The organism is Pseudidiomarina xizangensis, assembly GCF_052541995.1.
In genome coordinates this window covers 1147071-1203933 of record NZ_JBOBQA010000001.1, presented here as the reverse complement: position 1 = coordinate 1203933, position 56863 = coordinate 1147071, and the positions used below count along the sequence as shown (strand labels likewise).

At 50.1% G+C, this 56863-nt stretch carries 59 protein-coding genes (2 of these 59 only partly in view); 53 read left to right on the top strand and 6 right to left on the bottom strand.

Annotated elements, in window-relative coordinates; translation table 11 throughout:
- Both ACQ5ES_RS05850 and ACQ5ES_RS05845 read left to right on the top strand, forming a co-directional pair.
- On the top strand, positions 1 to 1688 hold the 3' portion of the coding sequence (locus tag ACQ5ES_RS05850) for a DUF1302 domain-containing protein (RefSeq protein WP_445014999.1). The gene continues 157 nt to the left of window position 1, outside the view; 1688 of the gene's 1845 nt are visible here — the last part of the coding sequence; its start codon lies beyond the left edge, outside the window; the stop codon is at positions 1686 to 1688.
- A 138-nt stretch (positions 1689 to 1826) separates the two neighbouring features.
- Positions 1827 to 3836, top strand: coding sequence for a S9 family peptidase (locus ACQ5ES_RS05845; RefSeq protein WP_445014998.1), 2010 nt, complete (start codon positions 1827 to 1829; stop codon positions 3834 to 3836).
- A 102-nt stretch (positions 3837 to 3938) separates the two neighbouring features.
- Here the strand turns inward: ACQ5ES_RS05845 and ACQ5ES_RS05840 are convergent, their stop codons facing one another.
- Positions 3939 to 4724: a glycosyltransferase family 2 protein gene (locus tag ACQ5ES_RS05840; RefSeq protein ID WP_445014997.1), complete on the bottom strand. Its 786-nt coding sequence runs from the start codon at positions 4722 to 4724 to the stop codon at positions 3939 to 3941.
- Positions 4725 to 4807: 83 nt separating this feature from the next.
- Here ACQ5ES_RS05840 and ung point away from each other — a divergent pair, with 83 nt between their 5' ends.
- Positions 4808 to 5455: a uracil-DNA glycosylase gene (gene ung / locus ACQ5ES_RS05835; RefSeq protein WP_445014996.1), complete on the top strand. Its 648-nt coding sequence runs from the start codon at positions 4808 to 4810 to the stop codon at positions 5453 to 5455.
- Positions 5456 to 5490: 35 nt separating this feature from the next.
- Here ung and ACQ5ES_RS05830 read toward each other — a convergent pair whose 3' ends face one another.
- Positions 5491 to 5661, bottom strand: a complete 171-nt coding sequence (locus ACQ5ES_RS05830) for a DUF3545 family protein (RefSeq protein WP_445014995.1) — start codon at positions 5659 to 5661, stop codon at positions 5491 to 5493.
- Between the two features lie 223 nt (positions 5662 to 5884).
- Between ACQ5ES_RS05830 and suhB the strand changes: the two genes are divergently transcribed.
- From suhB to fdx, 9 genes are all read left to right on the top strand, one after another.
- On the top strand, positions 5885 to 6685 hold the full coding sequence (gene suhB, locus ACQ5ES_RS05825) for an inositol-1-monophosphatase (RefSeq protein ID WP_445014994.1): 801 nt from the start codon (positions 5885 to 5887) through the stop codon (positions 6683 to 6685).
- A gap of 6 nt (positions 6686 to 6691) precedes the next feature.
- A complete protein-coding gene (gene trmJ, locus ACQ5ES_RS05820) occupies positions 6692 to 7420 on the top strand; it encodes a tRNA (cytosine(32)/uridine(32)-2'-O)-methyltransferase TrmJ (RefSeq protein ID WP_445014993.1) in 729 nt (242 codons plus the stop codon).
- A gap of 87 nt (positions 7421 to 7507) precedes the next feature.
- Positions 7508 to 7996: a Fe-S cluster assembly transcriptional regulator IscR gene (gene iscR, locus ACQ5ES_RS05815; protein ID WP_445014992.1), complete on the top strand. Its 489-nt coding sequence runs from the start codon at positions 7508 to 7510 to the stop codon at positions 7994 to 7996.
- A 30-nt stretch (positions 7997 to 8026) separates the two neighbouring features.
- Complete coding sequence (locus ACQ5ES_RS05810; RefSeq protein ID WP_445014991.1) at positions 8027 to 9241, top strand: IscS subfamily cysteine desulfurase; 1215 nt, start codon at positions 8027 to 8029, stop codon at positions 9239 to 9241.
- A gap of 15 nt (positions 9242 to 9256) precedes the next feature.
- Positions 9257 to 9640 (top strand): Fe-S cluster assembly scaffold IscU, encoded by a 384-nt coding sequence (gene iscU, locus ACQ5ES_RS05805; protein WP_445014990.1) that lies wholly within the window; start codon positions 9257 to 9259, stop codon positions 9638 to 9640.
- A gap of 24 nt (positions 9641 to 9664) precedes the next feature.
- Positions 9665 to 9988, top strand: coding sequence for an iron-sulfur cluster assembly protein IscA (gene iscA / locus ACQ5ES_RS05800; protein ID WP_445014989.1), 324 nt, complete (start codon positions 9665 to 9667; stop codon positions 9986 to 9988).
- Between the two features lie 2 nt (positions 9989 to 9990).
- A complete protein-coding gene (gene hscB / locus ACQ5ES_RS05795) occupies positions 9991 to 10491 on the top strand; it encodes a co-chaperone HscB (RefSeq protein ID WP_445014988.1) in 501 nt (166 codons plus the stop codon).
- Positions 10492 to 10674: 183 nt separating this feature from the next.
- Positions 10675 to 12540, top strand: a complete 1866-nt coding sequence (hscA, locus tag ACQ5ES_RS05790) for a Fe-S protein assembly chaperone HscA (RefSeq protein ID WP_445014987.1) — start codon at positions 10675 to 10677, stop codon at positions 12538 to 12540.
- Positions 12541 to 12555: 15 nt separating this feature from the next.
- Entirely contained in the window at positions 12556 to 12894 is a 339-nt protein-coding gene (fdx, locus tag ACQ5ES_RS05785) for an ISC system 2Fe-2S type ferredoxin (protein ID WP_445014986.1), read from the top strand.
- A gap of 75 nt (positions 12895 to 12969) precedes the next feature.
- Here fdx and msrA read toward each other — a convergent pair whose 3' ends face one another.
- Positions 12970 to 13500, bottom strand: a complete 531-nt coding sequence (gene msrA / locus ACQ5ES_RS05780) for a peptide-methionine (S)-S-oxide reductase MsrA (protein WP_445014985.1) — start codon at positions 13498 to 13500, stop codon at positions 12970 to 12972.
- Positions 13501 to 13772: 272 nt separating this feature from the next.
- Here msrA and ndk point away from each other — a divergent pair, with 272 nt between their 5' ends.
- The 9 genes from ndk (at position 13773) to der (ending at position 23123) form a co-directional block, all read left to right on the top strand.
- Entirely contained in the window at positions 13773 to 14204 is a 432-nt protein-coding gene (ndk, locus tag ACQ5ES_RS05775; RefSeq protein ID WP_445014984.1) for a nucleoside-diphosphate kinase, read from the top strand.
- Between the two features lie 111 nt (positions 14205 to 14315).
- The gene (gene rlmN, locus ACQ5ES_RS05770) at positions 14316 to 15449 is read left to right on the top strand and encodes a dual-specificity RNA methyltransferase RlmN (RefSeq protein WP_445014983.1); all 1134 of its coding nucleotides are present in this window, start codon (positions 14316 to 14318) and stop codon (positions 15447 to 15449) included.
- Positions 15450 to 15519: 70 nt separating this feature from the next.
- Positions 15520 to 16308: a type IV pilus biogenesis/stability protein PilW gene (gene pilW / locus ACQ5ES_RS05765; RefSeq protein ID WP_445014982.1), complete on the top strand. Its 789-nt coding sequence runs from the start codon at positions 15520 to 15522 to the stop codon at positions 16306 to 16308.
- Between the two features lie 12 nt (positions 16309 to 16320).
- Positions 16321 to 17373: a RodZ domain-containing protein gene (locus ACQ5ES_RS05760; protein WP_445014981.1), complete on the top strand. Its 1053-nt coding sequence runs from the start codon at positions 16321 to 16323 to the stop codon at positions 17371 to 17373.
- A gap of 19 nt (positions 17374 to 17392) precedes the next feature.
- Positions 17393 to 18505, top strand: coding sequence for a flavodoxin-dependent (E)-4-hydroxy-3-methylbut-2-enyl-diphosphate synthase (gene ispG, locus ACQ5ES_RS05755; protein ID WP_445014980.1), 1113 nt, complete (start codon positions 17393 to 17395; stop codon positions 18503 to 18505).
- A gap of 56 nt (positions 18506 to 18561) precedes the next feature.
- Positions 18562 to 19815 carry a histidine--tRNA ligase gene (gene hisS / locus ACQ5ES_RS05750; RefSeq protein ID WP_445014979.1) on the top strand — a complete coding sequence of 418 codons (1254 nt, stop codon included), beginning with the start codon at positions 18562 to 18564 and terminating at the stop codon, positions 19813 to 19815.
- A 13-nt stretch (positions 19816 to 19828) separates the two neighbouring features.
- A complete protein-coding gene (locus ACQ5ES_RS05745) occupies positions 19829 to 20449 on the top strand; it encodes a YfgM family protein (RefSeq protein WP_445014978.1) in 621 nt (206 codons plus the stop codon).
- Positions 20446 to 21642, top strand: a complete 1197-nt coding sequence (gene bamB, locus ACQ5ES_RS05740; RefSeq protein ID WP_445014977.1) for an outer membrane protein assembly factor BamB — start codon at positions 20446 to 20448, stop codon at positions 21640 to 21642. Before ACQ5ES_RS05745 ends, bamB begins: the two co-directional genes overlap by 4 nt.
- A gap of 2 nt (positions 21643 to 21644) precedes the next feature.
- Positions 21645 to 23123 carry a ribosome biogenesis GTPase Der gene (der, locus tag ACQ5ES_RS05735; RefSeq protein WP_445014976.1) on the top strand — a complete coding sequence of 493 codons (1479 nt, stop codon included), beginning with the start codon at positions 21645 to 21647 and terminating at the stop codon, positions 23121 to 23123.
- A gap of 200 nt (positions 23124 to 23323) precedes the next feature.
- Here the strand turns inward: der and hslR are convergent, their stop codons facing one another.
- The 3 genes from hslR to hslO all read right to left on the bottom strand — a co-directional run bounded on the left by hslR (position 23324) and on the right by hslO (position 25389).
- On the bottom strand, positions 23324 to 23698 hold the full coding sequence (hslR, locus tag ACQ5ES_RS05730; protein ID WP_445014975.1) for a ribosome-associated heat shock protein Hsp15: 375 nt from the start codon (positions 23696 to 23698) through the stop codon (positions 23324 to 23326).
- Between the two features lie 12 nt (positions 23699 to 23710).
- A complete protein-coding gene (locus ACQ5ES_RS05725) occupies positions 23711 to 24265 on the bottom strand; it encodes an REP-associated tyrosine transposase (protein ID WP_445014974.1) in 555 nt (184 codons plus the stop codon).
- A 296-nt stretch (positions 24266 to 24561) separates the two neighbouring features.
- Positions 24562 to 25389 (bottom strand): Hsp33 family molecular chaperone HslO, encoded by an 828-nt coding sequence (hslO, locus tag ACQ5ES_RS05720; protein ID WP_445014973.1) that lies wholly within the window; start codon positions 25387 to 25389, stop codon positions 24562 to 24564.
- Between the two features lie 132 nt (positions 25390 to 25521).
- Here hslO and gspC point away from each other — a divergent pair, with 132 nt between their 5' ends.
- From gspC to ACQ5ES_RS05560, 32 genes are all read left to right on the top strand, one after another.
- Positions 25522 to 26442 (top strand): type II secretion system protein GspC, encoded by a 921-nt coding sequence (gene gspC, locus ACQ5ES_RS05715; RefSeq protein ID WP_445014972.1) that lies wholly within the window; start codon positions 25522 to 25524, stop codon positions 26440 to 26442.
- Positions 26443 to 26471: 29 nt separating this feature from the next.
- The gene (gene gspD, locus ACQ5ES_RS05710) at positions 26472 to 28574 is read left to right on the top strand and encodes a type II secretion system secretin GspD (RefSeq protein ID WP_445014971.1); all 2103 of its coding nucleotides are present in this window, start codon (positions 26472 to 26474) and stop codon (positions 28572 to 28574) included.
- Entirely contained in the window at positions 28567 to 30042 is a 1476-nt protein-coding gene (gene gspE, locus ACQ5ES_RS05705; RefSeq protein ID WP_445014970.1) for a type II secretion system ATPase GspE, read from the top strand. The genes gspD and gspE overlap by 8 nt, the downstream gene beginning before the upstream one ends.
- Positions 30043 to 30044: 2 nt before the next feature.
- The gene (gspF, locus tag ACQ5ES_RS05700) at positions 30045 to 31289 is read left to right on the top strand and encodes a type II secretion system inner membrane protein GspF (RefSeq protein ID WP_445014969.1); all 1245 of its coding nucleotides are present in this window, start codon (positions 30045 to 30047) and stop codon (positions 31287 to 31289) included.
- Positions 31290 to 31301: 12 nt separating this feature from the next.
- Positions 31302 to 31724 carry a type II secretion system major pseudopilin GspG gene (gspG, locus tag ACQ5ES_RS05695; protein ID WP_445014968.1) on the top strand — a complete coding sequence of 141 codons (423 nt, stop codon included), beginning with the start codon at positions 31302 to 31304 and terminating at the stop codon, positions 31722 to 31724.
- Positions 31690 to 32265 (top strand): pilus assembly FimT family protein, encoded by a 576-nt coding sequence (locus ACQ5ES_RS05690; protein WP_445014967.1) that lies wholly within the window; start codon positions 31690 to 31692, stop codon positions 32263 to 32265. Before gspG (ACQ5ES_RS05695) ends, ACQ5ES_RS05690 begins: the two co-directional genes overlap by 35 nt.
- A complete protein-coding gene (gene gspI, locus ACQ5ES_RS05685; RefSeq protein ID WP_445014966.1) occupies positions 32262 to 32627 on the top strand; it encodes a type II secretion system minor pseudopilin GspI in 366 nt (121 codons plus the stop codon). Before ACQ5ES_RS05690 ends, gspI begins: the two co-directional genes overlap by 4 nt.
- Positions 32624 to 33400, top strand: coding sequence for a type II secretion system minor pseudopilin GspJ (gene gspJ, locus ACQ5ES_RS05680; protein ID WP_445014965.1), 777 nt, complete (start codon positions 32624 to 32626; stop codon positions 33398 to 33400). Before gspI ends, gspJ begins: the two co-directional genes overlap by 4 nt.
- Entirely contained in the window at positions 33384 to 34472 is a 1089-nt protein-coding gene (gene gspK / locus ACQ5ES_RS05675; RefSeq protein WP_445014964.1) for a type II secretion system minor pseudopilin GspK, read from the top strand. The genes gspJ and gspK overlap by 17 nt, the downstream gene beginning before the upstream one ends.
- A complete protein-coding gene (gspL, locus tag ACQ5ES_RS05670; RefSeq protein ID WP_445014963.1) occupies positions 34472 to 35611 on the top strand; it encodes a type II secretion system protein GspL in 1140 nt (379 codons plus the stop codon). The genes gspK and gspL overlap by 1 nt, the downstream gene beginning before the upstream one ends.
- A gap of 3 nt (positions 35612 to 35614) precedes the next feature.
- Positions 35615 to 36127: a type II secretion system protein M gene (locus tag ACQ5ES_RS05665; protein ID WP_445014962.1), complete on the top strand. Its 513-nt coding sequence runs from the start codon at positions 35615 to 35617 to the stop codon at positions 36125 to 36127.
- Complete coding sequence (locus tag ACQ5ES_RS05660) at positions 36124 to 36900, top strand: type II secretion system protein N (RefSeq protein ID WP_445014961.1); 777 nt, start codon at positions 36124 to 36126, stop codon at positions 36898 to 36900. Before ACQ5ES_RS05665 ends, ACQ5ES_RS05660 begins: the two co-directional genes overlap by 4 nt.
- 55 nt (positions 36901 to 36955) lie before the next feature.
- Positions 36956 to 37783: a mechanosensitive ion channel domain-containing protein gene (locus ACQ5ES_RS05655; protein ID WP_445014960.1), complete on the top strand. Its 828-nt coding sequence runs from the start codon at positions 36956 to 36958 to the stop codon at positions 37781 to 37783.
- A 78-nt stretch (positions 37784 to 37861) separates the two neighbouring features.
- A complete protein-coding gene (locus tag ACQ5ES_RS05650; RefSeq protein ID WP_445014959.1) occupies positions 37862 to 38203 on the top strand; it encodes a hypothetical protein in 342 nt (113 codons plus the stop codon).
- A gap of 180 nt (positions 38204 to 38383) precedes the next feature.
- Positions 38384 to 38992, top strand: a complete 609-nt coding sequence (locus tag ACQ5ES_RS05645; protein ID WP_445014958.1) for a YjbF family lipoprotein — start codon at positions 38384 to 38386, stop codon at positions 38990 to 38992.
- Entirely contained in the window at positions 38989 to 39852 is an 864-nt protein-coding gene (locus tag ACQ5ES_RS05640; protein WP_445014957.1) for a capsule biosynthesis GfcC D2 domain-containing protein, read from the top strand. The genes ACQ5ES_RS05645 and ACQ5ES_RS05640 overlap by 4 nt, the downstream gene beginning before the upstream one ends.
- On the top strand, positions 39849 to 42011 hold the full coding sequence (locus ACQ5ES_RS05635) for a YjbH domain-containing protein (protein ID WP_445014956.1): 2163 nt from the start codon (positions 39849 to 39851) through the stop codon (positions 42009 to 42011). The genes ACQ5ES_RS05640 and ACQ5ES_RS05635 overlap by 4 nt, the downstream gene beginning before the upstream one ends.
- An 11-nt stretch (positions 42012 to 42022) precedes the next feature.
- Positions 42023 to 42436, top strand: a complete 414-nt coding sequence (gene gspG, locus ACQ5ES_RS05630; RefSeq protein ID WP_445014955.1) for a type II secretion system major pseudopilin GspG — start codon at positions 42023 to 42025, stop codon at positions 42434 to 42436.
- The gene (locus tag ACQ5ES_RS05625) at positions 42433 to 44130 is read left to right on the top strand and encodes a GspE/PulE family protein (RefSeq protein ID WP_445014954.1); all 1698 of its coding nucleotides are present in this window, start codon (positions 42433 to 42435) and stop codon (positions 44128 to 44130) included. The genes gspG (ACQ5ES_RS05630) and ACQ5ES_RS05625 overlap by 4 nt, the downstream gene beginning before the upstream one ends.
- Positions 44130 to 45329, top strand: a complete 1200-nt coding sequence (locus ACQ5ES_RS05620) for a type II secretion system F family protein (RefSeq protein WP_445014953.1) — start codon at positions 44130 to 44132, stop codon at positions 45327 to 45329. The genes ACQ5ES_RS05625 and ACQ5ES_RS05620 overlap by 1 nt, the downstream gene beginning before the upstream one ends.
- The gene (locus ACQ5ES_RS05615; RefSeq protein ID WP_445014952.1) at positions 45326 to 45805 is read left to right on the top strand and encodes a type II secretion system protein; all 480 of its coding nucleotides are present in this window, start codon (positions 45326 to 45328) and stop codon (positions 45803 to 45805) included. The genes ACQ5ES_RS05620 and ACQ5ES_RS05615 overlap by 4 nt, the downstream gene beginning before the upstream one ends.
- Positions 45789 to 46226 carry a type IV pilus modification PilV family protein gene (locus tag ACQ5ES_RS05610; protein ID WP_445014951.1) on the top strand — a complete coding sequence of 146 codons (438 nt, stop codon included), beginning with the start codon at positions 45789 to 45791 and terminating at the stop codon, positions 46224 to 46226. The genes ACQ5ES_RS05615 and ACQ5ES_RS05610 overlap by 17 nt, the downstream gene beginning before the upstream one ends.
- Positions 46190 to 46876, top strand: a complete 687-nt coding sequence (locus ACQ5ES_RS05605; RefSeq protein ID WP_445014950.1) for a PulJ/GspJ family protein — start codon at positions 46190 to 46192, stop codon at positions 46874 to 46876. Before ACQ5ES_RS05610 ends, ACQ5ES_RS05605 begins: the two co-directional genes overlap by 37 nt.
- A gap of 10 nt (positions 46877 to 46886) precedes the next feature.
- On the top strand, positions 46887 to 47729 hold the full coding sequence (locus tag ACQ5ES_RS05600; RefSeq protein ID WP_445014949.1) for a hypothetical protein: 843 nt from the start codon (positions 46887 to 46889) through the stop codon (positions 47727 to 47729).
- A gap of 16 nt (positions 47730 to 47745) precedes the next feature.
- The gene (locus ACQ5ES_RS05595) at positions 47746 to 48858 is read left to right on the top strand and encodes a hypothetical protein (RefSeq protein WP_445014948.1); all 1113 of its coding nucleotides are present in this window, start codon (positions 47746 to 47748) and stop codon (positions 48856 to 48858) included.
- Positions 48855 to 49406 carry a hypothetical protein gene (locus tag ACQ5ES_RS05590; RefSeq protein ID WP_445014947.1) on the top strand — a complete coding sequence of 184 codons (552 nt, stop codon included), beginning with the start codon at positions 48855 to 48857 and terminating at the stop codon, positions 49404 to 49406. Before ACQ5ES_RS05595 ends, ACQ5ES_RS05590 begins: the two co-directional genes overlap by 4 nt.
- On the top strand, positions 49403 to 49918 hold the full coding sequence (locus ACQ5ES_RS05585) for a hypothetical protein (RefSeq protein ID WP_445014946.1): 516 nt from the start codon (positions 49403 to 49405) through the stop codon (positions 49916 to 49918). The genes ACQ5ES_RS05590 and ACQ5ES_RS05585 overlap by 4 nt, the downstream gene beginning before the upstream one ends.
- Positions 49919 to 49942: 24 nt before the next feature.
- Positions 49943 to 51979 carry a secretin GspD/PilQ domain-containing protein gene (locus tag ACQ5ES_RS05580; protein WP_445014945.1) on the top strand — a complete coding sequence of 679 codons (2037 nt, stop codon included), beginning with the start codon at positions 49943 to 49945 and terminating at the stop codon, positions 51977 to 51979.
- 305 nt (positions 51980 to 52284) lie between these two features.
- Entirely contained in the window at positions 52285 to 53964 is a 1680-nt protein-coding gene (locus tag ACQ5ES_RS05575) for a Slr4 family S-layer protein (RefSeq protein WP_445014944.1), read from the top strand.
- Between the two features lie 117 nt (positions 53965 to 54081).
- Positions 54082 to 55413: a flippase gene (locus ACQ5ES_RS05570; RefSeq protein ID WP_445014943.1), complete on the top strand. Its 1332-nt coding sequence runs from the start codon at positions 54082 to 54084 to the stop codon at positions 55411 to 55413.
- Between the two features lie 85 nt (positions 55414 to 55498).
- Positions 55499 to 56590, top strand: coding sequence for a nitroreductase family protein (locus ACQ5ES_RS05565; RefSeq protein ID WP_445014942.1), 1092 nt, complete (start codon positions 55499 to 55501; stop codon positions 56588 to 56590).
- Positions 56577 to 56863, top strand: partial view of a hypothetical protein gene (locus tag ACQ5ES_RS05560; protein WP_445014941.1) — the 5' portion only. The gene runs 550 nt beyond the window's last position; 287 of the gene's 837 nt are visible here — the first part of the coding sequence; it begins with the start codon at positions 56577 to 56579; the stop codon falls past the right edge of the window. The genes ACQ5ES_RS05565 and ACQ5ES_RS05560 overlap by 14 nt, the downstream gene beginning before the upstream one ends.

The following is a 56863-nucleotide window of genomic DNA, read 5'->3' as shown; positions in this document are numbered from 1 at the left end:
TGGAAGATCAAGACATGCGTTTAATCCATCCAGGCAATATGGATGGCGGCATGGGTCAGTCAGGTGTTGCGGACGATGGTAACCTGAACTATGACAAAGGCGACATGGTTTCGTCTGTGGTCAAAGGTGTTCATGACCTGAGCATTGACGGCGGTGACTACGGTGCATTCGTTCGCTTCAAGTATTGGTATGACGACATTATCAAGAATAATGAAGTCCCACATGGGCACACCGCAACGAATTACTTTCCAAACGTCACGCTCAACAACGACGGTTTAGATGATTTCTCAACTGGTTCAGGTTTTGAACTGCTTGATGCCTTTGTTTACGCCTATTTCGACCTAGGCGATATGCCAGCCAACTTACGCGTCGGCCGCCAGGTGTTAAGCTGGGGTGAGAGTACGTTTATTTTTAATGGTGTTAACTCCATCAATCCTATCGATGTGAATGCGGTGCGCCGTCCAGGTGTTGAAATCAAAGAAGCCTTGCTGCCCGTTGGTATGGTCAATTTAAATTTAGGCCTTACTGATGCGACCAGTTTAGACATGTTCTATCAGTACGAGTGGGACAACACCAAGCTTGATGGCTGTGGTACGTTCTTTTCGACTGTGGACATCTTAGGCGGTCCGGGCTGTAACAAAGTAACCTTGAACCCAACATTGGTAGCTGGCATGCCGTCAAGTAGCCTGAGCGACCGTGAGTCAGTTGAGTTCGGCGCATATTTAGACCGTTCGCCTAACATCTTACCTGATGACGGTGGCCAGTATGGCTTTGCGATGCGTCACTACAGCATGGACTTAGATGTTGAGTTTGGTTTGTACTACATGAACATACACAACCAAACGCCAATTATTTCTGCTTACAACTGGATCGAACAACCCAGCGCCGGTATGAGCCATCCTGATGGTTATCCAATTGCAGGTCCAAACTACGTGTTGCAGTACCCAGAAGATCAAGAGATCATGGGTGCGAGCTTCAGTACCAACTTTGGCTTATGGTCAGTAGGTGGTGAATACAGCTTCCGTCCTGACTTAGCAGTGCAAATTAACACCACTGAAATTTTAACAGCCGGCCTGCGTGCAGGCGTACCTAGTACTTTTTCAGACCGCATTCGTCGCGATGAGACCGGTGCAATCACGAACTTAGGTGAACTGCAGCAAGGTTACGACGAGCACGACGTCAGCCAGTTCCAGTTAACTGGTATTCGGTTCTTGGACAATGTTCTAGGCGCGAGTCGCTTGACCTTCATCGGTGAAGTCGCGATGAACAAAGTTCACTCGCTGCCAAGCCTTGACGAACAGCGTTATGGGCGTAACCCAGTTTACGGTAAGTGCTTAACCATGGCTGATCAACAAGCTTTGGGTAACCCTTCTCCAGCAGCTGATATCAACTGTGAAGGCTTCGTAACTGCGTCTTCTTGGGGTTATCGCACGCGGTTTGTCGCTGAATACAACAACGTGATTTCAGGTTGGAACTTAACCCCAACACTTGCTTTTGGCCACGATGTTAAAGGTTATTCACCGAACAGCAACTTCATTGAAGGCCGCAAAACAATTGGTCTTAGTGTCGATGCCAGCTATTTGTCATCTTACAAAATCGGTGTTGGCTACAACATCAACACCGGCGGTGACTATGAACCAGCGAGTGACCGTGATTTCGCAGCGATTAGCTTTAGTTACAGCTTCTAATCGATACCAGTAAATTGAAAACCCGCTTCGGCGGGTTTTTTTGTGCCATTCATCCCACATCGCTTGCCAAACAGAGCTGTAGCCCGTAGTTCTACTAGGGGTAAAACGCTTTATTTTGGGCTACAAGAGGACCAAATCATGAAAAAATTTCTTGCCTTATCGTTGGCTGTCTTAGCAACACCAACGCTGGCTGCAGAGAGTAACACCTTCCAGCCGGAAGACGTGTTCCAACTTGAATACGCAAGTTCGCCGACCATTCATCCTAACGGTGACTACACGGTATTTGTCCGCAACTATATGGACATCATGACCGATCGCAAATACGGAACTTTGTGGCGCGTCGATAATAAAGGAGAGTTACGGCCTTTAATCGGTGGTGACGCTAATGATCATTCACAAACCTGGTCGCCAGATGGTAGCAAGCTTGCATTTGTCTCGAACCGCAGCGGAAGTAACCAGATCCACTTGTATTGGACCGATACCCGTGATCAAGCGCCAGTGACACGCCTGACCGGTTCGCCGAGCAATCTTAGCTGGTCACCAGATGGCAAATGGCTGGCGTTTACCATGTTCACGCCAGCGCCAGAAAAACCACCGGTCAGTCTGCCTAAAGCTCCAAAAGGAGCAGAATGGGCGGAACCACCAAAGTATATTGATAAAGACAACTATCGAGTTGATGGCGGGGGCTATGCCAAAGATGGCTACACCCAAATTTATGTGATGCCCGCCAGCGGCGGCACGCCACGACAGTTAACGAACGCTGACTATCATCATAGTGGTCAACTTGCTTGGGGCCACGATGGACAGGGCATTATCTTCTCAGCAAACTTGCGTGAGGATGCATTTAATCAACCGGCAAACTCAGAGCTTTATCGAGTTGCTATCGAAGACAGTGCAGTCACGCAACTGACTGATCGCGTTGGACCTGATCACTCTCCGAGCATAAGCCCTGATGGTAAAAAATTGGCTTGGCTTGGCTACGACGATGAGATGATGAGTAATCAGTTGACGCAACTTTATGTTATGGATTTGACTGGAGACGACCCGCGTCTATTAACCAGTGATCTCGACTACAGTGTCGATGATGTGCAATGGGGCGACGACAGCGATGGTGTTTATTTCTCGTATGTTCGCCACGGAGACGGTCATGTGGTCTATCAAAATCTTGCCGGCGAACGCAATGAATTGACTAGTGAAATGGGGGGCCTAAGTTATGGTCGGCCCTATAGCGGTGGTGGCTTTGACATCCAAGGTGATGCTCAACTGGTGTATACCCTGGCCCATCCGCAGCGACCTGCCGACTTGGTGCTGAAGCATGATGAAACAAAGCGTCAGCTAACCCATTTGAATGATGACCTTTTTGCGCATAAGGAGCTTGGACGGGTCGAAGAAATTTGGTACGACTCGAAACATGGTGACTATAAAATTCAGGGTTGGATTGTCTACCCACCAAACTTTGATGCGGAGAAAAAGTACCCGTTAATCTTAGAAATTCACGGTGGCCCCCATGCTGCTTATGCTGAAACGTTCTCGGCCGAAATTCAGTTGATGGCAGCGGCTGGCAACGTCGTGCTATACACCAACCCACGTGGTAGCACCAGCTATGGCGAAGCGTTTGCACAAGAGATCCACCACAACTATCCAAGTGAGGACTACGACGATCTGATGGATGGTGTTGATGCCGTCATTGCCAAAGGCTTCATCGATGAAGAGCGTTTGTATGTTACTGGTGGTAGCGGTGGCGGCGTACTTACCGCTTGGATCGTTGGGCATACCGATCGGTTTGCTGCAGCTGTAGTCGCCAAGCCAGTTATTAATTGGTATAGCTTTGTATTGACCGCGGATATGTACAATTATTTCACCAAATACTGGTTCCCTGGACTGCCGTGGGAGAATCTTGAGCATTACATGGAGTATTCACCCATCAGCTATGTGGGTAACGTGACCACCCCAACCATGTTGCTGACCGGTGAATCTGACTATCGCACACCCATCTCAGAGTCTGAGCAGTATTACCAAGCACTCAAACTCGAAGGTGTCGAGACCGCCATGGTTCGCGTACCCGATGCCCCACACGGCATCTACAGCCGCCCGTCGAACCTTATCGGCAAAGTCGCATACATCCTGCATTGGTTCGAAAAATATTAAAACCAATATAGAAGGGGCTGCCCTTACAATGTAAAGATGATTTCTGCAGGAGGGGCTGCCCCTTCTGCAAAAGGTGAGGCGAAATAGGAGGGGCTGCCCCTCCTATTTTTTTTGTTTTTGTGTCTGTTTGCGGCGGTAGGCGAGTTCGTAGAGTTTGGCTTCGGTAAGAAAGAAATGAAAAGCATCGATGTTGGCCTTAATAAAGCCGCGCCAACCGGACCAGATCATTTGTCGGCCAAGATAGAACTTCAAGAACATTAGCGGAAAAATAAGTAATAGACGTGGCAAACTGCAATGACGTCCCTGTTGATCACGTTGCTTAGCTTTTAGTAAGGAATAGCTATTCAGCTTATCCATGTAGCCATGAGCACTATCGTAGCCGTAGTGTTTTAAATAAATTGGTAAATAAGCCAGTGGCGGCTCGACTTCAATATGTTCGTGTACCAGCACGTCGGTATTCATGTGACACTTATCTTTACGATATATCCGACGATATTTGTGGTGGCGTGCTTTCCGCAAACTATGACCCATGAATATGTCGTCATGATGAATCCAAATGCCGTTTACATCACCCACAGCAATACGCTCGCGGATCATTTGTAATCCACCGTCAGGGACCACCTCGTCACCATCCAGATTGAAAATCCAATTATGCGTACACTGCGCGATGCCAAACTCTTTTTGCTTTGCATAACCCGGCCAGTCGTTATGAACAATACGGGCACCGTGCTTTGCGGCAATTTCCAGGGTGCGGTCTGTTGAACCGGAATCAATAACGACAATTTCTTCTACACCGCGCACGCTGTCTAGCACTTCATCCAAGTGCGCCTCTTCGTTTAACGTAATGACAAAGACGCTCATTGGTGGGTAGTCGGTTTTTGCTGACATGCAAAGCCTCGTGTTGTTACCATAAAGTCCGTACTATCATACCGCAAAATACGCATACCAACACAGTTACCATGGGGCAACAGATGGCGCATGAATCTTGGAGTGATCTACTTGCAGAAGAAAAGCAACAAGCTTATTTCCAACAGGTAATACAGCGTGTTCAGGTTGAGCGGGAGCAAGGCAAGGTAATCTATCCACCGCAAGACCAAGTGTTTAACGCCTTTAAATTGACACCACTTGAGCAACTGAAGGTGGTGATTTTGGGGCAGGATCCTTACCATGGGACAGGGCAGGCACACGGACTGTGCTTCTCTGTCCCGCAAGGTGTCGCACCCCCGCCATCGCTGAAAAATATCTTCAAAGCGCTACAACATGATTTTCCCGACTATCAGCCACCTCAGCATGGTGATCTTAGCCACTGGGCGCAACAAGGTGTGTTGTTATTGAATACGGTGCTGACGGTTGAGCAAGGTCAGGCCGGTTCACATGCGAAATGGGGGTGGGAACGTTTTACCGACAAGGTAATTGCGCAAATCAATGACCACTGCGAAGGTATTGTGTTTCTACTTTGGGGCGCGCACGCCCAGAAGAAAGGCGCACTGATCGATCGTCAGCGTCATTATGTACTGACTGCGGTTCATCCGTCGCCGTTATCAGCGCATCGGGGCTTTTTGAGCTGCGGCCACTTCCGCCAGACCAACAAGCTGCTGGCGCAACCGATAGATTGGTAGCGCACAGGTAAAGCGTTGTTTGCTATTCGTTTTGTTTAGAATTCCAACTCGTCGAGTCCGAGATCGAGGCCATGATCCATATCTTTTAGCTCATCTCGTAACCGGTACTTTTCTTTCAGCGCTTCAATCTCCCGCCACTTGCGTTTACTACGACGTGACTTGTTCTGTTTTGCTTCAACACCGTTTAGCTCATGTGAATGATCCATTGGATCCTCCTAGCTTATAGTTGTTATTTTAGGCATAGCGCAACACTTTAATAACACCCGGTGATAAAAAATACAAGTGCGTTATTAGCTATTGGCTGTTCGCTGTTAGTTTAAACAAATAGCGAACAACCAAGAACAAACAACGAGTTTCTTGCGCTCGTCGTAAGAAACCACTATAATCCGCCGCCATAAAATCGTTCTTTTACAGCACAGGTAAATTGGTATGCATCCGATGTTAAACATAGCGGTGCGCGCTGCGCGTGCGGCCGGTAAAATTTTGACGAAGAACTTTGGGGTTGAAGCAGACTTCAATGTTCAGGCCAAAACTCAAAATGATTTCGTCAGCGAAATCGATAAAGCAGCCGAGCAAGCGATCATTCGCACCATTCAAAAAACCTTCCCTGATCACAGCTTTTTAGCTGAAGAAAGTGGCACGATCGACGGAGCAACACCTGAGCATCAATGGATTATCGATCCACTTGATGGCACCACCAATTACCTGCGCGGCATCCCCCATTTTGCGATTTCCATCGCATATCTTCACAAAGGTTCAGTGCAAGCTGCGGTCGTTTATGACCCGCTGCGTGAAGAGCTGTTTTCGGCAACCAAAGGTGTCGGAGCGCAACTTAACGGTAAACGCTTACGCGTAAAAGCCCAGCGTGATTTGAATGGTGCGTTACTGGCAACCGGATTCCCGTTTAAACGTAAAGACTTACAAACCAACTACCAAGCGGTATTCGGCGCGTTGTTCGAACATACGTCCGACATGCGTCGCGCCGGTTCAGCGGCACTCGATTTAGCCTATGTCGCAGCCGGTCGTTTCGATGGTTTCTGGGAATTCAGCCTGGAGCCGTGGGACATCGCCGCTGGTGGGCTGATTGTGCGTGAAGCTGGTGGGCTGGTGACAGATTTCGCCGGTGGTCATGAGTTCATGCAAAGTGGCCATGTGGTCGCCGGTAACCCGAAAGTGGTCCAGCACTTGCTGACGAAAGCACGGCCGCATTTGCCGAAAAGCATGAAGTAAGCCGCTATGTTAGACAATATCCGTATCGTACTCGTCAATACCTCGCACACCGGCAACATTGGTTCGGTGGCGCGCGCGATGAAAACTATGGGGCTAAGCCAGCTAACTCTGGTTGACCCTGTGCAAAAACCGGATAGCCACGCTTCGGCGCTGGCTGCTGGTGCGACCGACGTACTCCACAGTGCGAAGATTGTCGATGATCTTAGCACTGCCATCGCGGACTGTGGCCTGGTGATTGGCACCAGTGCACGTAACCGTACATTGGACTGGCCTTTGTTGGGTCCGCGTGAAGCTGCTGGGCAGCTACTGGCCGAGAGCGTGAACTACAATGTAGCGCTGGTATTTGGTCGTGAAAGCAGTGGCCTTACTAATGAAGAGTTGCAGCAATGTACTCACCATGTGCATATCCCATCAAACCCCGACTACAGCTCACTGAATCTAGCCATGGCGGTGCAAACCCTGGCTTATGAAGTGCGGATGCAATTACTGGAAGCCAATGAACATCCGGCAACGGCAGCGAGTGAGTATCCACTTACCGAAGATCTTGAGCGCTTTTACGGTCACCTTGAACAGACCCTGACAGAGACGGGCTTTATCATTAAGCACCACCCCGGCCAGGTTATGGCGAAATTGCGCCGTTTGTTTACGCGCGCGCGGCCCGAGACCAATGAGCTCAATATTCTCCGCGGCATCCTCGCCTCGATTGACAAACAGAACCGGGCGAACAGCGAATAGCCAACAACGCAGTTCGGGGTTTAGAATACTTGACTAAAACACTCGGGAATGCGAAAATTACGGCATAAACGTGGAGGAAAACTAGCTATGCGCTTAACCTCGAAAGGACGTTACGCCGTAACCGCAATGTTAGACGTAGCGCTGCATACAGAACAAGGTCCTGTGCCATTAGCCGATATCTCGGAACGGCAGGGGATTTCATTGAGCTATCTTGAACAATTATTCGCACGCTTACGTAAGCATGGTCTGGTAAGCAGTGTGCGCGGGCCGGGCGGTGGTTATCGTCTGGGTTTTACCCCACAAGAGATTTCAATTAGCGCAGTGATTCAAGCGGTGGACGAGTCCATCGACGCCACTCGTTGTGGTGGCAAAGGCGGATGCCAGGGCGGTAGCCGCTGTTTGACCCACTCCCTGTGGTCAAATTTAAGTGACCGAATCGAAGATTTTCTCGCGAATATTAGCTTAGCCGAACTGGTGAAACAAGAAGACGTGCACGCCGTTGCGGAACGGCAAAACACCGCCATTGCTGAGCAAAAGAAACGCGAACAACAAATTGCACTGAATTGTCAGTTGTAAGCAGTCTGACAACTTAAGGAGTAGCACTGAATGAAACTACCAATTTATTTTGATTACGCAGCTACCACCCCGGTCGACCCGCGGGTAGCAGAGAAAATGATGCAATTTCTGACGCCGGACGGCCAGTTTGGTAACGCGGCTTCGCGCTCGCACCGCTTTGGTTGGCAGGCCGAAGAAGCGATTGATATTGCGCGTAACCAAATCGCAGAGTTAGTTAATGCTGACCCACGCGAAATCGTTTTCACTTCAGGTGCTACTGAATCTGACAACCTTGGCATTAAAGGTGCGGCGGAGTTCTATCAGAAGAAAGGCAAACACATCATCACCGTCAAAACCGAGCACAAAGCTGTGCTTGATACCTGTCGTCAACTCGAGCGCGATGGCTTCGAAGTGACCTACCTTGATGTGAAAGAAGATGGTTTGCTGGATATCGACGTATTCAAGAAGGCGTTGCGTGAAGACACCGTGTTGGTGAGCGTGATGCACGTAAATAATGAAATCGGTGTCATTCAAGACATCGAAACTATTGGCAATTTATGCCGCGAGAACAATACAATCTTTCACGTCGACAGCGCTCAGAGCGCAGGTAAGGTCGAGATCGATTTACAGAGCTTACCGGTTGATTTGATGAGCTTTTCTGGCCACAAAATGTATGGTCCAAAAGGTATCGGGGCCTTGTACGTACGTCGCCGTCCACGGGTGCGCTTGAACGCTCAAATGCACGGCGGTGGACACGAACGAGGCATGCGTTCAGGTACGTTACCAACGCACCAAATCGTCGGCATGGGCGAAGCTGCCCGTGTAGCCAAAGCAGAAATGGCGGCCGAAGCCGAACGTTTCCGTGCTTTGCGCGACCGTTTATGGAATGGCGTAAAAGACATCGAAGAAGTTTACATCAACGGCAGCCAGGAACATGGCGTGCCGCACATCTTCAACATCAGCTTTAATTTCGTCGAAGGCGAAAGCCTAATCATGGCATTAAAAGACTTGGCAGTGTCTTCAGGTTCAGCCTGTACCTCAGCGAGTCTCGAGCCATCGTACGTATTGCGTGCCCTTGGCCGTAACGACGAGTTAGCTCATAGTTCAATTCGCTTTAGCTTCGGGCGTTTCACCACCGAAGAAGAAGTTGATCACGCAATAGAACAAATTCAGAAATCAATTGGTCGCTTGCGCGACATGTCGCCCTTGTGGGAAATGTTCAAAGATGGCGTTGATTTAGACAGCGTCAAATGGGCGGCACACTAAGAGAGGTAAAGTGTTATGGCATACAGTGAAAAAGTAATCGACCATTATGAAAACCCGCGTAACGTGGGAGCATTCGACAAAGATGATTTGTCGATCGCCACCGGTATGGTTGGCGCACCTGCGTGTGGTGACGTAATGAAGCTGCAATTAAAAATCAGCGACGCCGGCATTATTGAAGATGCCAAGTTCAAGACCTACGGCTGCGGCTCAGCGATCGCGTCAAGCTCGCTCGTTACCGAATGGGTGAAAGGTAAGACTGTGGAAGAAGCTTCACAGCTTAAAAACACTCAAATCGCAGAGGAACTTGCGCTGCCACCAGTGAAAATTCACTGTTCGATTTTGGCGGAAGATGCCATCAAAGCAGCGCTTGAAGACTACAAGAAACGGCACGCAGGTTAAGGCTACAAAGCTAAAGGGTAAGTAATGGCAATTACCATGACCGAAGCAGCGGCACAACGTGCCCGCTCGTTTTTGGAACAGCGCGGTAAAGGTGAGGGCATCCGACTAGGTGTAAAAACCACCGGGTGTTCAGGCCTTGCCTATGTAATGGAATTCGTCGATGAAGTCGACGATACCGATACTGTATTTGAAGAAAAAGGTGTCAGGATCATAATTGACGGTAAGAGTCTCTTATACCTTGATGGCACCGAGCTCGATTTCGTTAAAGAAGGTCTGAACGAAGGCTTTGAGTTCAACAACCCGAATGCCAAAGGCGAATGTGGTTGCGGCGAGAGCTTTAACGTTTAACCATGAATCATTTCGAGCTGTTTGATATCAAACCAGACTACGCTCTTGACCTGGCCGACTTGCAGCAGCGCTATCGCAAGCTGCAACAGGCCATGCATCCCGATCGATTTGCGAATGCAAGTTCGCGCGACAAGTTACTTGCCGTGCAGCGCACTTCGCAGTTAAATGATGCTTATCATACGTTACGCGCTCCTTTGTCGCGGGCAGAGTACATGCTCTCGCTGCGGGGCGTGGATATGCAGCATGAGCAGAAAACCTTGCAAGACCCTGAGTTCCTGATGGCCCAGATGGAATGGCGCGAGCGGGTTGAAGAGCTTAGTCCCGGCGATTTTGCTGCTATTGAAGCAGCTTTTCGTGACCTCGAAGGTGAAACCAAGCTGCTGCAGGACAGGTTAGAGCAACAGTTACTGGCGGATGAAAATGAAGAGGCTGCGGAAACGATTCGGAAGCTCAAGTTTATGCATAAACTCGGCCGCGAGCTCGAAGCGATAGAAGATCAGTAGCCCGTAGTTCTACTACGGGTCAAGCCTGACCATAGCGCCATCGCTCGCGATAACTGCAAAATGGGCAGGCCATCGCTCGCGATAACTGCAAAATGGGCAGCGCCATCGCCGCGACAACCGCGATATCAGCAGATTCAACCCGCAATAGAATTGCGGGCTACAAAATTGGAAAAAGGTTAGTTCATGGCATTACTCCAAATCGCAGAACCCGGGCAAAGCACCGCGCCGCACCAGCACCGACTGGCGGCAGGCATCGATCTGGGCACCACCAACTCGTTGGTGGCGACGGTACGTAGCAGTGAATCTCAGGTTCTGAACGATGAACAGGGCCGCGCCATTTTACCGTCAGTGGTATATTACGGCGCAGACGAAGTCTTAACTGGCTACGAAGCATTAGCGAAGCATTCCGACGAATCCATCGAAACCGAAAACACCATCGTTTCGGTCAAACGTTTTATTGGCCGCACGGTTGCCGATGTGCAGCGAAAGTTTTCGAATTTACCCTACCGTATGAGTGAAACCGATAACGGCGTACCGGTGTTTCATACCGCCGCTGGCGATAAAAACGCTATCGAAGTTTCTGCCGATATATTACGTACCTTATCAGCGCGGGCACAAGCTGCGCTCGGAGGCGAACTCAGCGGGGTGGTGATAACTGTTCCTGCCTATTTTGATGACGCCCAACGGCAAAGCACCAAAGACGCGGCACAGTTAGCTGGTTTAAACGTGTTGCGGTTGCTAAATGAACCGACCGCGGCAGCCGTTGCTTATGGCCTGGACTCGGGTCAGGAAGGCTTAATTGCCGTTTATGACTTCGGCGGTGGTACTTTTGATATTTCCATTTTAAGTTTGCAAGGCGGTGTCTTTGAAGTACTGGCAACCGGCGGTGATAGCGCCCTTGGCGGTGACGATTTTGATCAACTTATCGTCAATCACTTGAAAGCCGAATGGGATTTACCTAGCGATGTGCCAGCGCGACTTGAGCGTGACCTGATTAATGCCGCCAAAGCCGCCAAAGAAACACTGACCGACGCGGATACCACCGAGCTTACGTTACCTTCTGGTGAACTGCGGGCGACGTTAACGCGGGATCAGCTAAATGAGCTTATTGAGCCACTCGTGCGGCGCACTTTGGTGAACTGTCGCCGTGCTTTAAAGGACGCCGATGTCAGTGCCGACGAAATACTTGAGGTGGTCATGGTTGGTGGCTCCACCCGCGTGCCACGGATTCGTGAAGCTGTAGGTGAGTTTTTTGGCCGTGAGCCACTAACGTCCATCGATCCGGATCAGGTGGTTGCGATTGGCGCTGCCGTGCAGGCCGATATTTTAGCCGGCAACAAGCCCGATTCGGACATGCTTTTACTGGACGTAATCCCGTTGTCATTGGGTTTAGAAACCATGGGCGGACTGGTCGAAAAAGTGGTCGCCCGCAACACCACAATTCCGGTAGCGAAAGCGCAGGAGTTTACTACTTTTAAAGACGGTCAGACCGCGATGATGATTCACGTGGTGCAGGGCGAGCGCGAACTCGTTGACGACTGCCGCTCACTCGCACGGTTTGTGTTGAGCGACATTCCACCAATGGCTGCGGGTGCGGCGCACATTCGTGTCACCTTCCAGGTTGACGCTGACGGCTTGCTCAGCGTTGATGCAATGGAGAAATCAAGTGGCGTTAGTGCTTCAATTCAAGTTAAACCATCTTATGGACTGAATGACGAAGATATTTCGAGTATGATTCAGTCGTCGATGAGCAACGCTGAAGAAGACATGGCTGCACGCATGTTGCGTGAGCAGCAAGTTGAAGCTGACCGCGTACTAGAAGCACTTAGCAGCGCACTTGCTGCCGACGGTGCACTACTTGATGATACCGAACGCGAGCGCTTGGATAATGCCATGGCGGCACTGCGCGAGGCTCGCGCAGAAACCAACGCTGAAGCTATTGAAAAAGCCATTGAAACCGTAGATAAAGCAAGTGACGATTTCGCTGCACGCCGCATGGATGCCGGGATCCGCAAAGCTCTGTCCGGCAGCAACGTAAACGAACTGTAGCCCGAGGGAATAGTAATGCCAAAAATCGTATTTTTACCGCACGATGAACTGTGCCCAGAGGGCACGGCAGTAGAAGCTCAAGACGGCGAAACTGTACTGGACGTGGCCTTGCGCAATGGGATCGGCATCGAACATGCTTGTGAAAAAGTTTGTGCCTGCACCACCTGCCATGTTTATGTTCGCGAAGGCTATGACTCGCTTGCGGAGATCAATGATAACGAAGACGACATGCTCGATAAGGCCTGGGGCCTCGACCCTGACTCCCGCCTTAGCTGCCAGGCGCGCCTGAATGGCAAAGACCTCGTCGTCGAAATCCCTAAATACACCGTCAACATGGTCAAAGAAAACCATTAGAAGGGGCAGCCCTTACATTGTAAAGATGGTTTTCAAAGGGGGGGGCTGCCCCCCCTTTGCAATTGTTATAGGTGATTAGTTAAGTTTTTCTGCAAATGTGCGTTTGAATTTGGCAAGTTTGGGGCTTACCACCGCCTGGCAGTAAGCATTTTGCGGGTTACGCTCGACATAGTTTTCATGATAATCCTCAGCTGGCCAAAATTTTTCAAGCGGCTCTAGCTCGGTGACGATTTCATCCTCCCAAGTATCTTCTTCGCGCATTTCGGCAATAATATCTTCCGCGGCTAAACGTTGTTCTTCCGATTGATAAAAAATTGCTGAACGATACTGTGTTCCGACATCGTTGCCTTGACGGTTGAACTGCGTCGGGTCGTGTAGTGCGAAGAAGATTTCGAGGACCTCTCGGATCGAAAGGGCTTGCGGATCAAAAGTGATTTGCACAACTTCGGCGTGCCCCGTTTCACCGGCACAAACTTGTTCATAAGTTGGGTTCGCTCGTTGTCCACCAGCGTAGCCAGATTCGGCTTTCAATACACCACGGACTTGCTTAAATGCACCTTCGATACACCAAAAGCAGCCACCCCCGAGGGTAATTTGTTGAGTCATACGTTACTCCTAATAGACGTTTAGACATCTATACCATAATCAGCGACATCAGAGAAGAGTCTAGACCGTATTTTGCTATAACAAAACTCAAGGAGGGGCAGCCCCCCCTTGGAAAATCACCTTTACATTGTAAGGGCTGCCCCTCCTTCCGGAATTGTCTTTACAATGTAAGGGCTGCCCCTTCTGGGGTGGTGGCGTGTGTGCAGCGGAACGTGTATAATCCGCGCGACTTCAATCTAAGCATCCAAACTTAAAGCAAAGCGGAGAAAACCATGGCTTTAGAACGTACTTTATCTATGATCAAACCTGACGCAGTTGGCAAAAACGTCATCGGCGCAATCTACAACCGTTTCGAGACCACTGGTCTGCGTATTGTTGCAGCAAAAATGATGCACTTGAGCAAAGAACAAGCTGAAGGCTTCTACGCCGAACACAGCGAGCGTCCTTTCTTCGGCGCATTGGTCGAATTCATGACTTCTGGTCCAATCATGGTAAGTGTTTTGGAAGGCGAGAACGCAGTTTTACGTCACCGTGAAATCATGGGCGCAACTAACCCAGCAGAAGCACTGGCAGGAACTTTGCGCGCTGACTATGCTGAAACTATCGACGAGAACGCAGTTCATGGTTCTGACGCGGTAGAGTCGGCGGCACGCGAAATCGCATACTTCTTCTCTGACGAAGAAATCTGCGCCCGCACCCGCTAAATAATAAAGCCTATACAAGTATCAGTTTTGTATTTTGGTGTGGCCCGTACTACAAGTACGGGCTACATTGTTAAACGAACAGCGAACAGCAAATAACGTTTTTAGGAATTTATGAACGCAGTTGACAAAAAAGTGAATCTCCTTGACCTGAATCGCCAAGGCATGCGCGAGTTCTTTCAGGAACTCGGCGAGAAGTCTTTCCGCGCCGATCAAGTCATGAAATGGTTGTATCACTTCTGTGTCGACAACTTCGACGACATGACCAACCTCAACAAGGGGTTAAGAGAAAAGCTCAAACAGATCGCTGAAATTCGTGCGCCAGAAGTGCGCGAGCAGCAGCAATCGAGCGATGGCACCATTAAATTCGCTATGACTTTGTTCGATGGTCAGGATGTTGAAACCGTATGGATCCCAGAAGCTGATCGCGCCACTTTGTGTGTAAGCTCACAAGTCGGTTGTGCGTTAGAGTGCACCTTCTGCAGTACCGGGCAACAAGGTTTTAATCGTAATCTGCGAGTTGCAGAAATCATCGGCCAGGTCTGGCGGGTGAATAAGTTACTGGGCTCGTATGGCGAAACCGGCATCAAACCCGTAACCAACGTGGTCATGATGGGCATGGGCGAACCGCTGTTAAACCTGAAAAACGTGGTGCCAGCGATGGACCTAATGATGGATGACAACGCGTTTGGTTTGTCTAAACGCCGTGTGACTCTGAGTACCTCTGGTGTGGTTCCAGCACTTTACAAGCTAAAAGAAGAAATCGACGTGGCCTTAGCGATTAGTTTGCATGCGCCGAACGACGAATTACGTAATCAGATTGTACCCATCAATAAAAAGTACAACATTGAAGAATTTCTTGAGGCAAGTCGGCATTACATTGACGGCTCTAAAGCAAATAAGAACATTACAATTGAGTATGTTATGCTCGATCATGTGAATGACTCGATGGATCAAGCAGCCGAGCTGGCGCAGACGTTGAAAGACACGCCATGCAAAATCAACTTGATACCATTTAACCCATATCCAGGTAACGATCATGGCCGTTCCAGTAATTCGCGTATTGACCGATTTGCTAAGGTTCTGATAGAAAAGGGCTATATTGTAACGGTGCGGAAAACACGCGGCGACGACATCGATGCCGCATGTGGTCAGTTGGTCGGTGATGTAGTGGATCGCACAAAACGTATCCTGAAGAAACAGCAAGCACAGCGTGGTGGTAACGGAATCGACGTCAAGGTTTCGTAAAAATCCAGCAACGACGTAGGCAGGCGGGGTGGTTCAGGGTAGCATTGCGAATAACCTAAGAGGATCTGTAATGCGACGACTCCAGCGAAGTTTGCTAGTAGCCAGCTTAGCGCTGTTGGCAGTGGGATGCGTGAGCCAGCGAACTGTTGATGGTAAAAATCAACCGGCGCAAGAATTTAATGCCCAGGAAGCGGCCACCACGCGCTTAGCTTTGGGGTTACAGTATCTGCAATCGGGTAATTATCAACAAGCACGAGCAAATCTTGAGCGCGCGCGCGAGTTCACACCCGACAATCCTTCGGTACATACCGGTCTTGCGTTCTATTATCAGCAAGTGAAAGAGTATAAAAGTGCTGAACGCTACTATCGTAACGCAATCGATTTGCAACCCAACAACGGCGATACCTATAACAACCTCGGAGCGTTACTCTGTACTATGGGACGTTTTGCCGAAGCCGATAAATTGTTTAATCAGGCACTGCAGCTACCAGACTACGTGAAACTAGCATCAACATACGAGAACGCGGCCCTTTGTGCAGCGCAAGCAGGTAAGCTTGAAGAGTCGGACGATTATTTTCGCCGAGCCTTGAATCACAGTGCAAGAAATAGCACTATTCTTGAAAGTTACGCTGCGGTATTGTTAAGGCAGCAAAGATTTCAGGAAGCTGCGCAGATTTTAGCGCAACGAGCAGATTTACCTCAATTGTCGCCCGAATACTTGCGGCTAGAGATTGAACTTGCTCGTCAACAAAACAACAAAGTTCGCCAAGTAAGTTTTGGTGAGCTGTTATTATCGCGCTTTCCAGACTCGCGCCAGGCGCGCGAGTATCAAGCGCGGACCTCAGAACCTAATTCATAATTGAAGTAGCCCATGACCACGGATAACGACCTTTTTAACGAAGAACCGAAAGAATTTGAAAAACCAGATTCTATTTCACCCGGGCAACTACTCAAACAAGCACGGGAAGCTAAGGGTTTAACCCAGCAGCAAGTTGCTGACGGTTTGCGCTTGCGCGTGGTTGTGGTGCAATTTATTGAGAACGATGAGTTCGATAAATTGGCTTCTGCAACTTTTGTGCGAGGCTACTTACGCTCTATCGGCAAAGTCTTGGAAGTTGACGAGAAAGAAGTGTTTGCCGCCTATCGTGCGCATGGAAATGAACAAGTTTCGCCCACTACTGTGCAGATGCAGAGCTTTTCGCGGCGCAAAGTAAAAGAGCGCAACGATAATAGGCTTATGCTGATGAGCTACGGCATTATTATTGTTGTCATTGCGTTAGTTTTGATCTGGTGGTGGCAAGAGAGCAATTTTAGCTTGCGCACCATCACCGGTAGCGAAGATGCACCAACTGAACAAGAAGCTCAACAGTCACGTGAAAATGCAGCGAGCTTGCCGCAAGTTGTGCGGCCGAGCGCACATCGGGCCAATGGTCGTTTAACGGAAGAAGAAGTCGCTGCGGGCGACACTTCGACAGTTTCGGTAGAAGCGGAGCAAGCACCTGATGTGCCACCTACCATTGGTGAGCCGCAAACCACCGCTAATCCGGACGCAAATGACTCAGCACTGCCTATCAGTGAGTCCCAAGACCTAATCGACTTGAATACTGACGACGCAACTGAGCCAGCTAATACTGCGCAAGCATCAAACGCTGAATCGACACCGGTTGTTACCGAGCCTACAGCTAGCACCGAGCAATTGGTGTTTACATTTAACGAAGCGTGCTGGGTAAAAGTTTCCGATGCTAGCGGCGAAGACATTGCTGTCGGTGTAAAAGCTGCAGGTTATCGCATGCCACTGACGGGCGAGCCACCTTTTGATATCATCTTGTGCAGACCAGAATCAGTGGATATTACCTACAACGGTACCACTGTGAATTTAGATGATTACGTGCGTGGAAGAAGCGTAACGCTGACGCTCGATTGACTGAAACGAAGTACCCAAAATGATGCATGAGAATCCAATAAAACGTCGTCCGTCACGACGCATCTATGTCGGTAATGTACCGATAGGCGATGGTGCGCCGATCGCGGTGCAGTCGATGACCAATACTGAAACCACCGATATTGAAGCTACGGTAAAGCAGGTGAAAGCCATTGCTGCAGCTGGAGCTGATATCGTGCGGGTGTCGGTGCCAACCATGGATGCTGCCGAGGCCTTTAAGTTTATCAAGCAACAAAGTCCGGTGCCGTTAGTTGCCGATATTCACTTCGATTACCGCATTGCGCTTAAAGTTGCGGAGTATGGAGTGGACTGTTTGCGCATCAACCCAGGCAATATTGGGAACGAACAACGCATCCGTTCAGTAGTTGACGCTGCACGCGATAAGAACATTCCGATCCGCATCGGCGTTAATGGTGGCTCGTTAGAAAAAGAGATCCAGGAAAAATACGGTGAGCCCAATCCGGCCGCGCTGGTCGAATCAGCAATGCGGCATGTCGATATTTTAGATCGGCTGAACTTCCAGGATTTTAAAGTCAGCGTAAAAGCCTCTGATGTATTTCTGGCGGTTGAGTCCTATCGCTTATTAGCGCGGCAAATCGAGCAGCCGTTGCACCTTGGCATCACCGAGGCGGGTGGGTTGCGCAGTGGCTCGGTAAAATCATCAATTGGCTTAGGCATGTTACTGGCTGAAGGTATCGGCGACACCCTGCGTATTTCTTTGGCAGCCGATCCGGTCGAAGAAGTGAAAGTCGGCTTCGACATCTTGAAATCGTTACGCATTCGCAGCCGCGGTATAAACTTCATTGCCTGCCCAAGCTGTTCACGGCAGGAGTTTGACGTGATCAACACCGTCAATGCACTTGAGCAGCGTTTAGAAGATGTCACCACCGCAATGGACGTGTCGATTATTGGGTGCGTGGTGAACGGCCCTGGCGAAGCGTTAATTGCAGAAGTAGGTCTCGCTGGAGCGAAGAACAAGAGCGGTTTTTACCTCGGTGGCGAGCGGCAAAAAGAACGACTCGACAACAATGATTTAGTCGATCAGCTCGAACGCCACATCCGCGCCCGCGTAAAACTGCTCGAAGCCGAGCAGATTCCTGTGAAGCAAGCGTAAAGCTGCGGTATACTACCCGCCATTTTTAGAATTTAAACGAAACGGTAAGTTAGCTCGTGGCAAAATCTATTCAAGCAATTCGTGGAATGAACGACATCCTGCCGGGCCAAAGCCCGGCATGGCAGTATGTCGAAAGCGTGCTGCGCGACGTCGCAGCAGCCTACACCTACCAGGAAATCCGCATGCCGGTACTGGAAAGTACCGATCTGTTTAAGCGCTCCATTGGCGAAGTAACTGATATCGTCGAAAAAGAGATGTACACCTTTGACGATCGCAACGGTGATAGTCTAACCCTACGGCCGGAAGGCACTGCCAGTTGCGTGCGCGCTGGCAATGAACATGGTTTGTTGTACAACCAAACACCACGTTTGTGGTACATGGGCCCTATGTTCCGCCACGAACGTCCGCAAAAAGGTCGCTATCGACAGTTCCATCAGTTTGGTTTGGAAGCTTTCGGTATGGAAGGTCCAGAAATCGACGCCGAGGTGATTTTGTTTTCGGCGCGTCTGTGGCAAGCCTTTGGCATTAGTGAACAAGTGCAACTGCAGCTTAATTCATTAGCATCAAATGAAGCACGTGCGCGTTACCGTGAAGCGTTGCGGGAGTTCTTACGAGCGCATGAAGCACAACTTGACGACGACTCTAAACGTCGCCTCGATACGAATGTATTGCGGGTGCTCGATAGTAAGTCAGCGGAAACCCAAGCGGTATTAGAGCACGCTCCGCAGCTATCGGAATACTGGGATGATGCCTCACGTGAACATTTCGCTGGTTTGTGCAAGCGACTTGATGCCGCGGGCATCGATTACGTGTTAAACGAGCGTCTGGTACGCGGCTTAGATTACTACAACCGCACGGTGTTCGAATGGGTGACCACCGAGTTAGGCGCACAGGGCACGGTATGTGCCGGTGGTCGTTACGATGGTCTGGTTGAGCAGCTAGGTGGTAAAGCGACGCCAGCGGTTGGCTTTGCGATGGGCATGGAACGACTGGTATTGTTATTGGAGTCACAAGCGAAAATTCCGACCACGCAAAGCGTCGATGTTTATGTGATTGCCCTTGATTCCGACGTGGAACTAATCGCGCCTGCCGTTGCCGAAAAACTCCGTAGCCAGGTGCCGGGATTGAAAGTACAGTTGCATAGCGGCAGCCAGAATATGAAGAAAAAGCTTATCAAAGCAGACAAATCAGGCGCTGACTATGCCCTGATTGTTCGCTCTGATGATTACGAAATTAAACACCTGCGTGACCGCGAACAAGAAGACTGTATCGCGACCACCATTGGTGATGTAGCAGCAGTATTAATTTGAGACAGAGGTCGAAATGGAAACAGAAGAACAACAAATTGAGCAATTAAAAACCTTCTGGAAAGAGCACGGCAAAGGTATTGTCGCGGGCTTGGTTATCGGTTTTGGATTGTTTTATGGTTGGCGCTACTACGATGCGCACACGCTTGCTTCACAAGAAGGGCAATCTGAACAATATCAACAAATTGTGGCCCAACTTGAAGCTGGAAGTAGCGAAGCTACAACAGCGGCAAAACAATTCGTGGAAAATGAAAAAGGTAGTACCTACGCAACCTTAGCAGCTTTTGAATTGGCCCAAGATGCCATTGATAAAGGTGATTTGGATACCGCGATCACGGCTTTGCAAACCGCACGTGATAATGCAACAGGCGCGCTCAAATTTGTCGCTGATTTACGCCAGGCACGATTACTTTTGGCACAACAGCAATATGATGCGGCGCTCGCGGCATTAACCGCAGTAAGCAACGCTAAAGGTTTTGCCAGTAAAGCAGCAGAACTACGTGGCGACGTGCTCTTAGCTAAAGGCGATAGCAGCGGAGCTCGTCAGGCTTATCAAGAAGCTATAGCGGCAGCAGAAGACGACGGTTCAACAGTACTTGTTGAAACGAAACTCAACAGCATTCCGGCGGCATCATGAAATTAATTAAGTACTTGCAGAGTGGTCTCCTCGTGGTTATGGCGCTTAGCTTAAGTGGTTGTTCCATTTTTGGCGATGACGAGCTCACTTACAAAGAACTGCAACCGTTTAACGCCAAAGTAGCGCCAAGTGTAGCTTGGGATGCGTCTGTTGGCGGTGGGATTGGGGATTATTTCTCACGACTGAACCCGGTTGTTGTCGGTGACCTTGTGGTGGCTGCAGATCGTGAAGGCTTAGTTGTTGCCTACGACCGCCAGTCAGGGAAACGTGTTTGGCGCCGTGATTTGCAGGCAGAGTATGCGCAGCAAGGTGAGGGTTGGCTAGGTGGTGTTGAATCTCTGCGTATCAGTGGTGGTTTAAGCGCCTACAATGGTAAGCTTATCTTGGGTACCGAAAATGGTGATATTTTTGCACTAAACGGCACCGATGGAAGCGTTTTGTGGCACCAGACGGTGAATGCTGAAGTGCTTGCAGATCCTGCGGTCGATGCCACTCAAGTGGTTATTGCAGCGGGCAACGGTGAACTCTTTGCGTTTTCAGCCGAGACCGGCGAACAATTGTGGAATTTACCTACAGATGTTCCGGCATTGAGCCTGCGTGGCACGGCAGCACCTACGTTAGCCGCTGGCGGTGCAATTTTTGGTACCGCAACGGGTAAATTGAGCGTAGTTGTAACCAGCAACGGCCAGCAGGCTTGGGAAACGCGTCTTGCGACACCTAAAGGCGCGACCGAATTACAGCGTATGGTCGATATTGATAGCAATCCACTGGTGCGTGGTAATTATATCTACAACGTGGCTTACAATGGGCAGCTCGCCGCAGTAGAAATCCGCAATGGCCGCATTATCTGGCAACGTGAGTACTCATCATTCCAAAACCTAGCCTTGCAAGGCAATACGCTATTCGCGACTGACGTTGGTGATCGGGTGTACGCCATCAATGTTGACGGCGGCATTGAAGAATGGGTCAACAACGATCTTGAAGGCCGTGAGTTAACCGCGCCAGTCTATTTCAATGGTCAGGTCGTGGTCGGTGATGATTTCGGTTATTTGCATTTTCTTGACGCCCAAACGGGCGAAATGGCGGGTCGCGTAGACCTTGGTGACCCTGTTTATGTGGCACCGGTTGTTGCTGACGACCAGCTTTATATTCAAACACGCGACGGCACATTACTCGCGGTAAGGATTAACTAAGTATGTTACCTGTTGTGGCCCTGGTCGGCCGCCCGAATGTGGGCAAATCCACCCTGTTTAACCGGCTTACCCGAACTCGGGACGCACTGGTAGCTGACTTTCCTGGTTTGACGCGTGATCGTAAGTACGGTCGCGCCAATTACGATGGTTATCAATTCATCGTCATCGACACTGCAGGTGTGCATGGCGATGAAGACGGTATTGACGCTGAAATGGCGTCACAGTCGTTACGTGCTATCGATGAAGCAGATGTTGTACTCTTTATGGTTGATGCCCGAGACGGCATCACCAGCGCGGATATGGCGATTGCCAAGCACTTACGCAGCATTGGTAAGAAAGCCTACGTTGTCGCTAACAAAATCGACGGTATCGATGCTGAAGCTGCGCAGGCGGACTTCTACGAACTAGGCTTAGGTGAAATCTACGGTATCGCTGCGGTTCATGGTCGTGGCGTTGAACAATTGCTCGACAAATGTTTTGCGCCGCTGACGGAAGACTATCCAGAAATTGCCGTAGCCCGCAGTTCTACTGCGGGAGATCTCGACGATGAACAGGATGGCGCTGCTGATGCCTCGCCAGATCTCGCCCACGACGAAATCGACTACGAAGCATTACCGCTCAAGCTTGCCATCGTCGGACGTCCAAATGTTGGTAAGTCGACGTTGATCAACCGCATTCTAGGCGAAGAACGTGTCGTGGTATTTGATATGCCAGGCACCACTCGTGACTCAATTTACATCCCCATGCTGCGGGACGATCGGGAATACATTCTGATTGATACCGCTGGCGTACGTCGCCGCGGAAAAATTGATGAAACGGTAGAAAAGTTTTCGGTTATTAAAACACTACAAGCGATTGACGATGCCAACGTTGTCATCTGTGTGGTCGATGCGCGGGAAACCATTTCCGATCAAGATTTGAATCTTATTGGTTTTGCTCTTAATGCCGGACGTTCCATCGTTATTGCGGTGAACAAGTGGGATGGCTTAAGCAACGAGCACCGTGAAGAAATCAAGCGGGAACTGGATCGCCGTCTGGGTTTTGTCGATTTTGCCCGGTTACATTTTATTTCTGCGCTACATGGCAGTGGCGTTGGTAATTTGTTCGAATCGGTGCTGGAAGCCTACACCAGTGCAACTCAACGGGTGAGCACATCGAAACTGACACGCATTCTGGAAATGGCAGTGGATGAGCATCAGCCACCGTTGGTACGCGGACGCCGGGTGAAACTGAAATATGCCCATGCCGGTGGCTACAATCCGCCGCGGGTCATTATTCACGGTAACCAGGTAGAGGACCTGCCAGGTTCCTATCAACGCTACCTGATCAACTATTTCCGCAAATCGTTAGGTGTTATGGGAACCCCGATCAAAGTCGAGTTCCGTGAGTCAGAAAACCCCTTTGCCGGCCGCAAGAACAAGCTCACCATGACCCAACAGCGCAAACGCAAACGCCTCATGCGCTTCATCAAAAAACGCTAACCCCCTGTTGTAGCCCGTAGTTCTACTACGGGTCTAATCTGCCGCATCCAAAATGCCGCTCGCAACCACCATTTTGTAGCCCGTAGTTCTACTACGGGCTTAATCTGCCGCATCAACAATGCCAGCAAGTTCATACATTTCCTCAATCTGCGAACCCGACCCGTACTAGAAGTACGGGCTACAGCACATTTCCTGAACGGTTAACGCTTCATCTTCATTAATTCGCGGCGCTCTTTTTTATCCGGCTTGTGATCTGGATGGGGGTTGTATAAGGCGTTCATCTTACGCAATTCCGCTTCTTTTTCGCGACGTTGAACCGAATCGGAAGTCTCCGCATAAAGCTTTTGTGCCTCGGGCGCGCCGCGGCGCTGGACGCTAAGCTCCAGCACTTCAACCTCCATGATGTCACTACCTTTAGCTAACTTTATCAGTTGCCCAACGGTAATAGTTTTGGCCGGTTTAGCGCGTTGCCCATCGACCTGTACTTTCCCCGCTTGCACCTTCTCACGCGCCAGCGACCGAGTCTTGTAAAAGCGCGCCGCCCATAACCATTTGTCCAAGCGTACATTTTCCATATTGAACCTTTGCTACTGTTCATGGTTGCCGAAAACATCATCGAGCCAGGTTGGATTTATATCTTCCCAATCGGCCGGATACTTTCCGCTTGCCAAAAATGTATTAAGTGTTGAATAAGGCCATAACCGTGCGTTTTCAACATAACCGTGTTTAACCGGATTATAGCAACAATAGAGAATATATAATTCATATTCACGCTCATTCCGGATGGTGTGCTCCCAATATGAATGATGCCAAAGGGCGCCATTCCCGCGGCGATGGCGGGCCGTCGAATTCTTATGAGTTGCTGAAGAGTTGGTAAACTCCTTTAATGCCTTGGTTGTAAGGGATTTAATTTTGCGCCAGCGAATTGGGATATTGTCGTCATGCACGATCCAAACACAATGCATATGGTCAGGTAAAACGACCCATGCCTCTATTTTAAAAGGATGTGTTTTCATCGTTGCGCGTATGGCATCGCGCAATGCGGCCATGAAAGTCTGGGTAGCAAAAAAGGGCTGGCGGCGGTAACTGGTTACTGTAAAAAAGTAATAGCCGCCTTCGTAATAACGTCGCACGTTTCTCATGCGCAAAGCATGCGCGACGGCAGCACAATTTACGACCTTAAAAATTTGTACGCAATCACGTAGCCCGTACTTCTAGTACGGGTCAGATTCGAACGGTCCGGTAATGTAAGAAGTTGCTGGCGTCGCTGATGCGGCAGATTGGCCGTAGCCCGTACTTCTAGTACGGGTCGGGTTAGCAGATTGAGGAAATGTATGAAATTGCTGACATCGGTGATGCGGCAGGTTAGACCCGTAGTAGAACTACGGGCTACCCGATATGGATTCGGCCATTGCGATTATGTAGGAAGTACACGTAATTACAGGTCGGTTTCGGTGAAGCGATAGTCGGTCAGGCAGTAGTCGCAGGTCATGACGATTTCGCCGTCTTCACGTAGCATTTCGGTGATTTCTTCAGGCGACACTGAAGCCAATGCGGAAAGAGTTCGCTCGCGCGAGCAGCCGCAATGAAAAGCAACACGCTGTGCACCATAAAGCTCAACCCGTTCCTCGTGATACAAGCGATGCAGAACCTCTTCTCCATGCAAGGTAAAGAGCTCGTTGGCGGTCATGGTTGTGGTTAAGGTTTCCAAATGCTGAAACGCAGTCAAATCATTACCCGCAGCCGGCAGCACTTGCAGCATCATACCGGCCGCGTATTCGCCATCGGCATGCAGCCAAATGCGCGTCTGTAGCTGCTCTGACTGCGCGAAGTAGTTTTCGACTACCGTTGCCAGGCTATCGGCATTGGCATCGACCACGCCTTGATAACGCTCGCCCTGCTCGGGAGTAATAGTAATCACCATGACTGCTTTGCCGAATAAGCGACGAAAATCATTTTCGTCGTCGGCAATGTCAGCACGTACCCGCGCAAGTCCACGGAGGTCTTGTTCGTGGGAGCCATTCACGGCAATAAAATTAATCGGGCCGTCACCCTGAACTTGCAGGTTGATGTGCCCTTCAAACTTCAGGGTCGCGCTCAACAAAGCCGTGGTTGCCATAAGCTCACCAAGCAGACGTTGTACTGGTGCAGGGTAGTTGTGGCCTTGCAACATGCGCTGATAACTGCTACTTAATTGCACGAGTTCGCCGCGTACATCTTGCTCGGAAAAGGTGTATCGATAAAGTTGGTCGGTGGGGTAGTTCATTTCACTTCTTCACTATGTAATATTTTGTACGCATAATACCATATTCGCCCAATTTGATCTGTTCAGTTCGCGGTTAAGGGGTTAGAATGACTCTTCACTCTGTGTTGTCACAAAATTATAACGAAACTAAACATGCAGATTCAGAACCCACAATTAAAGCGCTTCGCCTTTCTCGTTAGCCAACCGCGTATCGTGCGCGCTGGACTGTGGATGCTAACCGCCATTTTTGCTATTTACGCGGTTTGGGTGCTGGCACAGTTAACCTGGCAGCTACTGGCACCTGGCAGCGCGCCGTCGAGCGGCCCTATTGCAGTACAAATGCAGCAACAAACCAACACAACCAGCGGTTCGCTGAGGCGGCTGGCGGATCTTGAGTTGTTTGGTGCGACCCTGAGCAGTGCAGGTTCCGTGCGTAATGCACCGAAAACGACATTGAATGTTCGCTTGTTGGGTGTTTCGGCGAGTTCAGTACCGGAACGTTCGGCGGCAGTTATTGAACGAAATCGTAACCAGGACACCTACGTTATCGGCGACAAAATCACCGACACCCAGGTCTCAATTGAGAAGATCTATGCCGACCGGGTGATACTGAATAACAATGGCGCATTGGAAACACTTGAACTGGAAGGTATTGGCGAGCTCAGTCAGGGGGTTAGACTCACTTTATCAAATCAGCTGCCAGAACGCGGAACTGAAGAAGAGGCGTTGATGTCCGATGACGAGCTGAAAGCCGTTTCTGATGCACAACGCGCCTATCGGGAATTACGCCAAGGCGATCACACAGCACTACTCGATTACATTCGTATTCGCCCGGAAATGTCAGGCCAAACCCTTAAAGGTTACCGTTTGAGCCCGGGTAAATACCCAGAAGTTTTTACTAATGCCGGTTTTCAACCGGGTGACATTGCCGTTGCGATTAACGGCCAAAGTTTAACTGATATCGCCAGTGCCCAAGTGGCAATTGGTGAATTGCGCAACGCGCAACAGATCATTGTGACTGTATTGCGCGAAGACGAGTATCTCGATTTAGAACTAGCTGTTCCGAGCGAGTAACCAGAACAACGAAAATAATAGGACCAACTATGCGTATTTTGACCACCGCATCGATTTGGCTCACCAGCATGAGTCTGGCTTGCGCATTGGGTGTAAGCTCAACTGCCTTTGCCCAGCAGGCCGGCCAAGGAACCAATTCAGCAGCTGTTGAGTACACAGCGAGCTTCAAGAACACTGATATCACCGAATTCATTCAGGTGGTAGGCCGTAATCTTGATAAGACCATTATCATTGATCCTGATGTACGCGGTACTATTGACGTGCGCAGCTACGATGTAATGACCCAGCAACAATACTGGCAATTTTTCCTGAATGTGCTGGAAGTTTATGGTTTTGCCACGGTCACGATGGAATCGGGCGTGGTCAAAGTGATGCGCGATAAAGACGCGCGCAACGGCGCGATTCCGGTGGTTGATGACAACTCACTCGGTGGTGATACCTTGGTGACGCGCGTGGTCCCCGTCAACAACGTCAGTGTGCGCGAACTTGCTCCGCTGTTGCGTTTGCTCGCTGATAGCAGTGGCGGTGGCAACGTGGTCAGCTACGACCCGTCCAACGTCATCATGATTACCGGTCGTAGTGAAACTGTGCAACGTTTAACCGAGATCATCGAACGGGTAGACCGTGCCGGCAACCAGGATGTCGACGTCGTAAAACTTGAGTATGCCTCAGCGTCAGAGCTGGTTCGCATTGCTTCGGCGCTTTATGAAAAGGCGAACGAGGGTACACCACCGCTGTTAATTCCTAAAATTGTTGCCGATGAGCGGACCAACTCGGTTATCGTCAGTGGCGAGCCTCGTGCCCGTAAACGGGTCGTCGATCTTATTAATCGCCTTGATCAAGACCTTAAAAGTGAAGGCAACACTCGGGTTTACTACTTAAAATATGCTAAAGCCCAAGAGCTGGTCGATGTGCTGCAGGGTGTCAGCGAGAGCATTCAAGCGGATATGCAAAGTGCTGGAACTCCCAATCAACAAGCGCGCACGACGCGCGGTGGTGGTGGCAACAACGCGCAGATCAGTATTTCGGCCCACGAAGACAGCAATTCATTAGTGATTACCGCACAACCTGACCTGTTAGCGAACTTAGAAAATGTTATTCGTCAATTAGATATCCGTCGGGCACAAGTACACGTCGAGGCCATTATTGTCGAGATCCTTGAAGGCGATGGTATTGACCTGGGGCTGCAGTGGATTTCTGAAGATGGCGGCATGGTGCAGTACTCCAATGGTCGTCAGGTTCCGATCGGTCCATTAGCTGCTGCTGGGTATCAAGCGCGTGAGCGACAAGGGCGCACCACCCAAACTATCGTTGATGGTAATTTGGTAACCACCACTGAGCCTGACGAACCAGGTGATGTGAGCTTGCTGGCCGAGCTACTTGGCAACGTTAATGGCATGATGATTGGTGTAGTGAAAAACGATTGGGGTGCTATTTTGCAGGCCGTTTCGACCACCACTAATTCAAATATTCTGGCCACCCCAAGCATCATGACGGTCGACAACGAAGAAGCGTCATTCCTGGTCGGTCAGTCCGTGCCCACCATCACTGGTGCCACGGCGGGTGATAACAACCAAAATCCGTTCCAGACGGTGCAGCGTGAAGACATCGGTATTAAGTTAAACGTAACCCCGCAAATCAATGAAGGCAACGCTGTACAATTGGTGATCGAGCAAGAAGTTTCGAGTCTGAGCGGCGCAACCGCCGTCGACATCACCATCAACAAACGCTCGCTGAAAACCACAGTAATGGCGGATGACGGTGAGACCATTGTGCTCGGCGGACTGATTGACGAAGACGTACAAGAAAGCGAGTCGAAGATCCCATTGTTGGGCGATATTCCTTGGCTAGGCGCGCTGTTCCGCAGTACCTCTACCACCCGGCAAAAGCGCAATCTGATGATCTTCCTGCGCCCAACTATTGTACGTGACAACGCGACGGCGCAGGGCTTAAGCAGCCGTAAATACAATTACATGCGGGCGCAGCAGCTGAAGCGTAACGATGATGGCATTAGCTTAATGCCCAATACCGATACGCCAGTACTTTCTGAGTTTGAAGATTCAGAATTGGCGATTCCACCTGAATTACAGGAGTATCTCGACCAGCATAACGGGGGCAATGGCAATGACTAATGTTGCCGAAGTTGCTGCTCGCATTGTGCCACGCCGCCTGCCGTTTGGTTTTGCCAAGCGCTTCGGTGTGGTAGTTGCGGACGTACAAGCCGAAGGCGAACAAGATGCGCATTGCACGGTACATTGTCGTAATGATGTCGAACAAACGGTGTTGCTTGAAGTTCGTCGTGTCTTAGCCATGCCGTTTACCGTCATTGAACATGAGGCGGATGAGTTCGAAGCGATTTTAACCCAGGCCTATCAGCGTGACTCGTCAGAAGCGAAGCAGCTGATGGAAGATATCGGTAACGAGAGTAATCTGTTTTCGTTGGCCGACGAATTGCCGCAGACCGAAGACCTGCTGGAAAGCGAAGACGACGCGCCGATTATCAAACTGATCAATGCTATGTTATCCGAGGCGATCAAAGAGGGTGCATCAGACATTCATATTGAGACCTTTGAAAAGGACTTGTTGGTGCGTTTCCGGATCGATGGTGTCCTGCGCGAGGTTATTCGTCCAAACCGCAAGCTGAGCTCTTTGCTGGTATCGCGGATTAAAGTTATGGCACAACTCGATATCGCCGAGAAACGAGTTCCCCAAGATGGCCGTATTAGCTTACTTATCGCCGGTCGTGCGGTAGATGTGCGAGTCTCAACCATGCCATCGAATCATGGTGAACGAGTGGTCTTGCGCTTATTAGATAAGAACAACGCACGGTTAAACCTGGAGCAACTGGGGATGACCGCGGCGAATCGTAATATTTTTGCCGAGCTGATTAAAAAGCCTCATGGCATCATCTTGGTTACAGGCCCTACGGGCTCAGGTAAATCGACCACTCTGTATGCCGGACTGACAGAAATTAATTCCAAAGATCGCAATATTCTGACGGTTGAAGACCCCATTGAATATGCCATCGAAGGCATTGGCCAGATGCAGGTCAATCCGCGTGTGGATATGACCTTCGCCCGTGGTTTGCGAGCGATACTGCGACAAGACCCTGATGTGGTCATGGTGGGTGAGATCCGCGACGTCGAGACCGCACAAATTGCGGTACAAGCGTCCCTGACCGGGCACTTGGTGATGTCGACCTTGCACACCAACACCGCGGCAGGAGCGATTACCCGGCTGGAAGATATGGGGGTCGAACCCTTCTTGTTAAGCTCGTCGCTGCTGGCGGTATTGTCACAACGCTTGGTACGTACGCTCTGTGAAGAGTGTAAAACGCCAATAGCTGACGACAGCCAGGAGTGTCGCGCGGTCGGTTGTGATAACTGTAATCATACCGGCTACCGTGGCCGTACAGGGATTCACGAATTATTGATTGTCGATGAACAGATCCGCGAACTGGTGCACAATGGTCACGGCGAACAAGCGATTGAGAAATATGTACGTAAATCCACCCCGAGTATTCGCCAGGACGGTCTTGATAAAGTCACGCTAGGCATCACCACACGTGAAGAAGTGTTGCGTGTGACGCGCGAGGAGTAATTATGGGCGCGTTTTCCTATCATGCCTTAGATGCCAACGGGCGCAAAAAAACCGGTGTACTCGAGGCTGACACGGAACGCCAGGTTCGGCAATTGTTGCGCGATCAAGGGTTGCTACCGGTCAACGTGGAAGTTGCTGAGCAGACCTCGAGTGCCGCGACTGCAACAGAGGGTGGCTTCAGTGGTTGGTGGGCACGGCGCAAGATCCGCAAAATAAGCTCGTCGGACCTGGCACTTATTACCCGTCAGTTGGCGACTCTGGTCGCTGCCGCCATGCCGATCGAGCAGGCCTTAGTAGCGGTGGCTGAGCAAACCGATAAGCCGCGGTTGCAAAAGCTGGTAATGGCAGTACGTTCACGGGTGGTTGAAGGTTACTCTCTGGCCGTGGCGATGGCCGATTACCCGCATATTTTCGATAAGCTCTTTACTGCAATGGTTGCTGCTGGCGAGCGCTCCGGGCATCTCGACGAAGTGTTAAATCGCCTGGCTGACTATACCGAACAACGTAACCAACTCAAAGGCCAGCTAACCCAAGCCTTGGTGTATCCGGCAGTGCTGACCTTTGTGGCTATTAGCGTGATTATTTTCTTGCTGGTTTCGGTGGTACCGCAAATTGTTGAACAGTTCGGTAATATTGGTCAGGACCTGCCGTTTATTACCCGCGCTTTGTTGGCAGTTAGCGAATTTCTACAGTTTTTCGGCCCCTTTATTTTAGTTGCTGCGCTGGTGGTGTTGATTGTCGGTGGGCAAATGCTTCGCGACAACAAACGCCGTGACAAATTCCATGCCTGGCAACTGAAACTGCCGGTCATCGGTGGTGTCATAAAAGGAGTAAACACCGCACGTTTTGCCCGTACCTTAAGTATTCTAACGGCCTCGGCAGTGCCATTACTGGAAGGTTTGCAGATCACCGGCCGCGTGCTGGGTAATCGCGCCATGCAGATCGCGGTCAATGAGGTGGCAGATCGCGTGCGCGAAGGGTCGTCGCTGCGTGCTGCGCTGGCGCAGACTAAATTGTTCCCGCCGATGATGCTGCACATGATCGCTGCGGGTGAGAAGTCTGGTCAACTTGAGCAAATGCTAGGCCGGGCAGCGGACAACCAGGATCGTGATTTCGAAAACACCATGAATGTGGCGTTAAAAATATTTGAGCCGGCCTTGATCATTGTGATGGCTGCGGTGGTCTTAGTCATCGTGATGGCGATTATTCAGCCCATCTTGCAATTGAATCAGGCGGTCGGCCTGTAATCTGGAGGAAGTATGACAAAAGCAAAAGGTTTTTCACTGATTGAAGTGATGGTAGTCATTGTCATTTTAGGACTGTTGGCGACGATGATTTTGCCTAATGTGTTGGGTTCAGCAGAGCAAGCCAATCGCCAGAAAGTGAAGTCAGACATTGTGGCACTGGAAAATGCCTTGTCGCAGTACAAACTTGATAACGGTATGTTCCCAACCACTGAGCAAGGTCTGGAAGCTTTACTGAACGAACCAAACATGGAGCCGACTCCGCGTAATTATCGCCGTGGAGGTTACATCCAACGCTTACCTAAAGACCCATACGGTTCAGCATACTTACTACTGAGTCCAGGTGAATACAGTGATATCGATATTTTCTCGGCCGGCGAAGATCGCCAACCAGGCACCGAAGATGACATCGGCAACTGGAACCTTGAACAGAGCTAAGGCAGGGTTCACCCTTGTCGAAATTATGGTGACCATTGCCATCATCGGCGTGTTGGCGATGACGGTATCCTTTGTCGTTCCAGACGAGCAAGATGACCAGATTAGTGATACCGCGGAAGACCTGGCGCAACGGATCCTCTATGCGCAGGAATATGCGCTGGTACGCCATGCAATTTTAGGTTTACAGCTGACGTCCGACGGTTATGAGTTTCTGCAATGGCGCGAACAGCAGTGGCAGCCGATTGATCAGCGTGGACTACGTGCACAGAACTGGCCCGACAGCTTGGTTTGGGACATTGAAAGTGAAACTGAAGAGTTGCTAGGTCAGGATGAAGATGCCGTCGAGGCGTTTTTTGCCCCTGAGGAAGATCCTGGTGCGGAGCCTAAAGAACAGTCCATGCCACAATTGTGGATCTTGGGTAGTGGTGATATTTCAGTATTTACTCTTACCCTCAGCTCAAGGGACGTATTTGCTAGTCGCAGCTGGCGATTAGCCAGTGCAGATGGCTATGAAGTAACCCTGCAAGCGGTGAACGAATGATGCGCAGGCAACAAGGCTTTACACTGATAGAAGTTATGGCGGCGCTAGCGATCTTCGCGATGGCAGCACTTGCCGGTGTGGCCGCCGCAACTAATCATTTAAATGATTTAGCTTATATGCAGGAACGTACTTTAGCGCGTTACGCAGCAAGCAATGCGCTGGCGCGACTGTCGTTGCGCGATGAGCCGCAAAAGTTAACCGAAGGCGTGGAAACCGTCGGTGACCGACAGTGGCACTGGCGGGCAACATTTACCGAAACGGTCACCGAAGCTGTGTTGTATGTTGAAGTCACCGTAAGACCAAGTGAGGACAGCACCGACTCGAGCTATCGCCTCGGCCGCTACCTCGAGGCCACCCAATGACCCACCCCACCGCGCCACCGGGCAACCGCACACAACCGCAAACACGATCTGTAGCCCGCAGTTCTACTGCGGGGGAAGCTCGCCGGTTTAACGATTGGTCGGGTAACGGAACACAACCACTGGCGATGCGGCAGACTGGACCCGTACTAGAAGTACGGGCTACCGCAGAAGCTACCGCAGAAGCCCGCCGACGCAGCGGCGGGTTTACCTTGGTGGAGGTGCTGGTGGCGATGGTGGTGTTTGCCATCATCGGCTTAGCCAGTGCTGCGGTGGTGAACACCATGATGCGCACTAGCGAGCAAAGCGCGGAAGCCCGCGAGAATTTGTCAGAACTGCAGCGGGCGATGTTCCTGCTGGAGCAAGATCTACGCCAGGCAGTGTCGCGCAGAACACCACAAGGTGATTACTACGTTCGTGCTGGTTGGTTTAACCCTGGCAACCTCTTGCCGCGCAGCGAGCTGCAACCGGTGCGCTACCAAATTGACGAAGATAAAAATTTAGTCCGTCAACATTACACCTATGTCGACATGAGCAGCAGTCAGGAGCCTACCGAGCGCATTGTCTTGCGTGGCGTGACTAAATTTGAAGTTAAGCCATTGATTAAAGGCGAAGAAAGCGACGATATGTCGACGCGAATGGCGGCAGAAACCGAAGAAACTGATGCCATGGCGATCCCCGATGGACTAGAAGTGACGCTGGAAACGGAACAATGGGGAACTATTGTTCGCGTGCTCGTGCTTAACGGAGGCGATTTCAGTGAACCCGAAAGTTAAACTGAATCGGCTGCAGGGAAGCTCGCCGCAACGCCAGCAAGGTGTGGCGTTGATCATGGTGTTATTGGTGGTGGCGCTGGTCACGGTTTTGGCAGTACAACTGAGTGAAAAACTGCAGATGAACGTTGTCCGCACCATGAATTATCAGCAAACCGAGCAAGCTTACTGGTTTATGCTGAGTGCTGAAGAAATTGCACGAAACCTTTTGCAAGTGCAGTTAGACGATAGCGATGGAGTGGTTCATAAGAATCAGGTGTGGCAGCAACAAACCGAAGAAGAACGTGTTTACCCCATTGAAGGCGGCGGCTTGATCCGTGTCGCGATCAAAGACTTGCAGAGTTGCTTTAACCTGAACTCGCTAAAAGGGGATGGTCTGAGCAACGAGGTACTGGCGCGCCGAAAAGTGCAGTTGCGCATGTTGTTGCTTGCCGCTATATCTGATCTCGACGCCTACACCGCCGATACCATCGTCGAAGGTCTTGCCGACTGGCTCGACCAAGACGACCGTTTAGCCAGCAGCTATGGTGCTGAACGGGCTGACTATGAAAGTCTTGCGGTGCCGTATCAGGCGGCCAATGACTATTTAGTACATGAAAGTGAGTTGCGCCTGATTCGGGGTGTCAGTCAACCGATCTATCAGGCGCTGAAGCCATTCGTTTGCGTGATCCCGAACAGCAATAAACTGCAGTTGAATTTCAATACCGTTGCCGCCGAGCGCGGTGAGTTATTACATGCAGTGAGCCTTGGTGGGTTAACCACAGATGCTGGTAACGCAGCGTTGGTAGAGCGTCCGGATGACGGCTATGAGAGCATCGCAGGCATACAGGACAATTCCATTTTGCGGCAAGCGAGGCAGCAAGTTATTCGCCCGAATTTTGGTGGCGTACCGCAAGCTAGCGGTGTTACGGCGGAAACCATTGGCGGAATGTTTGACGACTTGGTGGTAAAAAGTAATTATTTTGAACTAGATACCCATGTTAGCGTAGGCGATATGGTCTTACGCGGGCAAAGCAAACTCTACATTGGCACGGACGAAACCGTAGTGCTGATGCGTGGGTTAGGAGAACCTTGATGGAACAGCTTTATATTCATTTGGCGCAGCCGCTGCAGTGGCTGATTTGGCACCCGGGCCAGCGTGAGGTTATTGCTAGCGGTGAGTTGGCTGATGCTAGCGCCTTAACTCAACTGCACGAACAGGCGCAGCGTTGCGACGTTACCGTGTTTGTACCAGGTCAGGATGTGGTATTGACCGAGGTGCGGCTGCCGTCAGGTTCGCAACGCTTGTTGCCGCAGTTGATTCCAAATGCCTTGGAAGACGAGTTGGCGAGTGACATCGAAAATCTGCATTTTGCCTGGCCGGCAAATGCCAAACCGGCCGGTATTGAGCAGCCGATACCCGTCGCTGTGGTCAATCGTGAGCGACTACAAAGCTGGCTCAAAACCTTAGAGAAAGCAGGACTCGATTGCGACGCAATCTATCCCGACTATTTCATGTTGCCAGTGATGGAGCAGGGCTGTCAGTTACAACTAGGGCGAAGTACCCTGGTGCGACAGAGCCAATGGAGTGCTTTCAGCGTTGATCATCCGCCGGTGTTTACCATCGCTGCGCAAGACATTACAGAGCAGTTTGAGATACCACTGCAAGTTGCAACACTTAATCACGCCGCTGCTAGTATCAATTTGCGTCAGGGCGACTTCCGCGTGGTGCGCAAACGTAATACGCAAAGTGTTCAATTGCCGTGGCGCCCTGCTGCCATTGCCGCTGGTATCGCTCTACTCGCCCTGTTTGCGCAGCAAGTCGTAACCTTCGTGCAGTTAGGACAGCAAAACCAAGCCTTAAACAGTGCCATTAATGAAACCTATCTCGCTGCGTTTCCGAATGAATCGCGGATTGTAAACGTACGTAGTCAGTTACGCCAACACCTTAGCGAAGTCGGTAGCAGTGATGCTGCAACGACTGCGGATACGGCGCAGGGGCTGACCCTGCTGGCCCAGTTGGATCCAGCGTTTCGCGCTACGCCAAAATTGCAGGTCGAGCTATTACGTTACAGTAATCAGGCGCTGACCTTACAAGTGAATGCCGATAACTTTGATATCTTGCAACGTTTTCAGGAAGTCGCTGGGCAGACCGGATTATCCATCAAACAAGGCCAGGTGACCAACCAGGATGGTGTGGTCACTGGCAATTTCGAAGTACGTAAGGAGAGTTAAGCGATGTTGCATGATCAACTTCAATTACGTTGGCAACAACTCAATAGTCGTGAACGGCTATTAGTTAGTTTAGCTGGCATCGTACTGGCAATAAGTGTGGTGTATTTTGCTCTGTGGCAGCCGCTGCAAAGCGGTATTGAGCAGCGTGAACTACAACGTAACGCGCAGTTAGAAACGCTAAACTGGGTGCGTGAAAACACGGGTCGTTATTTGGCACTAAAGCAGCAATCAGGCCAACCACAAACAGCATCAACGTCACGCCGCGCCAATGAACTGGGCGATATTCCGCGGTTGGTAACGGAATTTGCCCGCGCCCAACAGCTCGCAGTCGGGCGGATGAACCCAGAAGGCGACAGTCTGGTGGTGGTGCTCAATGATGTTCCCTTTACCAATGTACTAGCTTTTCTTGATGCGCTGCAGGCAGAATCAGGGTTGGCTATTGAGCAGCTGGATATTACCCGTGGCAATAAGCCCGGTCACGTGCATGTGCGGCGCCTGAAGGTAGGCTTGACATGAGTTGGCGTTGGCTACTTTGGCTGATCCCAGTCTATCTTGTCGGCCTGGTGGTATTTGCGCCGGCGCGGCTGCTGTTGTGGTTCATTCCGGCGCACACAGGTATTGAGCTGAGTGCGGTGCAAGGTTCCCTCTGGCAAGGTCAGGCTAACCTAAGCTACGCGCTAGCCTCGCAACAACAGCGATTGGTTTTTAATGATATCAGCTGGCAACTCGACCCTTGGCGCTTGCTCACCGGAACCGCAGCGGTTGATGTGCAACTACCCAGCGCTAACGTTGTCGCCGGCGATGCCCACGTCGCGCTTGGGCTTGCTGGTGACATCAAGCTGTCCGGCGAATTCGGCGGTAACTTGCAGCAAGCCGTAGTTGCCTATCAACTGCCAGTGCCTATAACACTTGATGGTCAATGGTCGTTGCAGCTGGAAAATTTCCGGCTTGATGATCTAAGTAGCGGCCAATGGTGTAGCCAACTAGTAGGTAACATGAATACGCGGGGGACAGCGGTTCGTTTAAATCAGCAGTGGACCGACTTAGGTCCTTTTGCAACAACTCTTAGTTGTTCCTCAAAAAATGAAATCATTGCTACGATGGCAGGTAACAACAGCGTGGGTTTGAGTTTTGACACGCGTCTTGCAGGCAGCCAACAGGCACCTCAAGTATTCATAAGCGGTAAATTACAACCAAGCATACAGACGCCTCGCGCCGTAACCGATGTGCTGGTATTTCTTGGTACACCAGATGCTAATGGAGCTTATCCGTTTAGCTTTAGCTTGTAATAAATAAGTATTATGAAGTTTCTATATATGAAGTTTCTATAAAGGGAGTGTGGTCATGGATCAATTTATGACTTGGGTCACCGACAACCAGGATATCATCTTGAGCTACGTGATTAAGTTTGTTGTCGCGTTACTCATCTTGATTATCGGTAAAATTATTGCCAACAATGTTGCCAGGCTGATTGGTCGCGGTATGACCCGTAAAGGGGTTGACGGTGCAGTTATTAGTTTCCTCAGCGCTATTGTTAAAAGTATCATTTTTATCGCCGCGATGCTGATGGCGTTGTCGCAGGTGGGCGTGCAAACCACTTCGTTCATAGCGATTCTAGGTGCTGCCGGTTTAGCGATTGCGCTATCTTTACAAGGATCACTCTCGAATATGGCTTCAGGGGTGTTGATTATTACCTTCCGCCCGTTTCGCGCTGGCGAATATGTGGACGCGGGTGGGGTATCCGGCACCGTGCAAGAAGTAAATATTTTCCAAACGATCTTGAAAACTCCCGATAATAAGGTTGTATTTGTACCGAATGCACAAATTACCAGCCAACCAATTACCAACTACAGTCGCGAAGATACCCGCCGCGTCGATTTGTTAATTGGGGTTTCGTACGATGCGGATTTGCATAAAACTAAAGAAGTACTGGAATCTGTGTTAAAAGCCGAAGAGCGTTTATTGGCAGAACCTGCCTGGAATATTCAGGTGCATGCACTCAATAATTCGTCGGTCGACTTTATTGTTCGTCCATGGGTGAATGTGGGTGATTACTGGCCGGTCTATTGGACACTGATGCGCGAGATTAAAATCGCCTTAGATGAAAATGATATCGGCATTCCGTATCCACAAATGGATGTACATTTACATAAAGAGACTTCACAGGAATAAAACAAAGTGCTAATCTTTAGAGTAATCTTGGAAGATTTCCAATGATTGGCCGATCAAGCACATAGAGGTGTATTTATTATGATTAAACGTACTGCATTAGCTGCAGCAATCAGCTTGGTGTTAGCACCAGTTGCATTCGCTGAGACAGGTGCAAACAGCGCGGAAGGCAACAGCGACGGTGGTGGTTTCATCACTAAAGGCTCTGTAACTTCTGCTGGTATCGTGGCATTGACGTTAGCTGCGACACTTGACAACGACGACTCAGATGCAACTCCACCACCGGAGCCAGAACCTGAGCCAGAACCTGAGCCAGAACCTGAGCCAGAGCCAGAACCAGAACCTGAGCCAGAGCCGGAGCCACCGGTAACCACGACAACGGCTCCTGTGGCAACAACTACGACAACGACAACAGGTTTCTAATCTTGTGTCGATGAACTGAAAATACCGCAGGTGCGCACTGCGGTATTTTTTTAGGTGCTGAAAAATAATAAAAGCGACCAACCAGTAAGTGAACCTCGTATGCGAATCAACACCCGATTGTTCCTCTCATCCGCATTTTGCCTAATTATCTTAAGTGGCTGCAGTACCCGCGTTAAAAGTATGATGGACACTGCTGAAACCGCGTTTTTTGGACATCAAGGTGTCGAACTCAACGTTGAGCAAGTAGCGGATTACCCTTATGCAGCGGCTTACCTCCGTACTGACAAATTTCCCCAGGTGGTTGCGGTGCTTGACCGCACAGCAGGTGCACAGCGGGTGTATCGTAGTGGCGGTGAAGAAGCCATCACCACGCATTATGGCCGTATCTTAACCTCGTACGGGATTCCGGGTATGCCGCTGTACACGAGTAACTTGACCGCTGATCCTCTGACCTGCTTGGTGGCAAAGACGGCGGACTCAGCTGTGGCAAATTGTGCTGCTGGTTGGCAACGCGAGATTGAAGTCGGTAATTATGGTGAAAACGAATTACATAAATGGCAGGTTAGTTCCAGTTTTACAATGGGTGCCCAACGTCGCTACCAACATCCAAACGGAACGGCACTGACGGTGACAGAAATTACTGAACAGGGCGATGCCGATCAACTCGCTTTCACCAACACCTTCTACGCAGTCGACGGACGTGTGGTTTATGCAAAGCAGTGGATTTCGCCAAGCATTGGCTATGCGGTATGGCGTGAAATGAAACCTTTCAATGGAGATCTCCAATGATACAGCGGCGTTTCCATAAGCCTTTTGTTAGGTTAGCTACCATAGTATTGGTAGGCTTTGGTTTGACTGCAGCCCAAGCACAGCAAGAATCCCAATCACCAGTCGTTGAGGTAACTGTTGGTGAGCAAGTTTACGGTTTTGGTGAGCGGCCACGTCTTCTTAAGATCTATCAGGCGGCGGAGTTAGCGCCGGCGAACTATTGGGCGTCGAGTCGTTTAGTGAGTGTTAAACAAACTGAACAGCTGATCAAACAACGCAACCAGGTGGTTGCGCGGTTGCAAAAGTTGGTTCAAGTTGCACAAGCTGAAGATGAGCCTGAATTAGCACGAGCTGCGCGCGCCTACGCAGAACAACTACCGCAGTGGCCACTGGTTGGCGCAGAATGGATTGGCGTTACCAAAATTGATGACACACTTGAAGTGCAAAGCGGTGTCGATGTCGAACGCCAAGCGTTGTTTAGTAGTTTTAGTGCCGCAGCAAGTGATCTTGATAGTAATCCGTTGCTTCCAGCGGGTCGCTATCAGTTATTGCCGCCAACATATCCGGGTGCGTGGCAGGTGACCGTTGTGTCGCCATTGGGAGCGCAGCGCTTCAAGTTTACTGAAACCGATACTGTGCGTTCAATACTCAAGCAGGCAGGCCTTTTCGATTATAATTATGCGCTTACAGAAGTTGAGCTAATTGCTTTGACGGGGCTAGCCGCACGCACCAAAGTGGCTTATTACAATGATGCCAAAGCACTACCACCGGTACACGGATTGATTCTGGTCGATCTGGACTTAAGCAGCCTTGATGAAGAATGGCAAAATTTGAATCAGCAAATTAGCGCCCTGGCGCGCTATTGGAATCCGCAATCATGATGTCTTTTAGCCCCTCATTACCTTTTCGCAAACTTACCGCAGTAGCAGTGGCTCTTAGTGCTGTATTTGCCGCGACCAGCGTTAGCGCGGAGGACTATGCCAGTCAATCGGATTTCGGCGGTGTTGGGTTAATGCAGATGCCGAACGCGCGCTTTGCTGATTATGGAACCTTGACAGGTCTTTATTACGACAATGAAGAATACCGTCGGTTGGCAGTGAGCCTGCAGCTGTTCCCATGGTTAGAAACAACGATTCGTTACAACGACATTCGGCCGATTAAATACAGTGCAAACCCAGAATTTAGTGGTGACCAAACCGGAAAAGACAAAGGTTTTGACGTCAAATTACGCGTACTCCAAGAGAGCTATTGGTTACCTCAGGTCGCCTTAGGGTGGCGTGATTTAGCCGGTACCGGTATTTTCGCCAGTGAATATGTGGTCGCCAGTAAACGGTTGGGGCCTGTTGATCTGACCCTTGGCTTGGGCTGGGGCTACATGGGGCGTCGCGACAATATAACCAACCCGTTGTGTGAGGTTTCCGATAGCTTCTGCACACGCGCGACGGGCTTTAGCGGCAGTGGTGGCAGATTTGAAACTGACAAATGGTTTCGTGGTGAGACCTCACTATTCGGCGGCATTCAATATCAAACACCGTTCGATCCGCTGGTGCTCAAGGCTGAATACGATGGCAACGATTACAGCAATGAACGATATTTGGGGCAACTTGAGGTTGATTCTGCATGGAACTTCGGTGCCGATTACAAAGTAAATGATACCTGGACCTTAAAACTAAGTTACGAACGTGGCAACACCTTCATGTTCGGCTTCGCTGGCGCCCTTGATTTAAACGGTCTGGGTCAGGTAAAAGTGGCGAATCGTCGAGTGCCAACGCCAAATACCAGAACTGCGTTAGGCCGCGCGGAGCGAGTTGATGATGCGCGAAGTTCTCGGAAGTTTCGGAGTAACGTGTGGACCCTGGCGGGCATCACCGTAAGTGAGTTACAGAACGTACGATCCGCTGAAGCTGATGACATCGATACGCTGCGAATTTATGGTAGCCAGCGTTATTATCGCGATTATGAAGAAGGTATTCGCCAGGTTGCCCGGATTGCCGACCAAAGTTTGCCAGAAAACTACAACTATGTTGAGGTGGTCGAGCAGGTGGACCAGATTCAGTTGGCGACCACAAGAATTGATTTAGAAGCGGCACGCAAGGCCATCCACAACACTGACTTAGAAACTGATTTAGAGAACGCTTTTAGTCGGCAAAATACGAAATTGTCGGCCATTGAAGATAACGGCCTGTATGAAGCGGAGTACCGTCGGACCTGGCCGCGTTTGAGTGTACGTCCGTTTTTGGATCAGAGTTTCGGTAACCCAGAAAACTTTTACATGTATCAGTTCGGGCTCGATCTGAACGCGTCCATGTGGCTGGCGCCTGGCACTTTTGCTCATGGCACCATTAGTGGCAATTTGTTGACCAACTTCGACGACTTCAACTTCCTGGTTGATGGTTTCGAGTCGAAGCTGCCACGGGTGCGGACCTACATTCGGGAATACACGACCTTCAGCGATATCTGGTTAAGCAACCTGCAAGTAAGTCACATTAACCAGCTTGCACCTAATGTCTATACCAGCGTGTACGCCGGTTACCTCGAACGTATGTTTGGTGGTGTTGGAACTGAGTTGTTGTATCGTGAGCTCGATAGCAACTGGGCGGTTGGGGTTGATTTGAACTGGGTGAAGCAACGTGATTATGAGAGCCACACGGGCTTCCTTGACTATGACACCTTCACTGGTCACATTACCGGCTATTACGAGCCTCGGTTCATGCCAAATACATTAATTAAGGCTGCATACGGTAAATTCCTTGCACAAGACAACGGTCTGCAGTTAAATGTTGAGCATAAGTTTAAAAGTGGTGTCATCGTTGGTGCTTATGCGGCAAAGACCAATGTGTCGTCGCGTGAATATGGCGAAGGAAGCTTTACCAAAGGCTTCTACATCAGCTTCCCAATCGACATCCTACAAACTGAACATAGCCCAAACCGCGGCTTTATTGGCTGGACTCCGCTAACGCGTGATGGTGGTCAGATGCTCGGTCGTAGTATGCAATTGTTCCATGCGACGGATCTTCGCAGTCCGTTTTATAAAGAATAATGGAGTAGAGAATGAAAGCTAGTGCGCAGGTAACTCAGCAGCGTGGTTTTACTCTGATTGAGCTACTAATTGTTATTGTCATTTTGGGGTTGTTGGCGAGCTTGGTTGCACCGCAGATGTTCGGCAAAGTCGATTCATCAAAAATTAAAACTGCGGAAACGCAGATGAAAATGCTGGAAACATCGCTTAGCACCTATCGACTTGATATGGGGCGCTACCCGGAAAGCCTTGATGAGTTGCTGAAAAGCGACGAGCCCAACTGGCAAGGCCCGTACTTCCCGAAAGATGTGCCGCCTGACCCGTGGGGTAACGACTACGTTTATCGCATGCCAGGTGACGACGGCGCTCCTTTTACTTTATTGTCGTATGGAGCTGATGGCCGCGAAGGCGGTGAAGAAAATAACGCAGATATTTACTTACAATGAGTGTAGCCAACGTATCTCAGCTGTTTACCGAACGCTTTCGGGTCAATCAGGATGATCTGACCAAAGCGCTGCAATTCCAGACCCGCAACGGCGGTCAGTTGGAGCAGATTCTGGTCCGGATGGGTGCGTTGAGCTCTGAGTTTTTACCCGCCTACTACGCCGAAGTTTACGACCTGCAACAACTCGATGATGATCGGCAACAGGCCGTACTCGATGACGACAGTCATTGGGCACAGCTGTATGAAAGCTTGCCGCCGGAACTGGCTGGCCGCTGTATTGCCCATCAGTGTGTGCCGATTGGCTATGTTGCCGAATCGCAACGTCTCAAAGTGGTGTGTAGCAATCCCAGCCAGCCGGCGCTGCTGGAATTTGTCGCCAATCTGGGCGAACTTGAGTTAGAGCTTATTGTCGTTAGTGAGGATTCTTACAACCAGCTGAAAAACCGCTGGCTGCAGGAAAGCGAAGGGCCGAGTGAAGATGCTGGGCTGACCATGCTCGAAGAAGACCGCTTACGTGAACTGGCGTCTGAAGCTCCCACGGTTAATTTGCTGAATAATCTGATTGCCAAAGCGTTGCGGCGACGTGCTTCTGATATGCACATTGAGCCGTGGAAGGGTAAAGGTCGTGTGCGCTATCGCATTGACGGCGTATTGCACGAAGCAGATTTCATTCCAATGCATATGGTATTGCCGGTGGTGACGCGGCTGAAACTGCTGTCGAGTATGGACATTGCCGAAAAGCGTCGGCCACAGGATGGCAAAATTGAATTACGCATCGATGGTCTGAATGTCGACGTGCGGGTTTCGGCCCTGCCAGTCGGTGAAGGCGAGAGTGTGGTGATGCGTTTCCTGTTACAGGACAACCTTGCCTACGATGTGAAGACGCTGGGTATAGAGCCTGATGTAGAGGCTGAATTATTGCGCGATATTCAAGCGACCTCCGGGGTGATTTTGCTGACGGGCCCTACGGGCTCGGGTAAAACCACCAGCCTGTACTCATTCTTGTCACGGCGGAATGAGCCTGACGTAAAAATTATCACTATTGAAGACCCGGTTGAGTATCAACTTGACGGCATTAACCAGGTGCACGTACAAAGTGACATCGGTTTTACCTTTGCCAATGCCTTGCGCTCGGTTGTACGGCAAGACCCTGACATTATCATGGTCGGTGAGATCCGCGATGCTGAAACTGCTGGAATTGCATTGCAATCGGCGCTGACCGGTCACCTGGTATTTAGTACCTTGCACACCAACGATGCCGCCAGTGCCTATACCCGCTTACTGGATTTAGGGGTGGAAGAGTTTCTGCTGTCGGCGGCAATTAAGGTGATTGTCGGCCAACGTCTGGCGCGGAAACTGTGCCCGCATTGCAAACAACCCGATCCGCAGGCCGAAGCTGATTTCCGCAACATGAAAATGGACTGGATACCTGAACGTTTTGAGGTCACTCCGCAACTGCACAAAGCCGTAGGTTGCGATAAGTGCGCGAACACGGGCTACAAAGGCCGGGTTGCGTTAATTGAATACATGCGCTGTGACGAACAACTGACCGCCTTACTTGGCGATGCGGAATTTCTGGTGAAAGCCCGCCGGTTAAACCGCGAGCGTGGCTACCGTAACCTGCTCGAAGACGGCGTGCTTAAAGCGCTGCGTGGTGAAACCACCCTGGCTGAAGTGGTGAGGGTAGCAGGCTAATGGCTCTGTTCACTTACGTCGCCTACAACACTAGTGGCGTTGAGCAGAAAGGCCGCATTGATGCGGTCGATATGGATACCGCACGGGCGCGGTTAGAGACTCAACAACTCCTCGTTGCCGACATCAAAGAAGCCTCCAGTGGCTTAAATGCCAATATCTTTGGCGAGCGTGGTCTGACGGTTGCCGATGTCGAGTTCTTCACCGCCGAAATGAGTTTGTTACTTACCTCTGGCTTGCGTGTCGATAAAGGCCTCGAAATTCTGCTGCACAACGTTGAAAAACCGGCGTTGCGCGAGATGCTGCAAAATGTACTGCAACAACTCAAACAAGGGCATAAGTTGTCCGATAGCCTGGCAGCATTCCCGGTGTTTAGCTCGCTCTATGTAGGTCTCGTACAAATCGCTGAAGAAACCGGTGAGCTGGCAGCAACCTTTCAGCGCCTGGCCGACGAGCTGCATTATCAGATGGAGTTGCGCGAGAAAATTAAACAGGCACTGGTCTACCCGGCGGTCATTCTGACAGTGTGCATCGCAGCTATCGTGTTTATTTTTAACTTTGTGGTGCCGAATCTGACCTCGCTGTTTCAGGATCAGGAAAACCTACCCGGTTACACAGTGGCGTTGCTGGCAGTCAGTGATTTCTTTACCAACTATCAGCTGTGGCTGGCGTTAGGGTTAGTGTTTGGCGGCTTTGCCCTCTGGCATTACCGCGACCAACCCTGGGTGCAGACGTTGGGAACCTGGTGTAGGGAACGATTGCCAGTGGTTTCGGGGGCCAATTTGTTGGTCGAACGGATTCGGTTTAACGCCGCGTTACACGTTATGCTAAGCGCCGGGGTCGCCATTGATCGCAGTATGAAGCTGGCGGCAAAAACCTTACGCACTGAATCGTTGCGCACCGAAGTTTCCCGTGCTGCGGAACGGGTGAACCGTGGTGAAGGTCTGGCTGAGTGTTTGGGTGAATCACGGTTGTACCCGCCGTATTTCGCCGCGCTGCTTAGCATCGGTGAAGAAAGCGGTGAGCTGGCGCGGGTGTTTGGGGAAATCGCCGACCGTTCCCGCCGTACCTTTTACAGTTGGGTGACGCGTTTCACTAGCTTACTTGAACCCGCATTAATTCTCTTTATGGGGGCTGTGGTTGGCACGATCGTCGTTATTATGATGCTCAGTATCTCCGCCGTCACAGACATGCCAATATGATCCCGGTCGCTGCCGTTAAGTCTAACCGCGGCTTCACTCTTATCGAACTGCTGGTGGTGATGGCCATCATCGCCATCGCCGCCAGCCTGATTGGCCCCGTCGCCCTGAACCAATACGAACGTAGCAAAGCCACCGCCGAACGCGAAGCCCTGCTGCGCCTGCTCGACCACTACCGCTTTCAGGCCTACAGCCAAAACCGTACCTACACCATCACCACCACCCCCAACCAACTACTTATCCAGAAGGGGCAGCCCCTTCTGGATAAGTGGGGGGAGGGCAGTGCTGGCGCGGGGTTGAGCGAGGCGGTGGAGTTTGAGTTTTTGAGTTTTCCACAGCAGCGGCTGGTGTTGAATAGGCATGGGTTTTGGGCGCCGGATACGATTGCCTGGCGCGAGGGTGAGCGGGAGCTTGCGCACGAGCTGAATATGGAGTTGATCGAATCGGGGGAGGAGGTGAGCAATGCAACGCGCGAGTAGGGGCTTCACCTTAATCGAGATCCTGGTGGCGATGACGATTCTATTCGCAACGGTGGTGACCGGCGTGATGGCGTTTCAGAACAACATGCAAAACTCAGTGAAGGCGGCGGAGGTCATGCACATTCTTACGCAGCTGGATACGGTGCGCAGCAACGTCAAATTTAACCTCCAACATGACGGTGAAACCTCAGGTAACGACCTTTACAGTCAGGACGTTCAGATCAACTGGCAAGCAGAACAAGTCGCGTATCTGCCACCGGCACCTTTTTACGACGATGGCGCAGGTGGTTACAGTCAATATGGGCCGCGTTATCGACTCTATGCCGTTACCTTAACCATGGACTATGGCAGTACGCAACGCACATTCAACTACGAGGAACTGGTATGGGACGAAAACCTACAGCAAGCGGTTTCACCCTAGTTGAAACGCTGATTGCTATGGTGCTGCTGTCGTTGTTGATGATAAGTGGCGCCCTTGCTTATGACTATTTCAGTCAAAACTGGCAACGAAATAAAGGGATTGCCGAGAGCTCGGGTGAGCGCCACCATTTAACAAGTCTGGTACAAAAAGTCACCTGGAACACATTTTCAAAAGCCGTCTACGGTGACAATGATCGACTCGGCTTTTACTTCCTCGGACGGCAAGAAGGATTTACCGCAGTTTCGCATACCAGTGTTCAGAATCCAGATGCCGCCGCGGTCTACCGCTTGTTTCGCGAACCTAATGACGACGGCGGTTTTCGCTTGGTTTACGAGGAGGCGGTACTTAACAATGTTTATTTAGCCGCTGACTCGCAGCAGTTGCCCTTTAATTTTCGCCGGATCTTATACGATAACGTAGGGCGGGTTGAATTTCGGTACTACGGTTATGAATCGCTACGGCAGCGCAACGATACCGTTTCTGCGGAAGGACCTGAGCAATATAGTTTAATGTGGTTTGAAGAGTTTGATGGCATGCAGCGCGTATTGCATCCACAAGCCATTGCGATCGATTTAAACGGGTTTCGGTGGTTAATTGAAGTTCCAGACGCCGTAGAGTCAACGCTGTCGAGGTACACCCGTGATATTTAAGCAGCAGGGTATGGCACTTTTTCAAGTACTTTTGATGGTTGCTATCATCTCGGTACTACTCGTAATTATGAGCCAACAAACACGCTCTTCGGTAGAGCGGGCACAGGCGATGCAAGAGCAGGCAAGACTGCAACTTGCCCTGGACTCTACCGCAAATTATTTAGATGCTCTGTTATTGAGCAACAATTGGTTATTGGCTCGTGGCCAACCAGAACACCCGTTGGCGGAGATTAATTTCTACAACTACCCGCAGTCGCTAGCCGTGCCTGAGCGCATCGCTTATCGACCATTAGGTGATGCCGTGACCGTGCAATTGCAGAACGAGGGCAGCCTGTTGAACATTAATTTTGAAACTGAAAATATTGAAGCTTTGTTGCGGGCGCTAGGGGTGGAGCCACGTCAGGCCGAGCTAATGATGGCCGAATTGCGTGATTGGCTACAACAACCTGATCAGTTATTTTTTCAGTCTTTTTCGGATCTTGCGCACTTACCAAGTTGGACAATGGCTGAGGTCGAACTGATTCGCCCATACACCACTTTGGAGGTCGCGATCTTTAACCCTGCATGGGCGCCAGACCAACTATTGACGATATTGCTTACCCAAGGGCAAGCTGATACTATCCGAGCATTAAGAAAAAGTAACGATAATGCTGTCGGAATGCTACAAGAGTTTATCAATTTACGAGACGCGCTTGATAGTAGTATTTTCCCCGGGGAACAGCAGCGAATTCGTATTACTGCAGAGCCAAGTGGGTTGCAACTTTATCGGCGTATAGACTATCGGCCACGGCACCCCATTCCCCTGCGTTTACATGCGAAGCACTTTCAACAAGAACAACAAGTACAACAATAAGTACGACGATAACAACATGGTAGCTTCAACTTCTACGAACACCAAAATAACGCTGCAGCATAAACTGAAACGCGGTTTGACGTCATTGGTGTGGCGGGTTAACCAACAGGGCCAATGGTTTCAGGGTGAAAGTGCTACGCCAAGTGCAGCGCCGAAACGCCGGGTCGCCTGCTTAGTTGTATCGCGAGGTTTGTATCAGGAAGTGTGGCAGTCGTACGCCATTCGATCGTATAAAGGCCTGCGCAAAGTTTTAACGCAAAAAACGCATGACCCGTCCAAGCAACACTATATTGGACCATGGCACGACGGTCAGCGGCGTGTGCTTACCATTACCCTTACCGATAAAGGGCGAGCTTTACTGGCAAAAGCATTGGTAGTTTTACCCGAATCGCTGGTGCTTAGTGCCGCGCTCAACACTGGCTTCTATCAGGTTGAAAGCGGCGAACATTGCTACTTTTTGTTCAACCAAGAGAATAATTGGCAGACCGTTGTTCGCTCAAGCATGATGCGCGATTCCGAACGGGCGCAACTGGCATTGGGTTGCCCTGGTGCGACGCACGTCCATCAACTCACGGATGCTGATTTAGGTCATAGCATCAGCCGCGGCGTAACTAAGCTTGGTAGTCACTATTGGCGCCAAGGCTGGCAAAAACACACCTCAGTTAAAGGTTTTGCCTGGCAGCCCGCGCTTATCGTAATTGCCATTGTAGGCTCCAGCTACTTAGCTCTTAGCAGCGGTTACCTTGTGCTCGAACGCACATGGCTAAAACATAAGCTGGAGCAAATTACCCCGGAAGTCAGTGAGCTATTAAACTTACAAAGTGATCTGAGCCGGATCAGCACTAACCTGGGTGCACTCAACCAAGTGTACGTAAACAGTGCAACCATTAACCAGTTCTGGGAAATTTACGCGGTATTCGACACCCACAATGGCAGCTTCACCTTCATGCGAGGCGACGGCCAGCAACTCAGTATCGGTGGTGAAGCCGAAAATGCCTTAGAGCTACTCAAGAAGCTACATAGCTTGCCGCAGGTAGAAAAAGCAGCCTTCGCGTCACCAGTGCGTGGTGGCAGCGGGAAACAGCGGTTTCGCATCGACTTAACCTTGCAACAAGGGAGTCGCCAATGACTAACTCCCAAAAGCAATTACTCATAGTAGCCGCGTTCCTAGCCGCTTTGCAGTTTGTGGTGAAGCCTGTGCTAAATTGGCAGGACGAGCTAACGACTGAGCTTGCACTGACCCAAGGTCAGGTAGAACGGAGCGAACAACTACTCAAGCACGCAGAACAAGTCACAGCAGCTCATGAAGCGATTCTGCGGCAGCGTGAGGAAGTGCTCAACGCCTTGCCAGAGGTAATGGAAACCACGTTGTTACAAATCCAAATGCAAGGAACTCTGGAGACTTTGTTCGGTAAACACAAGGTTGGTATTGTTGAGTTTAACTGGGTCACCGGCCTGCAAGCGAAAAGTGAGACCCTTGCTACTTTAAACGCCAAAATTAGTTTAATTGGAACAATAGACAATTTGGCTCAGGCGCAACTGGCATTGATGCAGGAGTTTCCGTTTGTGCGCCACGAGAGTATTGAATTACGTGAGGCTCCGCGCCAGCGCGGCAACTATCATGAGTTATCGCTGCTGATACAAGTGGCGGTGCGACAACCGGAGACGTCGTCATGAAAGCTTGGCAACAGCTACCGGGAAGCGTAAAACTGATTGCTATTGTCGGGGTGTTGCTGTGCCTGATTGATTTTAGTCAGCGCGTGTATATCGATAACAGCGTCGATGCGCGCGCGTTCGATGCAAACGCGGGTGCACAAAACGAATTTCAAACAGCGCGGATCAGTGATGAGGTTGAAGCTTGGCTGGAACGGCGGCGCGAAATTGCCGAACAACGGAAACAAGAACAAGATCAAGCTACTGTCAGTGAGCCACAAGTAGCGTTGCTTGAGGGCGGAGTGAATTTAGGCAACATGCGCGTGCGGGTGCGGGGCATTTACACCTCAGCGCAGAATGAACAAAGAATCGCATTAATCGACACTCAAGAGCTAGAAAATCGCAGTGTAGAGATCACCGAGGTGACAGAAGGCTTCGAATTGAATGGCTACACCGTCAGCAAAATTAACGTCAACAGCGTCACCTTTATCGGCGGTGAAGACGAATCTGTAACTATTCCGGTGTTCGATTATTAACGCCGCAGAATAAACGAGGAAATTATGAGCCGAACGCATCTTAACTATTGTTTTGCACTCCTAGCCGCTTGTAGCGTACTCAGTTGTGCACAAACTCCAGACCCTTTGCAGGTCGACGCAACGCGTTTTGAAGCTGATGATATTAAGTATTCGGACAACGAAACCGAGGACGAACCTACCCTCGAAACCAACGGCTTTGAACAACTGCGCTCGCTGGATTATGAAAACTATTTGCAGCGCAGTGATAGCGATCCGGCAAAGAATTTCAGCACTTCTGACACGCACGCGCTTAGTGCGAATGAATTGCCGCTGCGCAACTTCGTCGAAACGGTATTTGGCACCGCGCTACAGACCAATTACGTTATCGCCACGCAAAATGAGCTGAATCAAAACGTGACCCTGAACTTATCGAATAGTGTAAGTTCACGCGAGTTGTTCTCGCTGTCACGGCAACTGCTGATCGACAATGGTCTGGATGTTTCCCTGCGTGATGGCACCTATTATATTTACCCGCGTAGTGAGGCCCGCATGGATGTGGTGATCGGCTTCGGCCGCAGGTATGCAGACGTGCCTGATACCGCACAAAAAATCATGCAGGTTGTGCCATTAAAGTACGGTTTGAAGACATCATTAGAAAGAACTTTGCGAAGCCTCTCGAGCGTTAAAATTTCCGCGGATCTGGCACAGAATTCGTTTTTTGTTGAAGGGTCGCGCGCGGAAATTATCCGGTTCTTAGATTTAGTCCAGTTGCTTGATGTACCGGCCAATCGCGGCCGTCATGTGGCGATGGTAGAACTGACCTACCTCGCGCCGAGTGCCTACATCGAGCAATTAAAAGAACTTATGGAAGCCGAGGGTGTAAGCATTGGTCGTCAAGCTGGAACCGGGGTTGCGGTTTTAACGGTACCGGTGATTCAACTTGGTGCTGTAGCAATGTTCGCGTCCAACGAAGAGGTACTCGACCGTGCCCGGTACTGGACCCAACAAATTGACCAACCCAGCAAAGGTCCGGAAAAAGGGTATTACATCTATCATCCGCGCTATGCGCGGGCATCAGACTTAGGCGCATCCATCGGAAACTTAATGGGCAGTGGCCAAATGGGTGGCAACGCCTCGCGTGACACACAGTCTGCGCAACAGGTCGATCCACGTCGTGGTGCGACAGGACAGGCGCAGCAGGGCGGTATGACGGCAAGCAACGAAAACATGCGAATGACCGTCGATGAGCGTTCAAACTCGATTATTTTTTATACTACCGGTGGTGATTACAAATCGTTGTTACCGGTGATTCGTCGCCTTGATGTGATGCCCAAACAAATTGTGCTGGATGCGACGATTGCTGAAGTCACCCTAACTGATGAATTTGCGCAGGGCTTCGAGTTTGCTTTCCGTAGCGGCAAACTTAGCGGTGGTACATTTGGAACCCTGGGTGCACAGGATATAGGCGGCTTTCGGTTAAGCTGGGTCGACGGCTTTGATCGCTTCATTGCCAATTTACAACAAAGTTCAAACCTGGTGAACGTACTTTCGAACCCCACGCTGGTGGTGCGCGACGGTGTTTCTGCTTCGATTAACGTGGGTAACGATATCCCAACAGTCGGTTCGACCACCTTCACCCCGAATCTGGAAAGTCAGACCCAGTCGGTCGAGTATCGCAAAACAGGTGTGCAGTTAACAGTAACGCCAACAATTAATGCACAGGGACTGGTGGTGTTGCAAATCGATCAGACCATTTCCAATACCTCACCGACCGGACCTTCGGTGGGAGGCAACCCCAGTATCTTTGAGCGCGCAATAAAAACTGAAGTGATCGCACAAAGCGGGCAGACGATTCTACTCGGTGGCTTAATCTCAGAGAATAATTCCAGTGGAGACAGTAAGGTACCGCTTTTGGGCGATATCCCAGTACTTGGAAACCTTTTTAGATCAGAAAAGAAATCAAAAGAAAAAACTGAGTTGGTTATTTTCATTACGCCGCGCATCATTGAACGTATTGAACAGTGGGAAGAAATAAGAAAAACCATCGCCGATGGCTTGACAAACATCTCGGTTAACGACTAATCTTGCAAGCAACTTTGCAAAATTGTTGAGCGTATGGACGTATAGAAAAACCATAACTAACAACCTTAACAGCAAAGCAATTAGGGGACTCTGCGTTTAGAGTCTACGAAGTATTTTGAACTTTAACTTTTATAGAGTGTTTTGTGACGCGATTAATCACCTCGTTGCAAGACCTGCGACTCTTAAAAGACCTAAGGTTCAATAAAAATCGAGGCGACCGAGTTCTACGAGGTCAATTTGATAACAACAGAGATGAAGGCGGTTCACTTGCCGGAATCTCTTATTTCATGAAATTGGAGAACATCATGACAAACATGTTTAAACGATCGCTAGTAGCTTTGGCAATTGCCGGCGCTAGCACGGGAGCGATGGCTGCAGACGTCACTCTCACTGATACTACTTACGCGACAGACGAGTTCATGTCTACCATGGACGAGGTATTGTCAAAAAATGTCATTATTACCCTGAACGACGAGTACAAAGAGGGTGATTACATCTATTTGCGTTTCGAAGATGGTGCTTACATCGATGGCCATCCTAACCAACTAACAGTGGGTTACGCTGAGCAGTTAGATGAAGGTGACTTTGATAACGACGGTAATACTTACCCAGCTACTCCAGGTGGCTACAACGATGACGCTGACAATGATGATGTGAACAAAGGCATCACGGTCGATTTCGTTGCGCAAACATCTGACAACGATGGTCACACTGTACTTGTCTACCGTGTAACAAACGTTTACGGTGACCAGATGACAGCTTCTAACGATACCACATACGATATCGAGTTAGACTTTGGTCGCTTCAACTTTGATGCACCTGTGGTCGTTGCGCAGTCTGGTGTAATGTTTGACACGTTCTCACGTATTGACACTCAACCGTGGCCGACCACGACTAACCCATGGCCGTTCGATACTGTCCCAGCGGGCGACGAGGAAACTCAGTTGTTCAAAATGGGTCCACAGTTTGAATTGGTAGTGGATAAAGAATTTAGTGGCGAATTGGATGTTTGGGAATATCGTCGCGAGTTCCGTACTGCTGGTGGGTCTCATGGTAACAACTACCTCACTGACGATGGCGAGTTCCACGTAGCAACTACTCTGAACCCAGACGGCGGTGCATGGGACTTTGAAGTTCAAATCGATGGCGGTGCTACAGAACAAATCGAATACACCTTGTCTGGTGATAACATGTTCGGTTGGATCGACAGCGCTAACCCGCAAGGTCTCGAGGCGATATTCACTGGTAACAGCTGTACCTACATCAGCCACACCGCAAATGCATTGGATTTCCGTTGTGCAACTGTCGACGTCGTAACTAACTTGATGTTTGACTTAATGGGTACAACGAGTTCGTACAATAATCCTAAGCAAGATGGCGAATTTGCATTGTCAGCGACAGTTAACTGGACGCACACTGGCGCAGCTTACACAGCACCAGAAGACGGCGTATTGACAGTAGACCCTGCATTTGGAGAAACTGACTTGAGCGCATTATTTGCAGGTGAGTGGACAGTAAACGGTTCTGTAACGCACATTCCTTATATGCCTTACAGCGCTCAGTCTGCTTCTGGCGAGGTAACACCAATCAGCCAGATCATCTACGTAACTAACAAGTTACGTGATCCTGGCTTCGATGATGTTATTGGTTCAACTGACCCAGCTCCAGGCAATCCAAATGTTGACCGCATTATCTGGGTTGATGCTATGGCGGAAGACGGCACCATGTATGGTCCTTATACCTTGAACGCTCTCGCGAATTCAGGTGTAACTGCAATCGCAGGTGAAATCCGTGAAGCATTGTTCGTAGATGGCGCTTTAGCTACTAGTGGTAAGTTCTCGTTGACTGTGAACGTCGCAGATTACCCAACTAATATCTCAATCTACTCTGCGTATAACGTAAACGGTTCGGATCGTGGCTGGGTACAAAACGATTCAGTACGCACGGATCTTGACTTATACAAAGGCAACGACATCGTCGATTAATAGCTAGTTTCGACTAGTATTAACATCGAAAATCGTTAATATAAAACGCTCCTTCGGGAGCGTTTTTTTTTGCACTCCGTTCCATCACCGATTTATGGTTCAAGGACTGAATAACGAATGGTCAATCAATCTCTGCGGAACTCGTCGTGGTTAATATTCGAAAAAGTAACCGTCATGGCGATGAATCTAATTGTTACGCTGGTACTTGCCCGGCAATTAGGACCTGAGGTATTTGGTCAGCTTTCCTATGTTCTCGCTGTTATCACGTTAGTTATTCCATTTTCTGCATTGGGACTCAATGCGCTTATTATGCGCGAGCTGGTCGAAAGTCCTCAGCACGAACAGCGGGTAATGACCACGGCTTTGGTATTGCGTGGTCTGGGGGCGTTGGTCGCGTTGCTGTTTATATGTTTATGGGCTTATTTACTTCCCTCGTTGGCATTCCAGGAACGACTTGCGCTTGTCGTGATTGGCGCGGCCGCGAGTCTGCAAGCATTGCAATTAGTTGAGCATTTCTTTAATGCCAAGGTTCAGATTAAGTACGTCGTCAGGTTACGTACGGCTGTTTTGCTCTTCAGCGGTGTGGTTAAGATTGCAGTCGCCATTTATACGCAGGATATGCTGCTGGTTGCGTGTATCTTTGCCCTCGAATACCTGTTGTGGGGGATTGGCTACCACTGGCTTTACAGTAAGCGAGGAAGTGGTTGGCGGATTACTGAAGTGAGCTGGAAGTATGGGTTTGGTCTACTACGACAATCCTGGTGGTTGATGCTATCTGGGATAGCAGCAGCAGTTTATCTAAAAATCGATCAGGTCATGCTGGGACAAATGGTAGATAAGTCGACTGTTGGTATTTACGCCATCGCTGTAAGGATTTCTGAGGTCTGGTACTTTTTTGCAACCGCAATTGCGGCAAGTTTTTTCAGTATGCTGCTGAAGCTGAGAGCAGAAGACCCGCAAGGCTACCAAAACCAGCTTCAGCGACTGTGTGACGGCCTCTTCATCAGCGCACTTGTGATCGCTATTGGCGTTACGCTGGTCGCACCAATTGCGATTCCGTGGCTGTTTGGCGAAGATTACGCCGCGAGTGCGACCATTCTGATGATCCATGTCTGGGCCGGGCTATTTGTCTTTATGCGTGAACTTGCGAGTAAATGGCTTTTAGCCGAGCGGTTGTTAGCATTCTCATTACTTAGCCATGGCATTGGCGCAATTTTTAATATCGGATTGAATCTGTATTTAATTCCCCGCTACCAAGGCGAAGGAGCCGCCATCGCTACAGTGGTGTCTTATGCCTCGGCAGCCTATTTTGCGTTCTGGCTGGCGCCGAAAACGCGTCCCCTGGCCCGAATTATGACCCGCTCGCTGTTGTTGCCGGTGACGTTAGGGTATCGTTACTGGACCGTGTTGAGCGCGTCTTCGACGAGTTCAACGAAAGGCAAAAAGTAAGTAATAGCTGTATAACTTTGTTAAACTACGTCGATCATGCGGTACACTTCAAACCACGTTATTTATAAGGCATAAGAAAGCAGTAATGAGTCTTCGAACGATTGCCAAAAAAGTCATTCCGGTAAAGTTCGTGCATTGGTTGCGCGAGCGCGGCGAAAACTTTGATAAAAGCTTTATCCGGCTATTTTCCGGAACCCGGCTGACCTCATCGATTTACTATCTTTTGTTTAGCCGTGAATTTGGCCGGGAACAGCAGGCCGTTTTACGTGGACGTATTGCTTACTGGCGGTCCCTGAAGACTATTGAAGCGACCTGCGCATTGTTAAGACGCAACACCCATCGACTTGAGAAAGGTCTTATCATGCGGCCTCGTCGAGATAGTTTTGCCGCAGAGTACATTATGGAAACGGTGAATTGTTTTCGCGATGCAGCAAATGCTAAAAGTCTGAATCCCGAAGAACTGCAGTGGGCCCATGACGTACTCGACGAATACTTTACGATAGTTAAAGATACGCCAAAAATTGCTCGGGCAAGAAGGGTCTGGCAAGACCTTCACGCCTCTTTAGATACCGCAATGGAACGCACCAACTCAGTTCCATACCCCCAGCGTGAGTTACCAGAAGCCACTATTGCCCCGGAGCAACTTAAGACTTTGTTCCAACGGCGCCGTTCTGTACGCTGGTTTAAGCCTGATCGAGTCGCTGGCGAGATAATCCTTCAAGCCTTTGAAATGGCGACTCTTGCCCCGTCCGCATGCAACCGGCAACCCTATGAATTTTATGTAATTCAAGAGCCAAAGCGCGCTGCAAAAGTTGCCAATATGGCAGGTGGAACAGTTGGCTTTGCCGATCAGATTAGTAATCTGATTGTGGTTGTCGGGGACCTTAAAGCGTATCCCATGGAGCGCGATCGTCATTGCATCTATATTGATGCCTCGTTGGCCACCATGCAGTTAATGTTGGCATTTGAAACCATGCAGATCTCAACCTGTCCGATCAACTGGCCGGATATTGAATTCCGCGAGCGGCTGATTGAGCGTGAGCTAAATTTGACCGCTCACCAGCGACCTGTCATGTTACTTGCATTTGGTTATGCTGACCCTGAAGGGGGCATTCCCTATTCAGCAAAAAAATCCAGCAACATTTTGGGACGGTTTATTGATCATGACCACGTCTAATCCGCAATCACTCATTGTTTTTTCCAGTTCCGCCTTCAAACAAAGCGTGCGGGCGCTGCGCTTGTGGTGGCTGTTTCTACCTTTAGTCCTTGCCCTGCTGTTTGCTGCAGTTAAATGGCTGAGCGATGACGAATATGAAGCCAGAACCGTACTCGCGCCAAGCGAAGAACGTAGTGGTGGCCTGACTGATATGTCTGCAGGTCTCACGGGGTTGGCTGGCCTCGCCGGGTTTGATCTAGGTGGCGGTAAGATCAACGACACCCAGATGGCTGT

Excerpts from the sequence above, each read along its gene's own strand:
- ACQ5ES_RS05845 (WP_445014998.1), top strand. The coding sequence starts at position 1,827 with ATGAAAAAATTTCTTGCCTTATCGTTGGCTGTCTTAGCAACACCAACG.
- ACQ5ES_RS05840 (WP_445014997.1), bottom strand. The coding sequence starts at position 4,724 with ATGTCAGCAAAAACCGACTACCCACCAATGAGCGTCTTTGTCATTACG.
- ung (WP_445014996.1), top strand. The coding sequence starts at position 4,808 with ATGGCGCATGAATCTTGGAGTGATCTACTTGCAGAAGAAAAGCAACAA.
- ACQ5ES_RS05830 (WP_445014995.1), bottom strand. The coding sequence starts at position 5,661 with ATGGATCATTCACATGAGCTAAACGGTGTTGAAGCAAAACAGAACAAG.
- suhB (WP_445014994.1), top strand. The coding sequence starts at position 5,885 with ATGCATCCGATGTTAAACATAGCGGTGCGCGCTGCGCGTGCGGCCGGT.
- trmJ (WP_445014993.1), top strand. The coding sequence starts at position 6,692 with ATGTTAGACAATATCCGTATCGTACTCGTCAATACCTCGCACACCGGC.
- iscR (WP_445014992.1), top strand. The coding sequence starts at position 7,508 with ATGCGCTTAACCTCGAAAGGACGTTACGCCGTAACCGCAATGTTAGAC.
- ACQ5ES_RS05810 (WP_445014991.1), top strand. The coding sequence starts at position 8,027 with ATGAAACTACCAATTTATTTTGATTACGCAGCTACCACCCCGGTCGAC.
- iscU (WP_445014990.1), top strand. The coding sequence starts at position 9,257 with ATGGCATACAGTGAAAAAGTAATCGACCATTATGAAAACCCGCGTAAC.
- iscA (WP_445014989.1), top strand. The coding sequence starts at position 9,665 with ATGGCAATTACCATGACCGAAGCAGCGGCACAACGTGCCCGCTCGTTT.
- hscB (WP_445014988.1), top strand. The coding sequence starts at position 9,991 with ATGAATCATTTCGAGCTGTTTGATATCAAACCAGACTACGCTCTTGAC.
- hscA (WP_445014987.1), top strand. The coding sequence starts at position 10,675 with ATGGCATTACTCCAAATCGCAGAACCCGGGCAAAGCACCGCGCCGCAC.
- fdx (WP_445014986.1), top strand. The coding sequence starts at position 12,556 with ATGCCAAAAATCGTATTTTTACCGCACGATGAACTGTGCCCAGAGGGC.
- msrA (WP_445014985.1), bottom strand. The coding sequence starts at position 13,500 with ATGACTCAACAAATTACCCTCGGGGGTGGCTGCTTTTGGTGTATCGAA.
- ndk (WP_445014984.1), top strand. The coding sequence starts at position 13,773 with ATGGCTTTAGAACGTACTTTATCTATGATCAAACCTGACGCAGTTGGC.
- rlmN (WP_445014983.1), top strand. The coding sequence starts at position 14,316 with ATGAACGCAGTTGACAAAAAAGTGAATCTCCTTGACCTGAATCGCCAA.
- pilW (WP_445014982.1), top strand. The coding sequence starts at position 15,520 with ATGCGACGACTCCAGCGAAGTTTGCTAGTAGCCAGCTTAGCGCTGTTG.
- ACQ5ES_RS05760 (WP_445014981.1), top strand. The coding sequence starts at position 16,321 with ATGACCACGGATAACGACCTTTTTAACGAAGAACCGAAAGAATTTGAA.
- ispG (WP_445014980.1), top strand. The coding sequence starts at position 17,393 with ATGATGCATGAGAATCCAATAAAACGTCGTCCGTCACGACGCATCTAT.
- ACQ5ES_RS05745 (WP_445014978.1), top strand. The coding sequence starts at position 19,829 with ATGGAAACAGAAGAACAACAAATTGAGCAATTAAAAACCTTCTGGAAA.
- bamB (WP_445014977.1), top strand. The coding sequence starts at position 20,446 with ATGAAATTAATTAAGTACTTGCAGAGTGGTCTCCTCGTGGTTATGGCG.
- der (WP_445014976.1), top strand. The coding sequence starts at position 21,645 with ATGTTACCTGTTGTGGCCCTGGTCGGCCGCCCGAATGTGGGCAAATCC.
- hslR (WP_445014975.1), bottom strand. The coding sequence starts at position 23,698 with ATGGAAAATGTACGCTTGGACAAATGGTTATGGGCGGCGCGCTTTTAC.
- ACQ5ES_RS05725 (WP_445014974.1), bottom strand. The coding sequence starts at position 24,265 with ATGAGAAACGTGCGACGTTATTACGAAGGCGGCTATTACTTTTTTACA.
- hslO (WP_445014973.1), bottom strand. The coding sequence starts at position 25,389 with ATGAACTACCCCACCGACCAACTTTATCGATACACCTTTTCCGAGCAA.
- gspC (WP_445014972.1), top strand. The coding sequence starts at position 25,522 with ATGCAGATTCAGAACCCACAATTAAAGCGCTTCGCCTTTCTCGTTAGC.
- gspD (WP_445014971.1), top strand. The coding sequence starts at position 26,472 with ATGCGTATTTTGACCACCGCATCGATTTGGCTCACCAGCATGAGTCTG.
- gspE (WP_445014970.1), top strand. The coding sequence starts at position 28,567 with ATGACTAATGTTGCCGAAGTTGCTGCTCGCATTGTGCCACGCCGCCTG.
- gspF (WP_445014969.1), top strand. The coding sequence starts at position 30,045 with ATGGGCGCGTTTTCCTATCATGCCTTAGATGCCAACGGGCGCAAAAAA.
- gspG (WP_445014968.1), top strand. The coding sequence starts at position 31,302 with ATGACAAAAGCAAAAGGTTTTTCACTGATTGAAGTGATGGTAGTCATT.
- ACQ5ES_RS05690 (WP_445014967.1), top strand. The coding sequence starts at position 31,690 with ATGACATCGGCAACTGGAACCTTGAACAGAGCTAAGGCAGGGTTCACC.
- gspI (WP_445014966.1), top strand. The coding sequence starts at position 32,262 with ATGATGCGCAGGCAACAAGGCTTTACACTGATAGAAGTTATGGCGGCG.
- gspJ (WP_445014965.1), top strand. The coding sequence starts at position 32,624 with ATGACCCACCCCACCGCGCCACCGGGCAACCGCACACAACCGCAAACA.
- gspL (WP_445014963.1), top strand. The coding sequence starts at position 34,472 with ATGGAACAGCTTTATATTCATTTGGCGCAGCCGCTGCAGTGGCTGATT.
- ACQ5ES_RS05665 (WP_445014962.1), top strand. The coding sequence starts at position 35,615 with ATGTTGCATGATCAACTTCAATTACGTTGGCAACAACTCAATAGTCGT.
- ACQ5ES_RS05660 (WP_445014961.1), top strand. The coding sequence starts at position 36,124 with ATGAGTTGGCGTTGGCTACTTTGGCTGATCCCAGTCTATCTTGTCGGC.
- ACQ5ES_RS05655 (WP_445014960.1), top strand. The coding sequence starts at position 36,956 with ATGGATCAATTTATGACTTGGGTCACCGACAACCAGGATATCATCTTG.
- ACQ5ES_RS05650 (WP_445014959.1), top strand. The coding sequence starts at position 37,862 with ATGATTAAACGTACTGCATTAGCTGCAGCAATCAGCTTGGTGTTAGCA.
- ACQ5ES_RS05645 (WP_445014958.1), top strand. The coding sequence starts at position 38,384 with ATGATGGACACTGCTGAAACCGCGTTTTTTGGACATCAAGGTGTCGAA.
- ACQ5ES_RS05640 (WP_445014957.1), top strand. The coding sequence starts at position 38,989 with ATGATACAGCGGCGTTTCCATAAGCCTTTTGTTAGGTTAGCTACCATA.
- ACQ5ES_RS05635 (WP_445014956.1), top strand. The coding sequence starts at position 39,849 with ATGATGTCTTTTAGCCCCTCATTACCTTTTCGCAAACTTACCGCAGTA.
- gspG (WP_445014955.1), top strand. The coding sequence starts at position 42,023 with ATGAAAGCTAGTGCGCAGGTAACTCAGCAGCGTGGTTTTACTCTGATT.
- ACQ5ES_RS05625 (WP_445014954.1), top strand. The coding sequence starts at position 42,433 with ATGAGTGTAGCCAACGTATCTCAGCTGTTTACCGAACGCTTTCGGGTC.
- ACQ5ES_RS05620 (WP_445014953.1), top strand. The coding sequence starts at position 44,130 with ATGGCTCTGTTCACTTACGTCGCCTACAACACTAGTGGCGTTGAGCAG.
- ACQ5ES_RS05615 (WP_445014952.1), top strand. The coding sequence starts at position 45,326 with ATGATCCCGGTCGCTGCCGTTAAGTCTAACCGCGGCTTCACTCTTATC.
- ACQ5ES_RS05610 (WP_445014951.1), top strand. The coding sequence starts at position 45,789 with ATGCAACGCGCGAGTAGGGGCTTCACCTTAATCGAGATCCTGGTGGCG.
- ACQ5ES_RS05605 (WP_445014950.1), top strand. The coding sequence starts at position 46,190 with ATGGGACGAAAACCTACAGCAAGCGGTTTCACCCTAGTTGAAACGCTG.
- ACQ5ES_RS05600 (WP_445014949.1), top strand. The coding sequence starts at position 46,887 with ATGGCACTTTTTCAAGTACTTTTGATGGTTGCTATCATCTCGGTACTA.
- ACQ5ES_RS05595 (WP_445014948.1), top strand. The coding sequence starts at position 47,746 with ATGGTAGCTTCAACTTCTACGAACACCAAAATAACGCTGCAGCATAAA.
- ACQ5ES_RS05590 (WP_445014947.1), top strand. The coding sequence starts at position 48,855 with ATGACTAACTCCCAAAAGCAATTACTCATAGTAGCCGCGTTCCTAGCC.
- ACQ5ES_RS05585 (WP_445014946.1), top strand. The coding sequence starts at position 49,403 with ATGAAAGCTTGGCAACAGCTACCGGGAAGCGTAAAACTGATTGCTATT.
- ACQ5ES_RS05580 (WP_445014945.1), top strand. The coding sequence starts at position 49,943 with ATGAGCCGAACGCATCTTAACTATTGTTTTGCACTCCTAGCCGCTTGT.
- ACQ5ES_RS05575 (WP_445014944.1), top strand. The coding sequence starts at position 52,285 with ATGACAAACATGTTTAAACGATCGCTAGTAGCTTTGGCAATTGCCGGC.
- ACQ5ES_RS05570 (WP_445014943.1), top strand. The coding sequence starts at position 54,082 with ATGGTCAATCAATCTCTGCGGAACTCGTCGTGGTTAATATTCGAAAAA.
- ACQ5ES_RS05565 (WP_445014942.1), top strand. The coding sequence starts at position 55,499 with ATGAGTCTTCGAACGATTGCCAAAAAAGTCATTCCGGTAAAGTTCGTG.